This is a genomic window from Fluviicola chungangensis (assembly GCF_007558725.1).
GTDB classification, from domain to species: domain Bacteria; phylum Bacteroidota; class Bacteroidia; order Flavobacteriales_D; family Crocinitomicaceae; genus Fluviicola; species Fluviicola chungangensis.
In genome coordinates, this window is the sequence record NZ_VLPL01000007.1 from 1 (window position 1) to 57671 (window position 57671).

Consider the following 57671-nt stretch of genomic DNA (forward strand, 5'->3'; position numbering starts at 1 on the left):
TATGATAATTCACCACTATCAATTTTTCTTGCAACTTCAATTGCTGTTTCAATACTGTATTTTGAGTTCCATTGATAAGACATAACTTTACTTTTTACTGTAAAGTGATTTCAGGACTACACCCCCATAATAAAAAATTAGTTGCCCACCTTTTGGTGGGCAGTTATGATTTTATTCAAATGAGAGCTTTTCAAAGCATAATAAAAAGTTAGATGCACCACTCTCAATGGGGCAAATAATCTTTTTTAGACGATTTTTTAATATTTGAAGGATAAAAAAACTTAGATGCACCACCTATCATGGGGCAAATAGATTTTTATTACTCAAAATTCGGGTTTTGTCAGGAAAAAAAATGCAGTTGCACCACTATGAGTACGGCAAGTAGCAAAAAATGATGTGAACGGCATTTCTGAATATCAGGATTTACTCAATTGCTTCCAGTACTTTTTGCGTTCCAAAGCCAACCAGTCATAAATCCCAGTTGCCAACCGCTCAAAAGATTCTTTATCATTAAAGGCAAATTCGGTTACGTGATGCGCTCGGTCATTATACTCGTCGGTTAGGTGGTCCAATCGCCTATCATTCAAATTCAGTTCCATTAGAGAGAAAACGGAACGGGAAATATCCAACATTCCATTATCGTGATCGAACCCCAATAAGTTCAAACCTAAAACGGTATGTTGGTGTCTTAAATCGTCTTTTATCAATTGAATGATTACCTTTTTAGGAGTTTTTTTCTGCATGAGTTGTAAATTTTGCTTAAAAATATTTATTTTATGCTTTTAAAGCAAATTAATACAATTATTTATATTCAAAAGAACCATTTTAAGCTAAAAGGCGTTATTTTTCGATTGTTGAATTATGCTTATTTTTCCTCAAATTCTATCTATAGAACATAATAAATGGATAAAAAAGCACAGAATCGTATCAAAGCTGTCTTAGCTGAACAAGGTAAAACGAACAATTGGTTGGCAGAAGCTTTGGGTAAGAACCGAACAACGGTTTCCAAATGGTGTACAAACCAAATGCAACCAACTATTGAAACTTTATTTGAGGTTGCAGAAGCTTTAGATGTTGATGTACGAGAATTATTGATTTCAACGAAATAAGAATAGAACCGCAATTAGCTTTACTAGACCACTTCCACTATTTACTACCAAAACAAGATGTACATATTCGAACATCCAAAAATCAACGAACTATTTAATGTCTTACTTGAAAATCTATTAGAGGAATCTGGCCGTGGTGCAATTCTAATTGCAACGGCGCACGCTGATGATTTTCTTACAGAGTTAATAGAAATTACTCTTCCGGATGAAATTTCAAAAAAAGAGAGAGAAAGGCTTTTAAATTATCCAGGTCATTTAAGTTCCTTTTCTGCTAAGATTGAATTAGCATTTGCTTTTCGGCTAATTAGTAAGACATTGAGAGATAGTTTGAATGCACTTCGAAAAGTTCGAAACGATGCTGCACACAGTTCTTTACCATTTGATTTATTTGAGCTTCAACAAAAAATGGAGTCTGTTTACGATCTGGGAAGCGATACTCCAATTGTAATTAGAAATGCAGCAACAAGAATGCTTGTGACCATGAAAATTGGTAAAATAGCGCACACTTTGAAAAATGCAGGCTATTCAGATGAGGAAAAAAATAAAGTACTAGCAGATTTGCCAAACGACAAAGAGAATATGGACATCATCAATAAGCAAATACCGCACTGGGAATTGATTTATGGAATTTGCTTGATCTGTGGAATGATTGTCAACTCAACTGAACAAATTTCGAAAGTAAAAACAGGCATTAATACCTGGGGCGATCTTTTGCCAAAAGAATCGTAAAAAAACATATTGTCAGTACATAACACGCTGTTGCAATGACAATTAGTCAGCATGTCAGTTGTTCTTGCCATTGGCATATCCTTTGATAAAACAAGATTTCAATTATTTAAGCATGAACATTACTACTGTAGAAAAACTAGCCATTATTTGGAAATCACTTAAACCAAAATCATACAATATAATTACTCGAATAATTGTCAGTGCGGGTCTCGGCTTAATGGCTATTCCTTCATTGATACAGGTAGTCTGCCTTTATTTTTTCGGCAAAGACTTTTACCTAACTATATTTGGTCAGAGTAACATTTTAGTCGGGTTAATTGTAGTACTAATCGGTCTGATTTATAACATTATTAGCCAATTAATAGATGCTCCGAAAAAACCTGAAAATTCAATAAAGAACTCGCAGATCAGTAACTCCAAGATAATTCAAGTGCAGGGTGATTTTTATGAAGGAGCTTCCAGCCAAGACCTTCAAGAAATTAAGGAAATATTAAAAGATAATAGTCCGCTGAAAGATGAATGGTTCAAACAAATTCAACTCTACAAAAACCTACTAAACGAATACAAACCCAAAACAGCATTAAAGCTAGTTGAAGCCTTAGAAACGAGATTGAATGACAGTAATTTATCTAGCAATTCAATTCTAAGATCAGAAATTGCATACTTGAAAGGTTTGTGTCTTGAAATGATAAAAAACCGTGTAACCGATGCATATAAATGTTTCATCATCGCTTATGAACTCAATTCGATAAAAGACGTTGTAAAAGAACGGGCTTGTATCTCTTATTACATGACGGAAGAATACGATAAGGCACAAGTTCTTGTCAATGATATTCTTTCAACCAACTCGTTAAATGAATTTGCCAATGCGATTAACGTGTTATTGAAGCCTGACAGCATTGCTGAAGGAATGAATTCTGTGTCTAAAATTGTGTCTGGCAATCGAGATTTCAATCGAATCATTCACTTGAATGTTAGAAACAAAGAGCAGTTCAACAATTTAGTAACTAGTCACCCACAGTTAATTCAAGATGGTGTCGTGTTAACTCTACTCGAATCCACACACCAAAACTATAAGAACAATCTATACATCGCTGAAGTTGCTATTACTCGATTCTTGCGAGAATTCAAAATACTATTCAATACAATTGACTATGATAATAACCGACTCTTGATTAGCACGCATAATCTTTTGGATAGTTTTATGAAGCTCCTTCAAAATTCCGAAATCACGGAATACTATGTTCAAATTGATTTTTTCCGGGTTTTCACCGGTTACTTAATTTCAAAAGACGACGCCGCTGTTTTTGAACTTCAGAGGTTATACAATCAAAATAATAACAATGATGAACTTCTGAGTCTGATTCTTTCAAATGTTTTACAACAATCCGATAAAATTGATGAAGCGATCCAAATATTGAATGGAATGAGTCAAGAAACTCCCAATAGCATTAGTCTGTTGCTCTACTGCCATTATCGTGCTGATGATATTGAATCATATGCTACTACAGCTAATAGAAGAATCAAGCTACTGGAAAAAATAGATTCTTTGGCAACCGAAGAAATCCTGCGAATGGTTGGGGTTTTAGCTGTTCATGACAAGGCAAAAGATATTGATCTTGACAAACTTTCTAACATTTCGGTAGAAGTTCCACAGTATTTTGAATTTATCAAGATATACCGAGATTTATATGTTTCAGGTCCTAAAGAAGAATATACGGAATGGCTATTAGCGAATAAGGATGTTATATTGAAATCTGAAATTAGCATAAGTCATTATTTGCAAGACGCTTTTTTCCTAAACAAGAATTTTGACGAATGTATTACTATAGTTGAACTCAAAGAAGATCAATTTCTTTCAGCTTTTGAGATATCTAACTATATCTGGGCACTGCATTATGCCAAGGCTAACAATCATAAATTGTTGAAATGGTTAAAGCATTGGAGAAATAATCTTCCGTATAATTCGGCATTCACAAAACTTGAAATTCAAAAACGAACGCTAATTAGCGATTGGGGAGAATGTTTAGATATCTGTAAGTATGCCATTTCGCATGACCAAGATGAGCTATTCATGCTTTACCTGGCAATTTCTTGTTTCCATTTGAATTCTACAGATGAAATTGAGAATTATGTAGAAACATTGGCGAAGTTCAACTATCAAAATGCCGTTACTGCACTTCAAGTTGCGAATATTTTACTCCAGTTTAAATTTCACAAAGAAGGTATGGAACTCTGCTATTATTGGGCAAAAGAAAAAGACAATAAACAGGCGAGAACAATGTTTTTTATGTCATTTTTGAAATTGCCTTGGGATGATTTTTTTGTGACTTTTGATGAAGTTGAAGAAGGTTGCTATGTGTTTTACAAGATCAATGGAAAAGATGAAGGTTTTGTCAAAATAATTGAGCCCAACGATGAATTTTCAAAACAGCTTCTTGGACATAAAACAAATGATGTTATTGAGATCAAAAGACCACTTGGAAACATTGTTGACTCATATAAAATAGGCATCATTTGCAATAAATACTTAGCTCTAAAGATGGAAATCATTGAGGAAACCAAGAATCCACAATCTGGGCTTGGTATGCAGTCTTTTAACATTGAAGAAGACGGATCACCATTGGACATTATTCATCAAATTGCAGGGCTTCCGAATGAGAATCCATACAACGTTTACGAAGAATACTATTCACAAAAAATTCTATTTTCCCAACTGGCATTTTCCACTTCCGAACTAAGAGAGAATTTAATTCATGCCTACTACAAGTTAGTCTATGAAAAAAACGGATTGCTCAAAATGGACCCGAAAGCATTTCCGCTTTTAGACTTTTTCCAGGAATATGATTTTATATTGGATTTCACCTCATTACTTCACTTTTATATCTTAGAAAAAGAAGGGAAATACACTTTTAAAAATAAGTTCAAAATCCCAAGTTTCATTATGGTACTGATCAACTCATACCGAAACAAACCTCTTGGAATGGTTCATCATGAAGATTATGTTTTGGATAAAGAATATTACGATCACTTAATTGCCTGGATCAATGAAAAGTGTGAGATCATTAATCCTGCAAGCTTATTAGACATTATGGATGATGCAACTACAGGGAATACAATTGAGAATGAGTTAGGTCGGTACTTAATAAATCAAGCTGCCATGGTTCAAGAATTCCCTAACTCTGTATTGATTACGGATGATCTTTTCTTTTATACAATGTATCCGCTTTCGCAGAAAAAACTAATCAGCACCGATGTGTTTTTGGTTTACGAAATGGTTAAAGATACTGCTATAGAGTTCAACGTTATTGATCCTTCCGATAATGAGTAAGCCGGTAAGACAACATTTTATTCCAAGAAGTTACCTTAACAATTTCTCGGAATCTATGGAAGGTAAATACTTCATTCATGGTAAAAGGCACGATTCTCAACAAATAGTCAGACTAAGCACAAAAGACATTTGTATTGAAAGAAATCTATATACCATTCCTACAAATGATGGAGAAAAGAATTTTGATGTTGAACACTTTTATGCAGATAAAGTAGACAGTGTTTTCCCCACAGTATATACACTCATTAAGGACCCAAATGTTAGAACTATTGATTTTGAAACACGATTAAAAATCATTACTACGGCATTAAGCCTTTACTTTAGAACGCCTAAATTTCTAAACATTCAAAACAATTTCTTCGAGCGACAAATCAAACACGCATTTGAAAACACTACCAAGGACGAGGTGATTATTTCTTTTCTTGGAGAAGAACCGAAAGTGAATAGAAATGAAGTAGAAGAAATCATCAAAGAAAGAAAAGAACACAATAGAATTAGGTTTCTAATTCAACATCTACAGGACTATGAAAACCTTGTGCAAAGCAAATTAATGGATGACATTTCAGTTTATCATATCGTCGATGACAGTGAATTCATAACATCTGATAATCCGGTAATTATTCGGGCATTTGTAGACCCGACTAGTCCTGATTATGATGAGGAAGAGTATTTCAAAAAGGAAATTAATCCTTTTGAAAAAACAAACATGATTCATTTGCCTTTGGATCGAAAAACGATGCTGACCATAATTCCGAGAGCAGATAATAACGTTTCAAGTTTATTCCGAAGAATGGACATCGAAATCCTGGATGTCTTAATGTATAATTCCGATATTGAGAAAAATGCCGAGAGTTGGATTCTAGGATCGAAAAATGGAATCGAAAAGCATATTGAAGATCAGAGGAGTTTTAATGTCGAGACCCCTGAGAATTTGGAGCGGGTTAGAAATTACAAAGAAAAGGCACTCGCTTTTTCAGAGTTGAAGACACTTATGGAGAAAAAAGGATTGAGAAGTGCGGAAGTAAAGGAGAAAGTTGCCGAAATGAATTCTATTCATCATATTTCTTCAGATAGAAACTTTCAAAAGATACTCCAGACAGTCAATTCTTTATGACAAAGGAAAACAGTACAATTTCAAATGGGCATTACAATTATTATTGACAAGTCGACCTTTCAATCATTGAACTTCATGGAACTCTACAGGCTAAGTTGTTATTATAAGCACAACGTAACGCCTATACTTATAATGGAGATTTTGGGTGATCTAAAAAAAGAAGCAACGGCAGGGAAACCACCGCCTGAAGACAGGGTCAAAGACTTTGCAAACAAGTTGTTTCCAGTAGAGATTATTGTGAACGATCTCTATTTAGACTTGGTGCATAATGATTTGATGGGAAAAGGACCATCGTTAGATGGAAGACCAAATGTTCGAATGCAAAAAGCGGTTCAATCTTCAAGTGGACAAAAAGGGCTTGTGATTGATCAAACGCTGGAAGAAAAGTCCGTTTACAAATGGAAAGACGGAAAGTTTTCGGAAGCAGATAAAGAATTATCAGCATTGTGGCATGCACACACAACTCAAGAAGACATATTGGTCAACTTAAAAAGCAAGCTAACACTGGATGTTTCGGGAATAAAAGACTTCAAAACCTTAAATCAAAAAGTAACAGAGTTTTTAACCACTCCTTTTGGTCAACAATCTTTTTTGATGATTCTACTCCGAAATTATAAAGTGAGCTCAATTGACGGAATGGAAGTGATAAATCGATGGATGATTCAAGGACGTCCCCAAATTTCAACTTTTGCTCCATACGCCTTTCATTGTTTGCGTGTTGATACAATCTTTTCTTACGGATTAGCTAGCGGTCTAATAACGACACGTCCAACGAACAAAGTAGATCTTGAGTACTTGTATTATATGCCGTTCGGAAACATTTTCACTTCTAACGACAAGTTGCACAAAAACCTTGCGCCATTATTATTACGTTCTTATCAGAAGTTCTATACAGGGACAGAATTAAAAGCCGATTTGAGCAACATTGTAAAGTACTTAGAAACCTTGCCAGTTGAAGAAGTTCGTAAATACAAGTTGGAACCACCAGTTATTGACGGATCGTTAACGGCTGAATTATGGAAAGAATATTTTGGTTATCCTGAACATAAGCAATGGGATAGAAAACTTTCTGACAAAGAACTGGAAAGATCTAAGAAAAAAATTGATGAATTTGAAAAAGCAGCAAAAGAGAAAGGGCTTGAAATCGGAGAACTGAATGATCCTGATTTTATAGTAAAAACATCATATCTCTCCAAGAGAGATTTATGCTTTTGTGGAAGTGGTAAGATCATAATTAATTGTTGTATGACCGAAGAACAATTTGATGGGGAAGTAAGAAAACGAAATCACTAAACTCTACGAAGTTGTGTGTTACTTCGTAGAGCTTATTTGATACAGTAGAATGTTAGAAATTACCAATTGAAAATTTGCTTATATTTGAGCAATAGAAGCACTTTCGCACCCTCAAATGGGAATCTGATGGAGCTTAAAGGATTATTTAGAACCCTAAGAAAACGTTGGGAGTGCAATAGTACCCTTATTCTTACCCTAAATCCATATGAAATTTATAATCGATTGATAATTAGTGTTTTGATCTGAATTTTTAATCCTGTATTTGTTTCACATAGTTTTATGAGTCATTGCAAGACGAAGAGGCGACTGGTAAGGGGAGTTATGTACTTAACACAGGTAACTTATGAAATAGGTTGTTTTAGAAAAATCTTCTCCAAGAATCTAAGTGATAATTTCCCACAGATGCACTGATTATTTGTGGCGCTTACCAGTCGCCACTTAAGCGAGTGCGGTAGCCGAGCAGTTAATCTGTGCATCTGTGGAAAAGATAAAGAGTGCCTGCTGGCAGGCACTGAAATGATGAAGCACCCAGGGATATTTTGGAACCACCTGTTTAAAGTACATAACTCCCACTGGTAAGCGCCTCCAATATTTGTGCATTTGTGGTAAAATATAACACAGTTTGTATTATAAAATAGTTTGGGTGCGAATAATACGTATACCCCGATTAATCGCGTACCCACATTATATCTTTTTGAGGAAAACATCCGGCTGGGGATAGATCCCTTTTCGTTCCAGGCGTTTGTCTTTTTTATACAGAACATAATTTTCCGGAATGAATTGTCCGTCCAATCGAACTTCCAGGTAAATACTGTTTTTATCTTCTTTCGTCAACCGGTACGTACCTTTCATTTCTTTTGCTGCTACTTTCTCCGTCAGCAATCCTTCCGGATTCAGCCGGATTTCGATCACAGCACTTTGAACCTGAAACACTTCTTCTCCCAACTCCAAAGCATAAGAAGGGATTTCGCCGCTGTAAACTCCCAGGTATTTCTTTTTGATCTCCTGGGAAATTCCACTAAATGAACATGTAACAACGAGAAATAATAAACAAAAACGCATTTCTTCCTTTTGGGTAAAAATAGAGAAAGGAATCAACAATACAATCGAATTATCAACCAAAACAAGATCTCTGCGATTAAATTCCCTAACTTCGGGTTTAGTTTTCCAATGCTCATTTCAAGACACCCATGAAACAATATCACGATTTATTACAACACATTTTAGACAAGGGAACATTCAAAGGAGACCGAACAGGTACAGGTACTTTATCTACTTTCGGATACCAGATGCGTTTCAATTTGGAAGATGGTTTCCCTGTCCTGACAACCAAAAAGTTGCACCTGCGTTCGATCATTCATGAGTTGTTGTGGTTTCTCCAGGGAGATACAAATATCCGATACCTGAAAGACAACAAGGTGTCTATTTGGGATGAGTGGGCAGATGAAAACGGCGATTTAGGTCCGGTTTACGGGTATCAATGGCGTTCATGGCCTACTCCTGATGGCGGATCGATCGACCAGATTTCCAACCTGATAGAGCAAATTAAAAAAAATCCGAATTCCCGCAGACTGATCGTAAACGCATGGAATGTAGCTTACGTAGATAACATGGCACTTCCTCCCTGCCACACGATGTTCCAATTTTATGTGGCCGAGGGGAAATTAAGCTGCCAATTGTATCAACGATCAGCTGACACATTTTTGGGTGTTCCGTTCAATATTGCTTCTTATGCATTGCTGACAATGATGGTTGCACAGGTTTGTGATCTGAAACCGGGAGAATTCATTCATACACTTGGAGACGCGCATTTGTATACCAATCATCTGGACCAGGCAAAATTGCAATTGGAACGTGATTTCAGACCGCTTCCAACGATGAAGATCAATCCGAATGTAAAAGACATTTTCGGATTCAAATACGAAGATTTTGAATTATTGAATTACGATCCGCATCCGCATATTAAAGCGGCCGTAGCCGTATAAAATAATTTGTTACCGATATAAAACACGTAGGGGCGCGATTAATCGCGCCCCTACGTGTTTTATTATAAATCAATTCGCCATTTCACTCATAAACTTGATGCGCATCAATCGCAATTCTTCTTCGGTATAATCCCCGTCAAATTCATGATAAGCTGTTGCCAAATCGTCTGTTTCTGCCTCCGAGAAATATTCATAAATCTCTTCCTGGTTATCCGCATCCAGAATATCGTCGATGTAATAATTGATATTTACCCTTGTTCCGGAAGAAACAATTGCTTCAATCTCTTCAATTACTTCATCCATTGATTTACCCTGTGCTCTTCCGATATCTTCCAAAGGCAATTTCCGATCGATATTTTGGATCAACTGTACTTTCAACACGGATTTATTGATCAGCGATTTCACTACCAGATCCTGTGGCCTGTCGATATCATTTTCTTCCACATATTGTTGAATCATTTCGATGAAAGGCTGACCGTATCGCTGTGCTTTTCCGGCACCGACACCCTGACAATTCGTCAATTCATCTATCGTAATCGGATATTGAAAGCACATGTCTTTCAAAGTCGGTTCCTGGAAAATAACGAATGGCGGAATGTTATTCTGTTTTGATAACGATTTTCTCAGGTCAATCAACATTTCATAAAGGACCTCATCAAAAGCACCGCCTTTTCCCGGAGCAACGATTCCATCCTCTTCGTCAGAAGCCGAATAATCGTGTTGCTTCAACAAGGTAAACGAAACCGGATTCGCTAAAAACGCTTTTCCCTTTTCCGTAAACTTCAGTGTTCCGTAGGTTTCGATGTCCTTGTAAAGCAGTCCTGCCACGACTGTTTGCCGGATCACCGCATTCCAAAAATGTTCGTCGTGATCTTTTCCAATCCCGAATAAAGGAGCCTGGTCATGACGGTAGCTTTTAATCTCAGCTGTTACACCCCCCGAAAGGAAAGCACAAACGTGTTTCGATTTTTGCTGTTCTTGCAGAAAATCAACTACCTGGAGCAGTTGATGCACAAATTCTTTGCCTTCCAGTTTTTCCCTCGGATGCTTGCAATTGTCACACATTTCATTGCATTGCTTTTCATCAAACACCTCTCCGAAATAATGCAAAATAAATTTTCGTCTGCAAACAGATGTTTCAGAATAAGAAACAATTTCACTCAGTAACTGTTTCCCGATTTCTTGTTCTGCAACCGGTTTTCCCTGAAGGAATTTTTCCAGTTTTTCAATATCTTTGTATGAATAGAACGTGATACATTCTCCAACACCTCCGTCGCGGCCGGCCCTACCCGTTTCCTGGTAATAACTTTCCAGCGATTTAGGAATATCGTGATGAATGACAAAGCGAACATCCGGTTTATCAATTCCCATCCCGAAAGCAATGGTCGCAACGATGACATCCACTTCTTCCATCAGGAACATGTCCTGGTGTTTCGCCCGCGTAGTTGCATCCAAGCCCGCATGATATGCCAAAGCATTGATCCCGTTGACTTGAAGCAATTCAGCCATTTCTTCTACTTTTTTCCTGGAAAGGCAGTAAATGATCCCGGATTTCCCCTGTCGCTGGCGGATGTATTTAATGATTTCCTTTTCCACATCCCGCTTCGCCCGGATTTCATAATACAGATTGTCCCTGTTGAATGACGACTTGTACAATGTCGCATCCATCATATTGAGATTTTTCTGAATATCTGCCTGAACTTTCGGAGTTGCTGTAGCCGTTAGCGCAATAATCGCCACGTCCGAGATCTTCTCAAAAATTTCGCGTAATCGGCGGTATTCCGGACGAAAATCATGCCCCCACTCAGAAATACAATGCGCTTCATCGATTGCAAAGAATGAAATAGGTACGGAAGTTAAGAAGTCTATATTTTCTTGTTTGGTAAGCGATTCGGGGGCAACGTATAATAATTTTGTTCTCCCGGCAAGGATATCGTCTTTCACCCGGTTAATTTCCGTTTTACTGAGAGACGAATTCAAAAAATGGGCAACCGAATTATGGTCGCTCACATTGCGGATCGCATCTACCTGATTTTTCATCAGTGCAATCAACGGAGAAACTACAATAGCCGTACCTTCTGATAATAATGCCGGAAGCTGATAACAAAGAGACTTCCCACCACCGGTAGGCATAATGACGAACGTGTTCTTTTTTTGTAACACATTGGTGATTATATTTTCCTGTTGTCCCTTAAATTGATCAAAACCAAAAAATGTCCTAAGTGCTTCCTTTAGATCATTCTGATCCATAAAGTTTGAATATTAGAGGATTACCTAAATTAATAAATCGAAATTACAGATAATAAAACGCAAAGGCGCTATAAAATCGGCAACTACACTAAAATACAAGATAAATCAATAAAAAACAACTACTAAGCTTCCCATGATCCTAAAAATTGCGGCTTTTTAATAAAAAAAGAGGGAGATTTACAGGTCATTTCAAAGAATTTCATCACTTAACAACGGTTATTAACATTTCAATCCCTGAAAATTTTGATGAATTATTAACTTTGCGCCATAGTATGGAAGAAGAAAAAAATATGTCATTCTTACAACATCTCGAGGAATTGAGATGGAGACTGGTTCGAAGCGCAGCTGTAATCATTGTGTTGGCTATTGTAATTTGGTGGAATCAGGACTGGATCATGAGGCATGTTTTCCTTTCAATGAGTCAACCCGACTTCTTCACCTTTCATTTCTTTTGCACCTATATGGATTTTATGTGCGTAGAAGAGATTCCGATTAATTTCCAGTCGACAACCATGGGAGGACAGTTCTCCTATGCTTTATGGATGAGCTTCTTAGGAGGAGTTGTGGTTGGGTTCCCATTTATCTTCTATCAATTGTGGTCATTCGTAAAACCGGGATTGAAACAAAATGAAAAGAAAATGGTGAAAGGTATCGTGTTTTATGTAAGCCTTCTTTTTTTCCTGGGAATCCTGTTCGGTTATTTCATTGTAGCCCCCATGAGTGTTCAATTCTTCGGTACATACCAAATTACCAAAGAGATCAAGAATGATTTTACCATTAATTCGTATATGAGTACTGTTCTTTCAACTGTATTCTATTCCGGATTGTTCTTCCTGCTTCCTATTTTGGCATATTTACTGGGAAAACTGGGGATTGTTTCTTCGGGTTTTCTGACCAAATACCGCAAGCACTCGATAGTTGTGGTGTTAATTTTAGCAGCGATCATTACCCCTCCGGATATCATTTCCCAGGTGATTGTAAGTCTTCCGATTCTGCTTTTGTATGAGATCGGGATTTTTGTGGTGAAACGCGTTGAAAAATCACGTTTAAAGGACGAAATAAACGGGTAATTCCTATCTTGTTTTTACTCCGAGTTTTTCTTAGTTTTACGCCCATCTATGTTTAAGCTAAGAATTCTATTTCTACTCTGCCTGACTCACAGCTTTGTCTATTCTCAACAGACAAAAGTTTCCGGTCGTGTTATTGATGCAGAGACAGGAGAAGGAATACCAGATGTGAGGGTCCAGTTTCAATACTCAAAAATCGGGACCCTAACTGACAGCCTTGGCTTTTATACGCTTCAAACGTATTACGCAACAGACAGTATCACTTATCTGATGCCCGAATTCAACCTGGTAACCAAGTCCGTTAAGAAGGACCAGGAACAGGTCATTGATGTAAAACTAACCGAAGCAATCATGGACATCACGGAAGTAACTGTGAAACCACCCGATGAATTCCCTTCGACCACAATGCATAAAAAGGTAATTGCTCACAAAGATGCGAACAACAAGGAAAAATTAAGCTCTTACGAATACGAACTATACAACAAGATCCAGATCGACCTCAATAACATCGGGGATAAATTCAAAGACCGGGACATTGTAAAACGACTTGATGTGGTGATGGACTACCTGGATTCCATTGACGGCGGAAAAACCTATTTACCGGTCATTTTATCCGAAAACATTTCCCAGTTCAGTTATAAGAACAATCCCAAAAAGAAGCGGGAATTCGTTTCTGCAACGCGGATTTCCGGAATTGAGAACCTCCAGTTGAACCAGTTTCTGGGAGAAATGTACCTGGATTTCAACATTTATGACAATTACCTGAACATTTTTCAAAAAGCCTTTGTTAGTCCGGTAGCGAATTTTGCCCGCAATTACTACAAGTTCTACCTGGAAGACAGTATGTTCATTGACAACAACTGGTGCTATAAATTGCGTTTTACTCCAAAGAGAACTGGTGATATGACTTTTGAAGGGGAAATGTGGATCAATGACACGACCTATGCGGTAAAATTATTTAAAGCAAAATTATCTCCCTGGGCCAATATCAATTACGTGCAGGATCTGTACATGGAACACCATTTTGACCAGGTAATGCCGGAAGTATGGATGTTGACCGAAGAAAAAATGATCCTGGACCTGAAGGTCACGAAAGGAACCAAATTATATGGTTTCTACGGTCGGAAATACTCTTCCAGGAGAAATTTTGTCATCAACAAAGACCGGCCTGATGATTTTTACAAAAGTGATTTCACTGTTGAATTCGCCGACAGCGCCAAAATCAGGAGCAAAGCCTACTGGATAGCGCACCGGCACGTTCCGCTCAACGATCAGGAAAATGGAATTGATAATATGGTGGATTCTTTGAACCAGGACCCCTTTTTCAAGTTCCTGAAGAATTCCACATACATGCTCGCTTCGGGGTATTACCCGATCGGAAAAATTGAATTGGGCTCTATCTATTCACTTTTTTCCGTTAACCCGGTGGAGAAATTCCGAACAGGACTGGCCATTCGTACCTCCAATGCTTTCTCCAAACGGATCGAGTTCGGAGGCAGATTGTATTACGGGTTCGGGGATAAGCGATTCAAATACGGGTTAACTACCCGTATCAATATTACACCTAAAAAACGGGGACTCCTGATTTTATACGGAAACAGGGATATTGAACAGATTGGTATTTCACCCACTGCAGCCGCGGTCGGATCGACATTCAGTTCTCTCTTGAGGACAGGTCCCTTGGACAAACTCACTTTTGTTGACAAAGCCGGTATTAATCTGGAGAAGGACTTCGGAAAGGACTTTGTGATCTTCGGTGGATTTGAATGGAAAGAATACACTCCATTGGGGCTTGCCACTTACGAACATCGCAATGAATACGGAGGATTGGATACGATCAGGCACGTCCAAAGCTCTGAAGTTACCTTGCGTTTCAGATGGTGTAAAGACGAAGAATTCATTTCAGGGAACTTTGACCGTACAACTCTTCCTTCCAAATATCCCATTTTATCCATCCAGGGAATTTTCGGAATCAAAGGCGTTTTCGGAAGTGATTACAACTACCAGAAACTGGAATTTGCGATGGAACACAACCGCAATGTGGGCGTTTTGGGACGATTGCGTTACGGAATAAATACCGGTGTGGTTTTGGGAACAGTTGCATATCCTTTCCTGAAAGTTCACGAAGGAAGTCAATCTTATTGGTTGTACACCAACGCATTCAACCGCATGTCTTATTTTGAATTCATCTCCGACCGTTATGTTGGCGGATTTATTGAGCAACATTGGCAAGGATTGTTATTTGACCGCATCCCATTGATCAAAAAACTGAAATGGAGATTGGTGACATCCGGTCGAATAACCTACGGAGCCATTAGTCAACGACACAATGATGTGATGATCATCCCTTCTTTTACCAAGCAATTCGGAGCAGTTCCTTATGCAGAAGCAGCTGTGGGAATTGAGAATATTTTTAAATTAGGCCGCGTAGACCTGGTTTGGAGAATTACACACCTTGCTCCGGGAATTCCTCCATTGGGAATCCGGGCACGCTGGTCTTTTGCTTTTTAAGAACGTTCAAAGAATTCAATAGTCGAAAATCCGATGGTTATCGGTATCAAAATATTGGCTCTCAGCAGTTGCAATCCAAGTTACAAATTATCCTAAATTACTGCCGCACTAACGTTTGTTGTAATTTACTCTTCAAAAGCTTCGCCGTCCTAAATTACTGCCGCACAACGTTTGTTGTAATTTACTCTTCAAAAGCTTCGCCGTCCTAAATTACTGCCGCACTAACGTTTGTTGTAATTTACTCTTCAAAAGCTTCGCCGTCCTAAATTACTGCCGCACTAACGTTTGTTGTAATTTACTCTTCAAAAGCTTCGCTTTTTCTTCTTATTTTCGCAAGGTGAAATTACATACGCACGATATTAAAAAGACCTACAAAGGCCGAAACGTCGTAAAAGGAGTTACGATCGAAGTAAATCAGGGTGAAATTGTTGGTTTACTGGGTCCGAACGGAGCCGGGAAAACGACTTCTTTCTACATGATGGTAGGATTGGTAAAACCGGACGAAGGTCATGTATTCCTGGATGATTTGGAAATCACACACTATCCGATGTACAAACGCTCTCAACTGGGAATCGGGTATCTTCCGCAGGAAGTTTCCGTCTTCCGTAAATTAAGCGTAGAAGACAACATCCTGTCCATCCTGGAACTTTCCGATTTGACAAAAGTTGAACGAAAAGAGAAAATGGAACAATTACTGGAAGAGTTCAGCTTGACAAAAGTTCGAAAAAACCTCGGGAACAGGCTTTCCGGAGGAGAAAAAAGAAGAACCGAGATCGCGCGTGCATTGGCCACCAACCCGAAATTTGTTTTACTGGATGAGCCATTTGCCGGGGTAGATCCGATTGCGGTGGAAGACATTCAAAGCATTGTTTCAGATCTGCGCAAGCGCAATATCGGGATCCTGATCACGGACCACAACGTACAAGAGACACTCTCTATTACTGACAGAGCATATTTGTTATTTGAAGGAAGTATTTTGAAATCCGGAACAGCGGAAGAACTGGCTTCAGACGAACAGGTGCGCAAGGTTTACCTCGGTCAAAATTTTGTGCTACGCACGAAAAACGGATAGATATAAAAAAAGCCTCCGTGGGAAGAGACTTTTGGTTTGTTTCGTTATTTAGATGCTAAATCAGCGTTTTCAGCGTTGTTAACACTTCCATAAGCATCACAATGTCCTCTGGAGGATCCGCAAGATGCTAAAACTACCGCTAAGAAAGCAGCCATAGCTGCGTAGGCAAAAAATTTCTTCATAGTTACTGCTTGTTTTTTAGTTTACTAGTTGTTGTTCGAATTACAAATCTATTATTTTTTAACGTTAGTTTGCATAAATATTATTCACATTCCAAATTTTTATCATGTGGATTAGTTGTGATTTAATTTAAAAACGCACTTTTTTTTTAACGTTACACTTCTTCAAAAATTACCAAAGCTACTGTTTATCTGCGTTCCGGGTAGAATACCCCTTAAACAGTTAATGATCGGCTTTTTCTGTTTGGCTCATTCCGTTATATGCGTCACAATTTGCTTTTGTCCTACAGGATGTGCTCACCAGGAGAACAACTAGCACTGCAGCAAAAATTCCAAGGATCTTCTTCATAATCTTTCCTTTAATGGTTGACACTCATTGTATCTTCTATACAAACTTACTACTTTCAGCGTTATATTAAAGGATATTCCACAATTTTGTGAAAGGAAACAGTTGAAATTAAAGCATTTAACAGACTAACTGAAACTAAAAGGTATAAAAATTGAAAGAAAAACTGCGCTTACGCTTGTTTATATCAAAAGCTTTGCTTTCTCTTATTCAGGAAAAATGGCTGGTGATTCTGTTAATCAACTTATCGGTTTTCAGTTCTACCATTCTCTATTCACAGAAAAGTATTCATTTTTCAGATGCAAGCTTCAAAAAAATCAGTAAACGGAATTCTTTCAACTATTCGGATACTTTTTCGCTTGAGAAGCAACTGCAGGACATTCAGTTCCTGGCTTATAAAAAGGGATACCTCACTTTCGGGATCGATTCCATTATTCCGAGTGACAGTTTAAACAGTGAAGCATATTTTACGCTCGGCCTGCGGTATAAACAATTAAACCTTTCAATCTCTGACAATAGTAAACGTGCGCTGAGAGAAATCGGGATTAGTCCGCGATCGATAGAAACGCTCCCTCCCACTCCCCTGGAAATTTCCAAAAGCCTGGAACGCATTCTTCGTGATTTTGAAATTGCCGGTTATCCTTTTGCACGTATTTCGTTTGAAGATCTGCGCGTTGAAAAGGAAACCCTTTTCGCAGAACTCATTATTGCTCCGAACTCCCGGGTAAAATGGAATGACCTCATCGTATCGGGAAATAAAGTCAAATTATCCAAAAAATACCTGGAAAATTTCCTTCACATCGAAAAAGGAAATTGGTATAACCAGGAACAGGTGAACCTGATCAATACGCGATTGACCCAATTGATTTTCGTGAAACAGCTAAAACCCGCCGAAATCCTGTTTACTCCGGAAGGTGCCAATCTGTATTTGTATCTCGAAACAAAACCGGTTTCGTTATTCAACGGAACAATCGGCCTGCAGCAAGATCCGATCAAATTGAAGTACCAATTAACCGGGGATCTGCGATTGAAACTTCAGAATGCATTCAAACACGGAGAGCTTTTCGACCTGAACTGGCGCTCCATTCAACCGGGAAGTCCGCAGTTGAAGATCCAGGCCGCGTATCCGTTCTTATTCAATACACCCTTCGGGCTGGACGGGCAATTTTCACTGTTCAAGCGGGATTCAACCTTCCTGGAATTAAAAACCAGTATTGGAATTACTTATTTTGTTTCGGGAGGAAAAACATTGACCGGATTTTACAAAAACCAACAATCCAACCTGCTAGGTGCAGCAAACACCGGACTGGCTTACGGAACTTCCAAAAGCAATTTATACGGGCTTTCCTTCCGCAATCAGACAGTCGACTATTTACCCAATCCGCGGAAAGGATTTATCTGGTATCTGGAAGGGAACATTGGAAAACGGACACTCATCAAAGACTCCGTTACCAATCACTACCTCATCTACGGCGGGAAAGTTCAAATTGAATATTACCAGTCGCTTGGAAAGCGATTTGTACTAAAAGGAGGCCTGATCAGCGAATCGTTTTACACCAACAACATTCAGCAGAACGAACTCCTGCGCTTCGGAGGAAACCTCTCCCAGCGAGGCTTCATGGAAGATGAATTGCTGGGTACTTTCCGCGCAACAGTGACCATTGAACCCCGGTTTATACTCGATCAGAATTCCTATTTGTTTGTGTTCTACGATCAAAGCTGGTATGAACGCAACGTGCAGCAATACCGGCACGATTCTCCGAAAGGTTTCGGGGCAGGACTTTGTTTCGGAACCAATATCGGGATTTTCTCATTGACATACGCATTGGGACAGCAATTCTCCAATCCGATCCTGTTCAGGGATTCAAAGGTACATTTTGGATATGTTGCGTATTTCTAATCGACCGATCCTAAAATCAATCAAAGAAACACTTTAATCAATCCGTTAGGTCCTGTTTCTTTTTTTCTTTAACTTAAAACTCTGATGAACTACTTATGCATATCGGACAAGGTTTGGAAATCCATTCTTACGGTGCTTCTGCTTTCATTTAGCGGCGCCGTTTATTCCCAGGATGTGGTGGTTACCGGAACGGTCATGAATGAGCAAAATCAGCGGGTATCCGGTGTTGAGATCAAACTCGGAGCGGCTAATGTAAAATCCAACAGCAAGGGAATATTCCTGTTAAGAACAACCAATCTTCCTGCGCAACTGTACGCGAAGCATCCGCTTTATAACGATTATTTCGAAATTGTCAGAGCTCCTGTAAACAAAGACGACACACTTAAAGTAGAGATCATCCTGGAAGGAAAAGAAACGGAACTGGAAGAAGTTACTGTTAACGCTTCCCAGGTCATTTGGGTTTACGAAAAGAAAAATACCCACATCATTGATTTTGCACTTTACGAAAAAGAAATACTGCTTGTTTGCCAGGAAAATCACAAGTACTTTCTTAGAAGACTGGATTCGATCGGTAGAAAAATAGTTGATCTTCCCATCAAAAAAAATCCGGTCGGCCTCTATGCCGATTGCACCGGGGGAACACATTTGGTTTATTCCGACAGTATTTTCGAAATCAAGTTTATCCGGAATTCCATCGGAATGCTTGCCGGACATTCCTATGAGGAAACTATGAAGGTATTGTCGCCCTGCATCATTTCCAGTGCGGATAACTTCATCTTAAAAAGACTTGGTCCGCATAACAAACTGATTGAATATGTGAAAATTGACTGGAACACGAAAAAGCCAAGCTTACTTTATTCAACCAGTGACCGGCAAAAAATGCGGGAACTGGATGATTTTGCGATGGAAAATGAAATTGCCGTTCCTGTGTCCAATCCGAACTACAAACGCGGGCAACAAGCAAACAATTTAACAGACAGGCAAAAATGGGATAACCAGCAATTTTACAATCAAATCCTTAAAAAACCGCTATATGCTCCTATTTTCGAGATCAATGATTCCATTTTTATTTTCGACCACTTTAAGGACAGTGCTTTGGTTTATTCTATTTCAGGGAAATATATTCGTTCGTTCCAAATAAGCTATCATTATTTTGAAAATTGGAAAAGCGAATTGCTTATTAACGAAGAAAAAACAAAACTCTATGCCAAGTATGAAATCAATGGACTCGTGACACTTCGCCAGATCAATCCTTCGACTGGAAAAGTTGTCAGCCTGGACGTACTTGAAAAACACATTCATCCGATCAACATTCAAATCCGGGGTAATTATGCTTATTATATCTATAACCATTATTTGGACAACAGTATTCATTATCTTTATAAACAACCGCTGAAAAACATTCCTTAAACCCAATCGACATGAGACATTTAAATCACTTCCAAATCCTTTGTCTGGTCCTATTTTGCGGATGCGTGATGAATACAGGCCTATCCCAGGTGGAAGCAGTTGTGAAAGGAAAAGTAATCAACGAGAACGGAACACCTATTAAAAATGCCTCTGTAAAATTGGGAAATTCGGATGCCCGAACCAATTCATCCGGTTTTTTCATTGTAAAGAATACCGACTTTCCTGCTCAGTTGACAGTAAATCATGTGCTATACTCTGAATACACGGACATGGTTGCACTTCCCGAACGATGGAAAGATACAATCCGCGTATTTGTAGTAATGACCGGAAAAGAAAAGGAATTGGAAGAAGTGACTGTTTCCGCCGAAAAAATCTTTTGGGTATATCCCAGAAAGCAAGCCAATGTGCTGGACTTTCTCCTGCAACCGGATGACGAAATTTTACTCTGCTGCAGTGATGAACACCATTATTTTGTTCGAGGACTGGATGCGTCCGGAGAAAAGGTCTTTGAAACGAACATACGCAATCATCCCAGAAAATTATATCGCGACTGTATGGAAAACATTCACTTGGTTTATGCAGATAGTATCTATGAAACAGCAATGGTCAATAATTCCATCGGGATCTTTTCACCGAAACCGGCTCTTGGAGTCTTTAGTTTTCTTCAATCCTGTGTCTACAAGGATGACCGGAATTTAGTGAAATACAATTATTCCGAAAGGGATCAGCGTATTGAATATTCTGCAATTAATCTTCAAACTAAAATTACCCGGGTAATGTATGTCGGAGAGGATCGTTCCCGCAACAGGGGGCTCCGCGAATACGAGCAGGAAAATCGTACCGCAGACAATGATCTCTTTCTCACAACAGACAAGAATGCGATCCGGAAAGTACGCGATAAATGGAGCAATATCCGATTCTATGATCTGATCCTGACCGATCCGGTTTATATTCCCTTATTTGAGATCAATGATTCCCTGATTATTTTCGACCATCTCAACGATTCCGCTATTGTTTTTACTAAAGCGGGGATACGTGTACGATCATTTTCTATTGTTTACCATTACTTCAAAGGGTGGAAAAAAGAACTCATTACCAATATGGAAAAAACGAAGATTTACGCCCGTTATGAGAAGGAAGGGTTAACGATCCTTCGGGAGCTCAATCCAACAAATGGAAAAACGGAACGGATTATCAAATTGGAAAAGCATGTTTTCCCCGAGCATCTCCAAATTCACGGGGATTTCATTTATTACATCTACAAAGATTACCTGGACCAGAGTATGCACTACCTATTTAAACAAAAACTTGAATAGGATCAGCTACATACCTGAAGTGACTCCAGGTTAATAACCCCGGAAGGGGCTGCCAAAAAATCAGGTATATTATTCGCGTGCGGAACTGGTTTTCCCCGATCAATTGTTTACTTTTATCTAAAAAATCATCCATCAAATACATGCCAGGCTTTCCACATTTTTTGTTTTTTTTGATCTGCTTGACCTGCATAAATTCCGCTTGGTGCCAGGATGACATCATCATTAAAGGAAAGGTAGTCAACGAAAGCGGAGCACCGATTAAGAATGCCTCTGTTCAGATAGATATCCATAATACACGTACCAATTCCAATGGCTTTTTCATCTTAAAAAACGGAAATTTCCCGGCACAATTGACCGTCAAAGGCAATTTGTACAAGGATTTTACCGATATTTTACTTTTTCCCGAAAAATGGAAAGACACCCTGATGGTTTATGTCGTCATGGAAGGAAAAGAAACCCAGTTGGACGAAGTAACAATCAATGCTGACAGCAAATTCTGGGTGTATCCGCGCAAACAGGCCAATGTACTCGATTTCAAAGTGGAACCGGACGGCAATATCATTTTATGCTGCAGCGATGAACACACTTATTACCTGCGTCATTTGAATGAAACAGGAGATAAGATGTATGAAACTCCTATCAGAAAACACCCGAAACAAATCAAACAGGATTGTGGGGGAAAATTTCACCTGATTTACAACGACAGTGTTTATGAAACCTCCATTGTAGGTCAGGCCGTCGGAATTTTTTCTCCTCTTCCTTACCACAAAGCCATCGGGTTACTCGACAATTGTTCTTATTCGGATGATACATCAATCATCATCCGAACCTATATGAATCAAAAACAGTACCTGGAATACCAACTGATCACCAAAAAAACGCGCCTCAGTAAAACACTCTATGTGAGCCAGGACCGTCAGAAAAGCCGGCAATTGAAAGATTATCAGCGGGAGAACAAGCAGACTGTGAGCGAGATCCTGAAAGAATCCAACACGAACCACAGTGATAAACTATCAAACGACCGGCACGACCTAAAAAAAGCACGGGAACGATGGAGTACGCAACAATTTTATGACCTGATCCTTCTTAAACCGATCTATGCTCCTTTATTTGAATTGAATGATTCGCTGATTATTTTCGACCATCCGAACGATTCTGCGATCGTATTCACAAAATCCGGTGTGCGGATCCGAAGTTTTCCTATTGCCTACCAATATTTCAGAGGCTGGAAAAGCGAATTGATTCCCAATATCGAGAAAACAGCAATTTATGCCCGTTTTGAAAGAGATGGGATTACCAGTCTCCGTAAAATTAACCTGGTCAATGGAAAGGTAGAAGAAGTGGTACAGATAAAGGACCACATTTACCCGGAACATATCCAGATCCACCGGGACTTCATTTACTATGTTTACAAAGATTATTTGGATTTGAGCATGCACTATATTTTCAAACAACATCTGACAAACCGGTAAAGATTTGATTTCGGTTTGAAAAAGAAGGTAATTTTGCGTATCTTCAAGTAAGAATGAAAAACAATACAGAATCCATCAGCAATCCGGCTGAATTTACGGAACGATTTATTAATCAAACCAACAGTCCTGTTTTCCTCACCGGAAAAGCGGGAACCGGAAAAACCACCCTTCTGCGGAAGATTGTAGAAACCACTCATAAAAACACCGTCATTGTTGCTCCCACAGGAATTGCAGCCTTAAATGCCGGCGGGGTAACCATTCATTCTTTTTTTCAGCTTCCATTCAGTTCATTTATCCCTGAATTTGTTTCGAACGGACTGGTTTCCGGGAACACCAAGTTTGAATCGAAAGAAACATTGAAACGTCATTTTCATTTCAATAAAACGCGCCAGAACCTCATCCGGAATGTGGAGCTCCTTATCATTGACGAAGTCTCCATGCTACGGGCTGATTTACTGGATGCTATTGACTGGACTTTACGAAATGTGCGCAAGAACAATCACCCTTTCGGTGGACTTCAGGTTCTTTTCATCGGAGATTTGCTGCAACTTCCACCGGTTATCAAACCGGAAGAATGGAGTGTATTGCAAAAATACTATCATGGAATTTTCTTCTTCAATGCACGAGTTCTCCAGGAACAGGCTCCTGTTTATATCGAACTGGACAAAATATTTCGTCAGGACGACCAGCTTTTTATCGATCTCCTGAATAATTTAAGGAATAACCGGGTCACGTCAGAAGATCAGCGCTTACTGGAACAATACGTCAATCCGGACTTCGATTCTACCAAAGAAGAAGGATACATTACGTTAACAACTCATAATTCCAAAGCTGACCAGATGAATGCAGCAGCTTTAAATTCGCTGAAGGAACAATCAATCATTTACTCAGCGGAAATCAAAAATGATTTTCCGCCACACCTGTATCCGCTGGAAAAGGAAACGGAATTAAAGGTCGGTGCTCAAATCATGTTCATCAAGAACGATATTTCCTTTGAGAAGAACTTCTACAATGGTAAAATGGGCGTTATCAAATCCCTGACCAAGGATGAGATTGAAGTGTTTTTCAAAGAGGAGAACAGAAGCATTACCGTTGAGAAATACGAGTGGAATAATATCAAATACACCTTAAATGAACAAAGCGGTGAAATCGAAGAAGAAATCCTCGGGACTTTCGTTCATTATCCCATTAAACTCGCCTGGGCAATTACCATTCATAAAAGCCAGGGATTGACTTTCGACAAAGCCGTTTTGGATGTTTCCAATGTCTTTGCTCCGGGACAGGCTTACGTAGCATTATCCCGATTACGCAGCCTGAAAGGATTGGTTTTATTGAAACCGCTTTCCATGAACGGATTGGTGAACGATCACCAGGTCGTTTCCTATTCATCCAACAAAGCTCCCGAAGACCAAATGAAACTATACTTGGACAGGGAAACCTCCCGCTTTGTTTACAACAGCCTGGTACAAGCTTTCGATTGGTACGATTATACCACCAAATGGGCAACCTTCGAGTTGGGCTTTAAAAATCAAGGTCCGAAAACGGAAAAGGGGAAAGACAAATCGTGGGTAGCAAACCAGCTGCAAACAGTCCAGGCTACATTTGATGCAGCCCGTAAATTTCAAAATCAACTGGCCAACCTGTTTTCAAAAGAAAAACCGGAATGGGAATTTATTCATGAACGGGTACAGGCTGCTTACCAGTATTTCTTCAAGCCATTGGACGCCCAGGTATATTCCATCATGAAAAGACGCTATGAGGTGGCCAAGATCAAAAAAACAAAGAGCTATTTTGAGGAATTGGAAGAGTTGGAACAGGAAGTGATTGCAGTTGTTCATCGATTGATGAAAGGCCGTTTATTGATCGAAGCCATCGTCAACCAGAAACCATTTACGAAGGAAACCGTCAAATCAGCTGAAATCACGAACTACGTCATTGCTAAAAGCCATAGCATTCAACAGGAATTGCGGGCAAACCGTTCCATGATGGACGAAATGATGGAAGAAGATTTTACGGATGTACTTCAATTAATAAAACCTAAAAAAGAAGTTAAAGAAGAAAAGGTCGCTAAGAAAAACACCTATGAAATTACTTTCGACCTGTTCGAAGCAGGAAAAACAATCGAAGAAATTGCAAATGAGCGTCAATTGGGGTTATCCACGATAGAAGGACATTTTGCGAAATTGATTCAGCAGGAAAAAATCGACATTACTTCGGTTCTGGACCCAAAGCGCATCAGCGAGATCGAATCGTACCTGGAAGACGCCGAAGGAAAAACGCTGGGGATGCTCAAAGAGGAATTGGGAGACAGAGTGAGTTATGCCGAATTGAAATGGGTTCAGGCTTCGAAGATGTTGTAAAAGCGCTTCAAAACCTTTACTGACGAGGCAATTCGTTATATAACAAAATCATGATTTTATGATATCACGATACCATAAAAAAATCACACCCGCAACAACAGATGTGATTTCACCAAACTACCAAATAACTGCTCGTCATTTAAACCAACCAATGACTTTGTTTTCAAATAGAATACAATTGATTCAAAAAGTAACAGAAATAAAAAACCCGGCATTTCGACTACACTCAATGACCGGGTTTTAAAATATAGTTATAAAGTGTTTCTTACAAAGAGAAAGCAGCTTTTACTTTATCTACGAAATCCAATTTCTCCCAAGTAAACAATTCTACTTCTTTCACCACCTGGGATCCATCCGGAGCACTGAATGTCTTCTTCACGATTTCATTCTTACGTCCCATGTGTCCGTAAGCAGCGGTTTCGGAATACATCGGGTTTCTCAATTTCAAACGTTGTTCAATCGCATAAGGACGCATGTCAAAAATTTCGGCACATTTCTTAGCGATATCCCCGTCTGTCATATTCACTTTTGATGTTCCATATGTATTGATAAACAAACCACAAGGCTTAGCAACACCGATAGCATAAGATACTTGAACCAACACCTCATCACACAAACCGGCAGCCACTAAATTCTTAGCAATGTGGCGTGTTGCGTATGCTGCAGAACGGTCTACTTTTGAAGGATCTTTTCCGGAGAAAGCACCACCACCATGAGCACCTTTTCCACCATATGTGTCAACAATGATCTTGCGACCTGTCAAACCGGTATCTCCATGCGGTCCACCGATAACGAATTTCCCTGTTGGATTGATATGATACGTGATTTGGTCGTTAAACAACGCTTGCAATTCCGGTTTTAATTTCGCTTTTACACGCGGAATAACGATGTTCACGATATCTTCCTTGATCTTTTTCAACATGTCCGCTTCCGTTCCGAAATCATCGTGTTGCGTAGAAACTACGATCGTATCGATACGTTGCGGAATATTGTCATCCGAATATTCGATCGTTACCTGTGATTTTGCATCCGGGCGCAAATACCCGATAATATGCGATTCGTTGTTACGGATTTTAGACAACTCCTGAAGAATGTTGTGCGCCAAATCCAACGCCAACGGCATGTAATTTTCAGTTTCTTTCGTTGCGTAACCGAACATCATCCCTTGATCACCAGCTCCCTGAGCCTCCGCTTTCGCTTCAAAGTCATCATTGGAAACTTTCCGGTCAACTCCCTGGTTGATATCGGAAGACTGATCGTGGATTGCAGAAAGAATTCCGCAGGAGTTCGCTTCGAACATATACTCAGACTTCGTGTAACCGATCTTGCGGATCACATCACGTGCAATCGACTGAACGTCCAAATACGTATTTGTTTTTACCTCTCCGGCCAAGACTACCTGACCTGTTGTTACTAGCGTTTCGCATGCGACCTTTGACGTTGGGTCAAAAGCCATAAAGTTATCGATTAGCGCATCTGAAATTTGATCCGCTACTTTATCCGGGTGTCCTTCAGAAACAGATTCTGAGGTAAACAAGTATGACATAGTCCTTGAGTATAAAATTTATGGGTGCGAAATTAGTGAAAAAAAAGAAATTGATTCGCGAATGTTGAAAAAACAGGTATGAATATTCTACTAAAAAGGTGGATTAATTGATTGCCCCGGACTTTTCAATACCAGATTACAAATGCTTACCCGATTTCAATCGTTCGTCAACGGGCAATTCGATAAATTCCTTTATTTCGACCCTTCCAAATTCACTGAACAATGGATTGAGAATATAATTAGACTCCAACCAGACTATTGTTGACGGCACTTTTAATGCGAAAAAATTGGTGTTCTTTGATAATTCTGTGAAAATCCCTGTTGTTTTCGATGAATACGGATATTGGTTCCACCTTTCCGGCAAATCATCCAATACTTTAATTTCGAAATCATCGGGAAACTCTATTTTGGCTATTAGAATTTCTTTAGGTAAATATGCAATATTTGCTGAATGGACATAATATTCCAAAAGTGCCAACGAAATATTTTCAGAACAATAAACTGCTCTCGTACCTATTTCATTCCATCTCCCTCCCACTTTTTCAGCCCCAATACCCGACAAGGTTTGAGCCTTGTACTTAACGTTTGCCAGCCTGTAAACAACCATTAACTGTAAACGTTGTATTGAATTCTGGCAATTTCATTCTCCACCATTTCAAACCCAAAACTACTATCCAGTAATTCGAATGGTTTTTTGTTACCCAGCGCTCGCGAAGGTGTCATGAGCCAGTTTTTGAAATCCTCCTTCGTATCAAAAACTTCATACCCCAAGCCAAACAAACGTGCCAATTCATAAATTCTTTCTGAAGTTTCCCTCCCATAGACAGATTTTTTCTGCATACTGCTAATAGAAGTCGGAAGAATCAATTCGAATTCTTTTTCTGTGGCACCAATATTCAAAATCAACTGCTTCCAATCAGATTTTTTAACGCCATCTCTGATCCGGTCAATTAATTCCATCTGATACCCAGGTGCATCCTTAGCGTTTATTACAACCCAAGCCGGAGAGAATTTTGCAGGATGGTTCTCCCTTCTAACCGCTTTCGCACTTTGACGGGAAGCTGGTTTACTGGAATGCCCGGATGATGTTTTGACGTTCACGATTGTAATTTTACAATTATACAAACGTAAATATACAATTATATTTTGGATTTAAAAAATAAAATGCACCAATGAAGCAACCCAATGGTTAATTAATCCTTTCACCAGAGAAGTATCTTCTTCATTTTAATTCTACTTCACAAAAAAATCCCGTTCTGATGAATTCAAAACGGGACTTCATTTTTTTATGCAGATTCTTATCTTCTGAATCCACTGGTATACGTATTCAATTCATCAATACTTGATTCAAATGTGAACGCATCATTCAGCTGGTAGTAATTCCCGATGTCGTAAGTGTATCCGTAAGCGTATTTAGCCAAATCCAAACGTGTGTCTTCAAAACTGAATAACAACATCAACCGCTTTACCTGGTTGCTGGTCATACAGTTTGTATTGATCACTTGTTTTGCCATGGTCAATCGGGAATCATCAAAAGACTTTGCCTCAATTGACTTAACCACTTCATTAAAACGTGCTTCGTCCATCGGATATCCGTTGCAACCTACATTTCCATTGTAACCCGGCATAACATAACCATTTTGCACCGTACCAACCGTACCCGTATTCCCGGAAGTCGTGGTTGTTGTTGTAGAATAAGTGGTGGTTGTGCTTTGAGTTTGGGTATTCATTCCGGTTTCGTTGACATTGATGTTCATGTTGATATTCGCTCCACCTGTTGTTGGATCGTTGACATTGATTCCCACATTCATTTGGTCGGAAGTTCCCGGATTCGTTGTGGTGTTAGAAATCACCGTTGTTTGAGTGGTAGTGCTTATCGGTGTGCTGTGATAAACGATTACATTTTGTCCGGCCATTGGTCTTGGAGCTTGTGCAATAGGAACTTCGCTCATCCATCTCAAAACAATTTCTCCTTTGTTTGAACTCCGGATAGCATAGGTTGTTTCGGTTCCTGCGTTGAAATTGAGTGTTTTGTCAATGTCCGGAGTAATTCCGTCTGCAAACTTCACTTTTACCTTGTAATAAGGCTGGATCAGGTTGGTCACGCGCACATTGGTTTCCGGATTCGCATTTTGCTGAATTCCGTTCAAAATAATGTAAAATTGTTGCCCTTGCTCCGAGAAAAAAACCAGATTGGTATTTTGCTGAGCATTCGAAAATTGGGAAAGGAACAATAAAATAATTAGTGTAAATACATGTTTCATAGTAATCAAATTTAATTTTTTTTAGCGAAAAACAAAAACGATGCCAAAGCCCGTTCACACTGTTCGGAACGTACTTTCCACCTGTTGCTTTCGCAAAAGTAAACGCTTTAAGATTTCGGTCAAAAAAGAATCTGTAAATAATCCGAAGTGGTTGAAAAATAAGTTTTTTGAATTCAAACCACCGAATCGCATAAATTCGTGAAAAATGCGATTACTTTTGTTGCAGATATTCCAACGAGATGAACGGGTTATTTGAACAATTTTCCAAAGAATTTCAGAACCTCCTCGGCGAGTTTAAATTGCCTTTGGAAAACCCGATTCTTACTTTCTCACTGCTTTTGCTAATCATCCTCTTTTCTCCGATTATTCTTAGAAGAGTAAAGATTCCGGCCTTGATCGGTTTAATTATTTCAGGAGTAATTATCGGACCGAACGGGTTTCAGTTAATCTCCGAAGCCAATATGAAAACAGGATTTGTGAACATGTTTGCCAAAATCGGTTTGCTTTACATTATGTTCATGGCCGGTTTGGAACTCGATATGCAGGAATTCAGACGCTACCGCAATAAATCATTGGCTTTTGGCGCACTCACTTTTTTTATTCCGCTTCTTTTGGGGTATCCGACCTGCAGATATGCATTGGGATTAAATGAAACTGCGAGCTTATTGACAGCAAGTATGTTCGCCACACATACACTGGTCGCCTATCCAATTGTGTCCAAATTCGGGATCTCCAAAATGGAAGCTGTTGCTATTGCTATCGGGGGAACCATTCTGACAGACACAGCTGTCCTGATTATCCTGGCTGTGATTTCAGGATCGGACCATGGTGTGATTAATACCAGCGTTTTGGCACATTTGGGGATTACCCTTTCCATTTTCAGTTTAATCATGTTTTGGGGAGTTCCCAAAATCTCTCGTTGGTTTTTAAGCAAACTCGAATCAGAAAAATCGTCGCAATTCATTTACGTACTCTCCATTTTATTCTTTGCAGCATTCTTAGCAGAAGTAGCGGGAATTGAAGGGATCATCGGAGCTTTCGTTGCGGGATTGGTCATGAACCGATTGATTCCCCACTCTTCTACCCTGATGAACCGCATCGAGTTTATCGGAAATGCCCTGTTCATTCCCTTTTTCCTGATTTCCATCGGGATGGTGGTCAATGTGAAGGCACTGGCAAACGAACCCTGGGCCTGGGCGGTTGCCGGGATACTGAGCGCTTTTGCAATTTTCAGTAAGTTTTTGGCAGCCCTCATTACCCAACTTATTTTCAAAATGAGCAGGCCGGAACGACAGGTTATTTTTGGTCTCAGTACTGCACATGCCGCTGCGACACTAGCCGTGATCAACGTGGGATATACCATGGGAATTCTGAATATTGAGATTGTGAACGGAACCGTTATCCTGATCCTGATTACCAGTATGACCGCTTCCTTTGTTACGGAAAATGCCGGAAAGAAGCTCCTGATTTCTCAAACCAAAAATGAACCGCTGGAAGGACCTTCCATGCGGAGTCAACACGTATTGGTAGCAGCAAATGAATTGAAAGGAAACGAACCTCTGCTCGATTTTTCGGTACTGATTACGGATAAAACAGTCATGAACCCCATTTCTGTGGTTAGCGTACTGGAAAACGATGAAGAAGCGGAAATGCGCATTCGCCGCTCCCGCAAACACATCGATGATTTTATTACTCATTACAACAGTGGCGAAATCAATGTACACGCCATGGCCACGATCGATCACAACCTGTCCAGCGGAATTGCCCGTGTTTCAAAAGAACTGGTTGCTGACATCGTCCTGATCAACGATAATTCGAAAATCAATCTGTTGAAAAGACTGATTGGTGATGACCGGGACCACTTGCTCAACGTGTGCGACAAGACCGTTTTCTTTTGTCACTTCAACCATGCGTTTTCAAGCTATCGAAAAATTTCCGTGGTTTGCCCGGCCTATGCCGAATTGGAGCAAGACTGCAATCAATGGCTGGAACGTGTAATGCGCATATCCAGGGAATTGAACCTGGACATCGATGTGTACAGCACCCGCGAAACTTTTGAGAAATTCAAAGCTTACCGAACTTACCGGAAATTTGCAGCGGATCTGATGCATTTCCCGATCGAATCCCCGGAAGAAATCGTAGAGAAACTTTCCGGTTTTGGTGATAATCAATTGTTTATTTCGGTTTTCGCACGTCAAGGGTCCGTTTCAGCCTTCACCGGAATGGAATTTTTACCTCAACGTATGGAAAAGGAAAACACCAACCTGGACTATGTATTCATTTATCCTTCGCAAAGCGCATCCGATCTGTCTTACGCCGCCTATGACGATATGAGCGGGAGCCCGCTTGCTGCCGGAGTTGAAACTATTCAGCGCCTATCGAAGGAGGTTGGAGGAATGTTTAAGAAAAATGAGGAGTAATCCATTCATCAAAGTTCTTTATCTTCACCATCAAATACACTCCCATGAAAAATCAATTTTTACTAATCATCCTATTCTGCGCAAGCTTCGTTTCTTTGGCGCAAAATTCAACCGAAGTAGTTGTTCCTCCATTCAAAGACACATACTGTGAACTTGTAAAACAATTGGAATCGGGTGAAACAGACATCAATTACCAGGATTTTCGTTATCAGTTTATTGAAAGCAAACAGTTCGTTATCGCCAGCAATAAAACAGAAGAATCCGATAGCCTTAAAAAAGCAATGTATGCATGTATGGACAATTCGGATACGCTGGGTGTAATAAGAATCACAAAACAAATGCTGAGTATCGATTACACCGATATGATGGCGCACAAAATATTGCGTCAGACATATAAAATGATCGGAGATACTGCGAATGCGCGCAAATACAAAACCATTCAATTCGGACTCCTGAACTCCATTGTGAAAAACGGAAATGGTCAAAGCTGTGAAACTGCATGGCCTGTTATTCAAGTTTCGGAAGAATACTTTATTCTCCAGATGATCGATGCAGAATTACAGGAGCAAAGTATTGAACGGAAAGGTGGTTTGTGTGATCGCATGGATGTGAAAATAGACGGCAAAAAGAAAACGTATTATTTCGAGACGACAAAAGTGTTCGAAGGTTATAAAAAACTGGGACTATAATAAATCCACCAACTTCTTCGGTGCCACATTCGAATAAGAAGTCTTCACAATGTCTTTCAAAAAGTCTTCTTCTACTTTTTCAAAGTAAACGCGTGTCCAGCCTTGTAAGCCCCATTTGTTCGGAACGGGGTGACAAGCACTTTCATCCCATTTACAAAAAAGCGATTGCTGCAAAGTAGTCAGTTTGACCACAAAAAAGGCTTCATCCAAACTGACCGTCGCGAAGATTTTCTTTTTCACCCGGTAAGAACGCTTCTCAAAATGAGGTTCTTCCGTAGCTTCAGGCAGGGAAAGCGCATAAGCGGAAAGCATCGAAAAATTCGTCATGATATAGCAACTTGTTAACGAATATACCGTTTCCTTGTTATAGAAGTAATTTTTAATTGCTTTTAAAATATTCAGACATCCCATGGCTATTGTTCTCAATTTTATTGCCTTCATTACCTGCATAATCTGGTTCCACCGATTAATTCAACAGCCGGGAAACAAATTGATTCTTCCCGTTGTTTTGGTTTACCTGGCGGGAGTTATTTTCAGTTTCATATTTTCCTTTCTATTGCAGCATGATTACCTGGACGGGCTCCTTCACATGATCGTCAGTGGAATTTCCATCCTGGTCTTTTGGTTCTGGACAAGTATTGTGATCATTGTGAAATATGCGAAAAAAGATCAGTCCAAATTTCTCCTGATCGGCCTGGCTCAAACCAGTGCACTACTCATTGTTCCTTTGGCAATCGCCTTGCTGATCAGTAATGCTTCGTTCAAAATAGGCGGGTAACAAAAAATCCTGACCCCATTGAAGGAATCAGGATGCTGGTCAACCATCGAACCGATTAATGTTCCATTCCACCCGCTTTGCAACAAGCAGGCAACTTTTCATACGCTGCCGGATCTGCTAATACCTCATCGGCATTATATCCAAGAGCCGAGATTTGTTTCTTGATCTCCTCTAATGTAATCACGTCATTTTTGAACTTTACAGTTAATTTCCGCGAGGGTACATCTAATTCTGCGAATTTCACTCCTTTGGTATAATTCAAAGCGCCTTCAATGCGTTCTTTGCATTCGTCACATTCGGCACTCGTAAGAATCACAACAGTTTCTGTTTTTGCTGCCGGTTTCTGGCTGAATCCAAAACCAGCCACAAACAAAAAGACTAATAATAACAAGCTATTTTTCATCATTCATTGGTTTACTTTTTCTCTACTTTTCTTTTTATCTCATATCTAAATCCTGCATAAACTACCGTTCCCATCACCGGCGCCCAAACCCGGGTCGCATCGAATGTCGGATCATACGGATTATTCGCACTAATGATCGGATTTTTTTGCCTGAAGTTAAACAGGTTTTCCCCTCCTACATACAGGTCCCAACGTTTGAAATGACGTGTAATTTGTGCCAATCCAACCGGTACGACTTTACTTTTTTCATCGGTTAAATACGATCCGTCCGGTAAGGCAACATCCGGTAAACGCATCGGACTGTATACAGAAATCGTACCATCTACTTCCCATTTCTTGTTCCTGCTTGCAAAAGCCACATTAAACAAGCCGCGGTGTTGCGGAATCATTACTTGTTGTCTCAAACTTCCGACATAATCAGCTTTTACTTCCAGGTATTTGTATGCCAGCCGGAAAGTGATTGTTCTCCAGGGCATAAAACTCAATTCTGTTTGAAAAGTACTACTTCTGGAAATATTTCTCTGGAAACCGAAGAAGATCGAATCGGTCGATTGCTCGCGATCAATGATCAGTTGCTTCGTAAAACGCGCATAATAAAAATCAGCGGAAATACTTGCGGAACGATTCCACCACCTCATCGTCCGGACAACCGAAACCCCGGAGTTCCATACTTCTTCCTGTTCGTTACTGCCGTTTACAACCCAGGTTTTGGAGGTCGCCAGTAAAGAAGAGTTATCCATTACCACGGTCGGCAATCTCCACGATTTCCCGGTGGTCAAGCGAAGATCCGTGAATTCATCCAGTGTATACTTTGCATGTACGCGAGGTGAAAACTGGAATTTCTCTTTTTGATCTCCGAAAGCTGTTTGAAAATCGGCTCGCATTCCGGCTACCAAAACCAGTCGGGTTCCGGTATACGTGTATTCCAGGAAGGCTCCCGGAGTAATTACATTGCGGTTGAAATTGGCCGAATCAATGTGTTGGTGCAAATCCTGACCGACTGCTGAAACTCCCACTTTGTACTTATGTGAAGTCGTTCCGATAATTCCATCAAAAATAGCATTGATATATCCGCGCAATTCCTTTCCACCGAAATCTCTCAAGCCATACAATCCGTCCGACTGATGGTATTTGAATTGGTAAACTATTCCAAAACTTTGGTAAGGCTTTTTGGGAAATAAAAATCCTGTTTTGGCAAAAAGTTCCGCGTGTTGGTTGGTTGTTTCAGCACGATATCGATTTGCAAGACCGTATAATTGGCCTCCCAACCGTTGATCGTAATACCCGTTCACCCCAAACCTGGTCTCAAATTTTTTGCCGGTATACTCCCAGCGATTCATAAAAGAACCAGATTTACTCAGGGGCGCATCCCGAAATCCGTCGTTATTTCTGTCCCATTCACTTTGCAGGGTAGAAACATGTGCAAACGTTCCGGTGCTCCATTTATCATTGATCATCTGCCCTCCGTGAACATTCAATTCTGCTCTTCCCAAACTGGAACCATATCCGTTCACAAAAAAGCGTTGCATGGTAGTTGGCTTGCGGAATTCGACATTGATCAATCCGGCCATCGATTCATAGCCGTTTACAACCGAACCCGTTCCTTTGGTAATCTGGATAGATTCCACCCAGGTCCCCGGAACGGAATTCAAGCCGAAACTGCTTTCCAAACCGGTTAGGAACGGAATGTTTTCCATTTGCAATTGCGTGTAGACACCATCCAATCCCAATAACTGGATTTTCTTTGCACCTGAAACAGCATCCGTGAAATTCACATCTACAGTCGCATTCGTTTCAAAAGATTCCGACAAGTTACAGCAAGCTGCTTTTTTCAATTCCCCTTCGCCCAGGTTCTCCACCTGCAACGGTTTCAAACGGGAAAATGTTTTGGAATCCTGTTTGAATTCAACTACTACTTCATCCAACTCATCGATTTCAAAAAGAGTAATTTCCAATCCGGAGAAACGGTCCTCTTTTGTTACAATAACAGAATCGCTTTCATAACCGGGAGCTGAAACGACCAGTACGTCCGGCAGCTCCTTGGGCAGTATGATTTCAAACCGTCCGTTTTCTTCGCTATAGACTTGTATCTGGGCTTTTCTTAGAATAATTTTCGCTTGTTTAAGCTGGATTTTTCCGCCATTCTTTATTCCAAAGACAATCCCTTGAAGCTGGGCCTGACTGAAAGAAAGAAAAAACAGGAAAAAACCGAGTATGGCATATTTCATTGTTCTTCACGTTTAATTCAACTTCGCTTTTGTTTCAAAAGGAAGGAATTACAGACGCCAAATACACAAATGAGTTAATCGCTGAAGACTTGTTAAAGCAGGTGGATCCGATCCGGAGAATAATTCAGTGTCTTCGGTCGCCCGCACCGTTTCGAAATGGGAGAAAAAAGAAAGAATGGAAACTTCTTCCAATACTTCAGCAAAGATCGGATGGACACTCTGAAAGAAGAAAAATGAGAACTGCCAGTTGGAAACTTCATCCAGGCAACAATTATCGGAAACCGTTTCACCGTGAGATGGAGTTGAACGAACCTGCTTAGCTGCACAACAATCCGGTTTTTCCATCTTTTGGTGGTGTTCTTCCGAACACATATTTGAGGGAACAAAAACAGATTTCAGAACCCTGTTCTCATGCAAGCAGGTATGTTGATAGAAAGGTATCCCGATGGTTCCCATCAGCACAACCACAATCATCCCCATTTGAAGCATGCGTTTCATCGAATCAAAAGTACGAAAAAAGAAGTTCAGATAAATTCACAAAAAACAACTAACTTGAAATGCCAACGAATTAAACTTTGTACTTTTGCTATCCTGATAATCAAAATGAAGACAACAAGAAATACAGCCGCCAGAAGTGCTATTCTGGAACTTATTAACGATTCAAATGTAGCGTTGTCTCAACCTGCTATCCAACACAAATTGAACGGATTGTGTGACCGCGTAACCATTTACCGGGTTTTAGACCGCTTGTTGGACGATGGCCTAATCCACAAAATTGTCAATGTCAACGGAGTGGTGAATTACGCTGCATGTTCTACTTGTAATCACGATCAGGAACACGATCACGAACATATTCACTTCAGCTGCAGGGTATGTGGTGAATTAACCTGTTTGGACCAGGTTATTCCTTCTTTTTCACTTCCTGAGGGATTTCAGGCGGAAGAAACTTTCTTCACGATCTCCGGAATTTGCCCCAACTGTAAAGACTCCAAAAAATGAGTCTCAATCACGAAAAAGCGGAAAAGACTGCCTGGTTCAGTTTGATCGGTAATTTCGTCATGGCCGCAGTCAAAGCCCTGGTAGGATATTTCGGAAATTCGTACGCCCTAATTGCCGACGCTATCGAATCAACGGGCGATGTTTTTGCTTCTGCTTTGGTGATTGTGGGATTTCGATATGCCAAACGGCCGCCGGATGAGAATCATCCATACGGACACGGCAAAGTAGAACCCCTGATCACATTCGTTGTCGTGGGATTCCTCGTGGCCTCGGCAACCCTGATTATCATCGAAAGTATTCATAACATTCAGACACCCCACAAAGCTCCGGCACCTTATACCCTTTGGTTTATCGGCGCAATCATCCTGGTAAAGGAATTATTCTTTCGTTTTGTTTACCAATCAAGTAAAGAAGTCGGAAGTACTTCCTTAAAAGCCGATGCATGGCATCACCGAAGCGACGCCATTACATCGGCATGTGCTTTTGTCGGAATAGCAATTGCAGTCTACAAAGGTGATTCCTGGGCCCAGGCAGACGATTGGGCCGCGTTGATTGCTTCACTGATCATTTTTTACAATGCCTATAAAATATTCCGGCCGGCTCTTGGCGAAATCATGGACGAACACGTACACGATGAATTCATCCTGGTAATTCGTGAAAAATCCAAAGAAGTAGCAGGAATTATTGATACGGAAAAATGTTTGGTCCGAAAATCAGGGATGCGCTATTGGGTAGATTTGCACATTCACGTCAAGGGAAATCTAAGCGTCGACCAGGGACATACGATCGCCCATAACCTGAAAAAACATTTGATGGATGAAATTCCGGAAATTGAAGACATTTTAGTACACGTGGAACCGGCCTGACAATTGAGAATTGAAAATGTTAAAATTGAAAAGACTTTTACGGACTTTTAATTCGAATAACAAAAAATCTTGACTCCTGAAGCTCATAGTCTTGACACTCATTCACAAAACTTCTCCATTTTCAATTCTACATTTTCAATTTGAAGTATCTTTGTACCATAAAATAAACAAACATCATGACATCAGTTCCAGTTACAGTATATGTTGAAATGACTCCCAATCCAAACACGATGAAATTCGTTGCAAACAAATATTTGCTTATTAACGGGGAGTCGGTTGAATTTCATTCAGGCTCAGAAGCCAAAGGATATTCTCCATTGGCGGAAGAATTATTTCATTTTCCGTTCGTGAAAACCGTTTTTATCACTGCCAATTTTGTTACCATCGCAAAGAACGATAGCATTTCCTGGGATTTCGTAACCATGGAGTTACGCGAATTTGTCAAGAACTGGATTGTTGAAGGAAAAGATATTCTGATCCAAATGCCCGTTGCGAAACCAAAGGTTTCCACTGATGCAGATGCAAAACCGGCGAAAGAATATGCTCCGTCCGAATACGATGATGCGATCCGTGCGTTATTGGATGAATATGTTCGCCCGGCAGTTGAAGGTGACGGTGGTGCGATTGACTTTGTTGGATTTGAAGAAGGAACAGTTACGGTTGCACTTCGCGGTGCCTGTTCGGGTTGTCCTTCCAGTACGGCTACCTTGAAAGGTGGAATCGAAAATTTATTGAAACAGCATTTGCCGGATGTAAAAGAGGTCGTTGCTGAATCCTTGTAAATAAACAATTATAAAAAACTGGTGGGCACGCGATTAATCGCGTGCCCACTGCTTTTATACCCTTTTTGATTTTTTTCATGTGTATTTATGGAATTTCTATTTGACCGGCATCTCTATAGAAATCAATTAAAAAATCAGATCATGAAAACAATCACATTTATCGCAGCATTTTTTCTGACAGGAATCACTTTTGCTCAAAACACGTTCGGGGACATCATCGGAACTTTTACAACCCCGGACAAAAAAGAAGGAATCTTCGGTGCATACGCCGTAACAACGCGCGGAGACCAGTTTTTTAAAGCCATAACAGATGAAGACGGCCGATTCCGCATCTCAGCCGTTCCGGCCGGAGTTTACCAGGTATTTTTTATTTATGATGGAGATACTACCTACGCTAAAAATACTGTTGACGTAGCTCCTGATGGTTTTGGAAATACCGGAATTGTTGCACAAACTAGTACTACAGTTATTGATGTTATCGATATTACTGCACCAATCTACAGACTTACAACCGGAGTTGCTCCTGAAATCAAATTAACCAAAAAAGACATCCAGCACATGCCCGTGAAGTTCAATGCAAAGCAAATGGTTGCGGCAATGACTTCCGATGTCAAATTAACGGATGACGGACAATTGATCTTCCGCGGAGCACGCAAAGGAGATGTGATCAACTACATTGACGGGGTAAAAATGAACGACGTGCAAAATGTACCGAGTGCCGCACTTGGATACGTGATGGTATATTCCGGAGCAATTCCTGCAAAATACGGAGATACGACCGGTGGTGTCGTGGTAATGGAAACATTAAGCTACTTCGATCTGCTAAGAGAATACAATAACAGACCATAAAAACCATCCTTTACAAAACAACACGTGGGCATGTGATTAATCACATGCCCACTGTTTTTCAGGTAATTCAACACTTTTATTTCGGAAAGAATTCCGGGCTCGCTTCTTCCATCGGAGCCATGTATTTCTTCAGATTCTGCTCGTCGTGCTGATTCAGGATCATCAGCATGTTATCCGATTCGACAATAATGTAATTTTCTAATCCCTGGATCAAAGCCAGTTTATTGCTCGGCAGGTTTACAATGCAATTTTCCGAATTAATCATATGAACATGATCCCCGATCACTGCATTCCCATTGTAATCTTTTTCCAGGTGTGAATACAAACTTCCCCAGGTTCCCAAATCCGACCAATCGAAATTTGCAAGGACAACATCCACATTCTTCGCATTTTCCATTACTGCAAAATCGATCGAAATATCCTCACACGCCGCAAATGAAGCATTCACATAAGCTTGCTCTTCGGGTGTATTGTATTTCCCCGATTGGTCCGTGAACAAATGGAATAATTCCGGTTTGAACTTTTCCAATGCATTCAAAATGGTTTTTGCCCGCCAGATAAAAATTCCGGAATTCCAATAGTAATTCCCGCTTCTTAAGAAAATTTCCGCCAATTCACGGTTCGGTTTTTCCGTAAAGTGCTTTACATCTTTCACTTGTCCGGGAAGAATATCTCCATCTTCAATGAATTCAATGTAACCATACCCCGTATCAGGACGTGTCGGTTTAATTCCCAGCGTAACCAAACGATCTTCTTTATTTGCCGTTGCAATTGCCGTATGGACAATTTCTGTGAATTTATCTTCTTTCAGGATCAAATGGTCCGATGGCGCAACAACCAGGGTTGCATTCGGATTCAAGGCATGAATTTTCGCAGCTGCATAGGTAATGCACGGAGCTGTATTCTTTCGCTCAGGTTCTGTTAAGATCTGACCGTCACTCAATTCAGGGAGTTGTTCTTTGACCAAAGAAAAATAATTCGCGTTCGTCACGATGTAAATATTCTCAGCCGGTGCAATGTGCAATAAACGCTCAAAAGTCATTCGCAACAAGGATTTTCCGATTCCGAGAACATCTAAAAATTGTTTTGGGCGTTGGACAGTCGACATCGGCCAGAACCGGCTTCCGATTCCACCGGCCATGATCACACAGTAATTATCTTTCATGTATGTTTTCTAAAAGTTGAACAGTTGCAAGCGAATGAATTAAGAACTGGCGTTTTGAAGGTACCTCCGTACATAAAAAACGCGTGCGTCGCAATTCCCCCTTCACGAAGGTTTTTCCCTGCAAAACAAAAGTAGCATTTTTTGGAATTTCTTCAAGTACAATCTCCCCGCCTTCCCGCTTGTCGTATTGCCTCAACACGCGTGATAATTGGGTATCCGTGCAGGAAGAAGCTTTCATATTTGTCAGGCTGCTCATCAAAGCGATTTCGATATCTTTTGGCAGCAATCCCGTTTGAATGGCTGGCCACAATAATTTTCGGAACTCGGATTTCCATTCTTCGCCATGTGGTTTGATCCGGAAACCGAACTGAAGATAGACCCGCAAATGGGCAAATTCGTGGAGCGTTGTGATCAAAAAATTATACGGATTCAAATTTCCGTTGACGGAAATGCGATGAAATGTTTCTCCTTGTTGCGGAGCCCGGTAATCTCCCAGTTTGGTAGCACGCGGATTGGTGATGGCAAAACGCACCGGGTGACTGAGCAGCAGTTCAGCTACCATTTCTTCGAAACCCGCGGGTAAATATGGTTTCAATTGCCTGATGTATTTTTCCTTTTTCGTAGGTTTTGCTTCCACGTGACAAAATTACGTTGATTTTGAATGCGAGATCCGGTGTTGCAGAAGAAGTTATGAATCGGGAACAGTGAATAATTCGTTTATTGAAAAAGATGATTGACCATTGAAAACGACCAAAAATCTTCCCATGTTATAAATTCTTTTCAATTTTACATTTTCAATTTTCAATTCCGTAGATAGCAGATTTCTTTTAACTTTATATCCGAAATGGGAATAATACAAAATATCGGCAAGTATTTCATGATGTTGTGGATCGTGTTTTCGAAGCCAGAAAAATGGAGAATATTCCGCAGACGTTTTTTTGAAGAAATGGAATTGATCGGGATTAAGTCAATTCCAATCGTTGCATTGATGTCTGCCTTCATGGGCGCTGTAATTGCATTACAGACTGCTTCCAATATGGATAATCCCCTGCTTCCAACTTACACGGTCGGTTACATTACCCGTTCGTCTACGATTCTGGAATTTTCACCTACCATTATTTCCCTGATCCTGGCAGGAAAAGTAGGATCAAATATTGCTTCGGAGGTTGGAACCATGCGTGTTACGGAACAAATCGATGCATTGGAAATTATGGGTGTAAACTCCTTGAGTTACCTCGTACTTCCAAAAGTTACTTCAGCTATGATCTTCTTTCCGGTATTGATTATTTTCTCTATCGGTTTAAGTTTGATCGGAGGTTGGTTGGCACTGAAACTTTCGGGACTTTCCTCTACGGAAACATATATTTACGGTATCCGTTTTTTTTATAGAGACAGTGATATCGTGTATGCTTTGACGAAAACAGTCGTATTTGCCTTCCTCATTACTTCAATCGCATCTTTCAAAGGCTATTACACAAAAGGCGGATCACTCGATGTGGGTAAATCTTCTACCGAAGCAGTAGTAAGTGCCAGTGTTGCCATTTTGATTGCGAATTTCTTCTTAACTCAAATGTTCTTATTGTAATGATTGAAGTAATCAACATCAATAAAACTTTTGGCGATAATCAAATCCTGAAAGATGTAAGTGCTACCTTTGAAAAGGGAAAAGTAAACCTGATCATCGGTCAATCAGGCTCTGGTAAATCAGTACTCGCAAAATGTATTGTCGGACTGCATGAGGTAGATTCCGGTCAAGTCTTATATGACGGTAGGGATTTCACAAAAATGGACCGTTTGCAGCGAAAGGATATCAGGAAGGAAATCGGGATGTTATTCCAGGGGTCAGCACTTTTTGATTCCATGACGGTGGAGCAGAATATTATGTTCCCCTTAACCATGTTTACAAAAATGACCCGGAAAGAAATGCAGGAACGTGTGGATTTTTGCCTGGAGCGTGTAAACCTGGCAGGAAGAAACAAATTATTTCCCGCAGAATGCTCCGGGGGTATGCAAAAACGGATTGCCATTGCACGCGCCATTTCCATGAATCCAAAATACCTTTTCTGTGATGAACCGAATTCCGGACTGGACCCGCAAACATCGATCCTGATTGATAACCTCATCCGGGAGATTACTCATGAATATGAAATCACCACGATCGTTATTACGCACGATATGAATTCCGTAATCGAGATCGGGGAAAGCGTCATTTTCATTAATCAAGGCCAGAATTGGTGGCAGGGAGACCGCAAATCGATCATTATGACAGACAATAAGGAAATCAATGATTTCGTATTTGCTTCAGACTTCATGAAGGAGATCAAAGAAACCTTGAAAAAACATTAACTCGTTCTATCCACCGGCAGACAGCTCTTATTCCTAATAATAGATTTTCAAAATCATTGGTTTCGGTTCCCGGTCAATAATCGGCATCAATTCTTCGAAATACTTTTCCGATAACATGGCACATCCCAAACTGTTGCAAATAGGGTAATGTTGTTCCTCATCCGGAACACAGCTGTACCGGTGAAGTACGATTGCCCTTACGGCTGCTTTATCATTTGATTTTTCCAAACCTGCCAGTTTATACGATTTTCCAAAACTTCCCTGGTAAGAATGACCGATCTTATACAACCCCAAAGAAGTCATATAAGAATTGGGAATATTGCTGAACTGCAGGGAATCTGTACCTGCTATTTCGGATCCGGAGCCATGTGCACATAATCCCTTTGAAATAATTTTATTCGTTTTCAGATCTATCACAAACAGGCGGAAATACTTCGATGGAATTTTCATATCCACCAGGATGGCTTTCTGATTCGAGTAGATTCCTCCTTTGCTTTTAATATAGGTTTTAACTGCGGCGATTTGCTGCGGCAATACGCTCAAAAGACGAGTAGAATCATAATCGGATTCAGGCATGGCCCCGGAAGATTCTTCCCTGGTTAGGTCACTTACCTGCGCCTGATTATAAGTACAGGCACAAACCGTTAAAAGAAAGGCAATCAAATAATACAGTCGGTTCATTTTCAGTTTTAATTCTAACGCCAAAAAAATAATTCCGGTACAAAATAAGAAGAACTTTATTAAACTCCCATTTAAATTTTACTGTCCGGTAGACTCCCCTATACCCCACATCGAATCACTTTTCCAAATTACTTCCGCACTGACGTTTGTCGTAATTTAGTCTTCAAAAGCTACGCTGTCCCAAATTACTTCCGCACTGACGTTTGTCGTAATTTAGTCTTCAAAAGCTACGCTTTTTCTTATATTTACTGGAAAATAGCTTCTTATGAAGAAAGGAACCATTGCAATTATTGTCGGAATTATTGTCGGAGGGCTTTTTGTTGCTCTGGGCGAAAGCATGTCTACTTACATTTTCCCCCTGGAAAAACCGATCCCTGCCGATCCGGCATTGCTGAGCGACTATATTGAAAACGATGTCCCGCTCGGCTCAAAAATGGTGGTCGTGCTGAATTGGATCGTTGCTGCTTTTGTTGCCGCACTTGCCAGCACGTTTATTTCCGGGAGGACCTCTCCCAAGCCCATGTTAGCTTCTGTCGGTGTTTTGAACGTTCTTACACTCATCAACTTATTCATTATCCACCATCCGAAATGGATGTGGATTACTTGCCTGGTTACGTTTATTCCTGTTGGATACATTGCTTATTTCCTAATTCGAAAAAAGAACACCGATGAAACCACGTGACGAACGAATAACACAATACATCTCAAAATCTGCCGATTTTGCTCAGCCCATCTTACGGGAGCTGAGAGAAATAGTCCACGATTTTTGTCCGGATGTGGAAGAAGCCATGAAATGGAGCATGCCGTTTTTTACGTACCGGGGGAAAATCCTGTGTAATATGGCATCCTTTAAAAACCATTGTTCTTTTGGTTTCTGGTTGCAGTCCGAAATGCATGATCCGCACGGAATATTCAAACGCGACAAGGAAGGTGGAATGGGAAGCTTGGGAAAAATAGCCTCTTCAGCAGATTTGCCAAAAACAGAACATTTGGGTGCTTATATCCTGGAAGCAATGACGCTGATTGAACAGGGAACCATTCCGCGTGAATTAAACCCGAAAATAAAAAAACCGGTGGGAGAAATTCCTGCTGAATTGATCGTACTGCTTGAATCGGAGCCTAAAGCGAAAGCGGTTTTTGAATCCTTTCCTCCATCTCATCAAAGAGAGTACATCAACTGGATAACAGAGGCAAAACGGGAAGAAACCAAACAGCGCAGATTACAGCAAACCCTGGAAAATCTCTTGGAAGGGAAGTCAAAAGACTGGAAATACATGCGTTAACCGATTTTCGCCCACCATTGACCGATTTTGACTATTTAACTCCTGATTAGTCTTATACCTTTGCTTTATAAATCTTTCAGATTATGGAAACAGATAACATCCGCACGGAAATAGAACACGAAATCTTAAAAGCACAAAAAGGACATCGTCGCGGAAAAATTGCAGGTGGATTAGCCATTGTTTTCTTTGGAGTAGTTTACTTATTGAAACAACTGGGATACCACATTCCTTCTTACTTACTTAGCTGGCAGATGATCCTCATTGTCATCGGGATCGTGGTGCTGATCAAACACAAGTTCAGTAAATTTCACGGTTACCTGATGATCATCGTCGGTAAATTCTTTCTTTGGGCGGAATGGTACCCGAAATTGATCAATGTCAAAATCATTCTCCCGATTGTAATCATTTTGGTGGGGCTTGCCATTGTCTTCTTTTCGAATAAAAAATTCGGAAAACACCACAGAAGAAAACAGCGTTTTTCCCGTGAAAACTGGAAGGAAATTCACGAAGCACAACAACGTGGTTTCAGCTATTATAAGTACAATGAAGATGATTTCATCGACAGTGTCAGCTTTTTCGGAGGGATTACAAAAACGATCGTCAGCAAGACTTTTAAAGGAGCAGACATTGTTTCTTTCTTCGGCGGAACAGACATCAACCTTTCGCAAGCCGATTTCCAGGGCCGCATCGTCATTGACGTAACCAACATATTCGGAGGCACCACCTTAACGATCCCAAACAATTGGGAAGTTATTTCGGAGGTAGCCAGCATTTTTGGAGCATTTGAGGACAAGCGCCCACAATACCAGCGAGAAGCCGGTGAAGAAAGTAAAGTGATTATTCTTAGAGGGACCTGCATGTTCGGGGGAATTGAAGTAAACAGTTTCAGTAAATAACACGGAATGTTTTTAAAGACAAGTACAAGAGTGCAATTGCTTTTCATCGTTTGGACGGTGATTGCAAGTCTTGTATTTTTCTGTGTCCTTTTAATCAATCACTATCCGATAGATATTGTATGGAAGGATACTCTTTTTTCCGGACTCCTGATCTCCGTCATTTCACAGATCATTTATTTCATCCAAACGTATTATCACGCGAAAAGACCAGTTAATTTTTCCAACTTCGGTTTAGTTTTGGTTTTAACCGCATTTTACCAGCTATCCATTAACAGTGCATTTCAACTGGTCTTGGGTGATGAACGGTGGAGAGAATACATTCTTCCCTTTGAAGGCGCCCGGGCCTTCATCGTATTTTTTATCCTCATTTCGGTGAGTTTGTATTGGTGGATCAATAAGAATCAGCAGATCCAGTCACAGGTCCAGCAGCAACTGATTGAACAGGAACGCGCATTGACAAAGGCTGAACTAGACAATATCCATCAGCAATTACAACCACATTTTTTATTCAACAGTTTGAATTCCATCGGTGCATTGACTGAGATAAATCCAAAAGAAGCTAACCGGATGATTCTCCTGTTAAGTGACTTTTTGAGAGGAACGCTGCGCAAAGACATCCAAACCCTCATCCCTATTGCAGAAGAAATCGAACAGGTAAAACGCTACCTGGAAATTGAAAAAATCCGTTTCGGACACCGTTTAAAAACGGAATTCGACATCGATGAAGGCTGTATGAAAACCCTTGTTCCTCCACTTTTGCTGCAACCGGTTATTGAGAACGCAATCAAATTCGGTCTATACGGATCAACAGACGAAGTAACAATCTATGTGGGCGTACAACTCCAGGAAAATGGCTTGTTGATCGAAGTAAGAAATCCGTTTGATTCGGATTTTACACAGTATAAGACCGGAAAAGGTTTCGGATTGACAAGTATTAAACGCAGATTGATGCTGCTTTTTAATCAATACGACCTGTTAACCACAGAAAAAAAAGATAAACTATTCATTACCAAAATCTTAATCCCGAAATGATTAAAGCATTTATTGTAGACGACGAACCTTTAGCCAGAGAGGTTGTTAAAAAACATTTACAAAAGTATTCGGACATTGTCCTGGCAGGAGAAGCAAACGATGGGTTTGAAGCATTGAAACTCATTCCCGAAGTGAAACCCGACTTGTTGTTTTTGGATATTCAAATGCCCAAAATCAATGGTTTCGAATTATTGGAATTACTGACTGAAAATCCATCCGTGATTTTCACGACTGCTTTTGACGAATTTGCCTTAAAGGCATTCGAAGTCAATGCATTGGACTATTTACTAAAACCTTTTTCAGAAGAACGCTTTGATTCCGCAGTCAATAAAAAAAGGAATTCCGAATTACAGAACGATCAGAAAAAAGATATTCCACTTCAAATCATCCATGAACAAAACCGGATTGTTGTGAAAGACGGAACAGAAATCAAAATCATTCCGATCAATGAAGTCGATTACATAGAGGCCTATGACGACTATGTAAAGATCTATCAGGGAAAAAAATACATCCTGAAAAAACAAACAATGAATCATTTTGAACAAGTCCTTCCAAAAGATCAGTTTATTCGCATTCATCGTTCCTACATTTTAAATGTCAATCAATTGACCAAAATTGAATCTTACGAAAAAAACAGCTATGTTGCCATTTTAAAGAGCGGAACAAGCATCCCGATCTCCCGTTCTTCCTACAGTGATTTGAAGTCCCGGTTAGGTTTGTAATAAGTTAGTTTTGTGTGTTTTTTTGGTCTAATTACCGTTACAGTAACAGATAACAACGGCTGCCAGGGAACAAGCCCTTCCGTGAATGTTACTTCCGTTGCCCAAATTGTAACCAATTCCACTGTTTCGATTTGCCAGGGACAGAGTGCCGTTATTCACGGCATTTCCCAATCAACTGCAGGAGTTTACAGTCAGACTTTCCAGTCATCCGGAGGTTGCGACAGTATTTCAAATGTGACATTGGTTGTAAATCCGGGTCCCAATCCGGTTATTACAGGAAATCTTTGGTATTGTGAAGGAAATCAAGCTACACTTGATGCAGGAGGTCCGTATGCAAGTTACTTCTGGAGTATCGGCGGGAATCAGCAAACGATCCAAACAACCAGTTCGGCTCCTATTACAGTCACTGTAACTGATGCAAATGGTTGTTCAGCGACCAGTGCGGCGGTGAATCTGATCGCTCCTCCGCTCGCAGTTGTTGATGCTACCCCTTCAACAGGAACTGCACCATTGGCAGTAAACTTAACGAACGGAAGTCAGAATGCGACTGTCTATCATTGGTATTTCGGAAACGGAACGGATTTGACAACAGCGAGTATTAACAGTCAATCCCAGACATATGACAGTACCGGACAGTACACCGTCATACTAGTTGCTTCATCCCAATTTGGTTGTTCTGATACCGCTTATGTCACCATTGTGGTGGTGGAACCGAACCAACCAATGATTATTGATTTCCCGAATATTTTCACACCGAACGGCGATCACAACAACGATTTCTTTGAATTTGCAAGTTCTAATGTAGCCTCACTAGAAGTGATTGTGACCAATCGTTGGGGGAATTTAATGTTCAAATCCACGGATATCCATTTTCAATGGGACGGTACCATGCCGAATGGAGAACAAGCTTCTGAGGGAGTTTACTTTTACCAGTATAAAGTAACCGGCATACTTGGTGAGTACCTGGAAGGACAAAAATTCGTGCATTTGGTCAAATAATAATTCATTCCAATAGATCAAAATAAAAGTAGGGGCGGATAATTATCTGCCCCTATTTTTTGGTTTCTAAAAAGGTTTGTAAACTCAATTTTGATTAAAAAATAATCAAAAATATTATCCGTTAAAACACTAATAAAACTGGGTATTTTTGAAAAAAGATTATTTTTTAATCAATTTTTATTCAAAAAAATTTGGCAGATCGAAATAAATTTTTTATCTTTGTAAGGTAGCAAGTTCAGAAAAGGACTTATTGCACAAACAACCTTAATTATTAACCATTATAAATCGAATCGTGAAACGAATTATCATCCTTTCCGTTGGTACGGCGACTCCAAAAGTTATCAAAGCAATTTCCGAAGCTTTTGAAATCAACCAGGAGTTATTATTCAAAATTCTTTACAATGCGCCTGCTGTCTTTTTGGACAATGCAGAAGAAGCGCTGGCAGAAAAAGCATCTACTATTTTAACAGAACTCGGGCTGGAAGTTTTGATACAAAGTACAGATGAAGAAGTACCTCTGCCTACAGAATCCCTGGATCTTTCCGTACACATCAATGATCCGGTGAAACTAAGCACCGTTAACAAACAGCTGTCTGAATTTCTGGGCTGCAATGAAAGTGAATCTCTGCAACTTTTGCTCAATGAACCAAGTGTGGTTTTGGGCGGAGTATCTATGGCCACCGCAGAGAGCTTGCAAAAACGCATAGATGCTGAAGTGATTGCAAGTAACCCGAAGATGGATTTGTACACCATTGAATTCACCGCAGAATCAGAAAGCGACCGCTTAAAGTTAATTAACCTCATCGCAAACCAGGAAATCACCATTCCTAAAGGAGAAACAAAATGGGTTCGCAACTTAACCTACGAACAAATGAACCAGTTTCTCACACGCCACCGATCAAAGCATGAGGTTAAGATCTACAATCAGAGTTATGCCAGGTTTCGTATTCTCCTGGAGAACTTTGACCTGACGAACACTTCCCAAACCGAATTTTTGGTAAACGAAATCGGCATGCCGGTGGAAGTGCTCGCAGAAATCCACACCAATCTACCTGTTTTACTGGATGAATCTGTCAACTACGGAATACTTCAGGAAAAATTAGCCTGGTATAAACAGGCCGGTTTAACCTGTTCCGAAGAACAGATCCCATTCGGAAAGTACGTCATCTCAGTAAGTAACATTACCGATTCTGGAAAAGCACGGGAAATCCTGAGCAAATTTTACAAAGATGTCAATTTAGACAAACTCACTGATGTCTGGAAAGCCCCAATGCCCCTCGGTGGTACTGTGAGCAGACTACTTGAAAAACAGCTGGAAACTATTGGGTGTGAAATTGAATACGAATACTAACCACTATGAACGAACACAAACCAAACCTCCATCTCCAAATCGCTGAAAACGGAAAAGTACTCGCTTTAAGAGGAGATCACAAAGAAGCATTACGCCATTATAAAGAGGCCATGCGCATGTGTCAAACAGCCGATAACTCAGAAGTTTTCCTGCAGCATTACAGTTTGTGTGCCATGGAATCCCTGGAAATGATGGAGGCACACGAAGAAATCATCACTTTTTGCGAAAAAAGCATCGATTTCCTGACACCTAAAAAGGCCGAACGAACAGACGATTGGTTCAGGAAAAACCTCGCATCCCTCTGGGAACGGAAAGGAATCCAGTGCATCTACCTGGATGATAAAGAAGAGGCGATAGAAGCTTTGGATTCTGCACTCAAGGAGGCAAAAAACTTGTCTATGCCCTTGAGTACGGAATTACTAAACTGGCTTCGAAGAGGCTATGCAATTACTCACCAAAAAGTGCGTGATTTACAAATCAAACATCACTACTTTACTGTTCGTAAGGAGAATGTCAACGAAAAAATAGCAGTGCAACTGCCGGAAATGATCAATCCGTTCTAACAACGTTTTTTACGAGATACAGGTAGCCTTATTTGTGCGCACAAATAATTATCCGCCTGAAACCCATCACCAAAAATGAACGGGACAAACCGGTTACACCCTCATTTGACGGATGCTGCCTGTATTTCGTAAGAAACATTAAAAAACAATTAATTTATGAGTGATTTAACCAAATTCAGTGAAGGAGCTTCCATTCTGCAGCAGGTTGATGTCAGCGACATCTTTACAAACCTTGCGATGGGAATTGCGGAAGCTCAACAGAAACTAGATGACAATTCGATAGCACAGGCTATTAAATTGGCAGAAACTAACATCGACGGTGAATCCTTGTTGTCTTTAGGATTTGCTCCTGTCTTTTACGCATTCCAGTATGCAGACATCAGTGCCAGTATCAGTTTGAGAATGGGCCTGAAAGAAGCTCTGGAATTCGGATTCGGAATCGATGTCCAATTGGCCAACCAAAAAGGGTACTCTGCTTCTAACCGCGATTTTTTAAGTTCAAACAGCTATTCCGAAACTTCGGAAGAATACAAATCTGTGAGACAACTAAACTTTCGTGCAAAGGAAAAAAAGGCGATCAAGATCAACAACAAATTTGTCAGCCAAAGCGAGTTTCTTGATTCGAAAAGCCGCCTGGAGGATTTCAAACACAAGATCAAGACTGAAGCATCCGTTGACCAGGTCTATGAAGAAATCCAGTCCAGAAAACTTACCGAAAACAACAGTCTTGGAGTAGATGTTTGGATGGACGGAGGCTTTGTTCGAATTGAAAAAGGCTTGCATTTCGGAACTAATGGAGTTGGAATCTTGAAAATCAAAGATTTTTACACCGCAACTTCTATTGACGTGGACGGAGGTACACCGAACGGCTTTGCTTTGGCAACAGCTTTTTCAAGTACATTTTTGGAAGATGCCGTTACAGGATCAGGAGGAGCAACCGTTTATGCGATTACAAAAACAGGAAATTTGTATGCAAAGTACGGTCCCAACTGGGTAGAGGTTTCAAGCAACCTTTATTTCGGATACAACAGTGATGAGATTACTTACGGTAAAAACCTGAAGGACGGACCAAATGATTCGGCTGACCTTCTATACACTTATCCGGGGCCAATTGTAGCCAATCCTAATCAAAACCACGATCAGCACCCGTTAATTCACAGAGTGCTTCGTTTGATCCAAAGCCATGATTCAGATGCATCGATTACCATTACCGGAATGACAGATCCGAAAGGCGGAAACAATCCGAAGAACAGAAGTTTGGCGAAAAGACGTGCTGAAAAGCTGTGTGGTCATATCTTCGGATCTTCAGCTCCAGTCAATGTAGGAATTGGTGCGGTAACCAATGCAGCCGGTGCCAGCGATTTGCTTCTTCGTCAAGCTACAATCGAATTGAATGCCGATTACATGATCTTTATTGATGGTAACACGACCAAAGACGCAGCTCCTGAAAAAACAAGCAGTGGACCAAACAAATTTATCTATGCAGATGATAAAGGTATATCACCTACCAGTACTTTCATTACATTGGATGTTCAGTATGGTGACATTTCCTTAGTTTCAACCAATGCTTCTTTCAGCACAATTTTGAGTGAGGCTCAGGCACTAATGTCCAACCATTCACACGAAGAAACTGCTGAAGAACTTCACTACTCCCTGGACAACGAAGCAATTGTCAAATTGCATTTGCTTTCCAATGCGGCAGAGGAGATTTCCATTGAAGAGAATTCGGAAAGCGGCAGTGAAGGTAGTGAAAACCAAAGTTCTTACCTGTGGGCGAAAACCAAGAAAGAAAGTGCTGCAACAAGCGAAAGTTCAAGTAACAGTACACAAAGCAAATCATTTGCTTTCGGAGCCAACGTGGATTTCAGAATGTCCCGCCAGTTTGAAATGTCGATGGAAGGAAACTCTGCCATGTCAGCACGATTGGTTTCACTTCCTGCACCTGAAAACTTCCTGAACTACCTGAATACCAAATACGGAAGTCAGACTACGGAAGAATAGTATTCACCTATTAAATTCCTAGTACATGCCAGCAATTGAAACAATAACAAGCACGCTAACGAACTCCCCGCTTTCGTCTATGATCGAAAACATGGGACTTTCAATAGCAACAGCGCAAGCGGCGTTAGACAGCAATTCCATCGAAATGCTCAAGAAAATCGCTTCCAGCACCGTGGAAATCGGGGGAAATCAAATCAGCCTGTTAAACCTAGGTTTTGTTCCCAGTTTTTACGCTTTTACGGAAGCAAGCTTCGATGCAAAAATGGATTTTGCCATGTCAGAATCGACTGCTTTCGATGTGAATGGCGTGGTTTCAGTTGAAACACAGGTGGTTTCGACTACCGTCAGTGCAGGTTACGCACGTAAATTTGATCAATCCGCTTCGGCTTCTTCGAGTATTGCGGCCCGCATGGTTTCACTGCCTCCACCCGAAAACCTCGTTACACTTCTGAAAAATTTAAGCTCAGAAGGAAACACAACAACGTAATCTTTTAATCAACAAAAACAACAAAGTATGTTTGAAAACACCAAACCACGCATTGGTCAGGAACTTCTTGACGTGCCTATGGGCGACATGATTCGCCAAATGGCTTTTGCAATCGCAGAAGCACAAATTGTTCTGGATCAGAACTCTATCGATGTAGCCGAAATGATGGGCGGTTTAACAACCGTTACGGATGAAGAAGGAAATGTTACTTTCCACGACAGCCGGGTATATTTCGGAACCGAAGATGTATCAAGAGCCGAGGCTATTGCACGACACAATAGCACAGTAAACATCCAGCAAAAAGCTGAAATCAGAACATTGTTGGATACAGGCTACTCACCAGCAATGGTTTCTGTTCCAGTAGGCGGTTTCACTCCTGGATCCACGAAACTTTTAACAACTGAATACATTGATTTCCAAGGATTTTATTATGTAGGTAACGGAACCGGAGCTCTTGATGCCCCAGCAAGCCAGGTATCTTATGGAGATTTGAAAATTGCTTCAACAAATACAACAACAGATTCTACGACTATCTTAAAACTTCCACGCAGAATTTCCATGTTGGAATGTGGTTTCACCCCGACATTCTATCAATTTGTTGATACGATCATTGAAGTGAAAATTTCCATCCGCTATACGCAGGAAGGATCTACCAACAGCGCTGTAAATAACAATTTACGATCAAGTGCGGCACGAATTGGCTTTGGATTAGGAAGAATCAAATTCGGACGATCCGTTCAAACCACACAGGTGAACGCCAGCTATGCTCAGAAGTACAGCTACTCTGCTGAAGGATCGAGTTTGCTTCGCACCAAATTGGTACCGATTCCTGCCCCTGCAGTTCTGGAACAGCGTATCCAGCGATTGATGGAGGAAGAGTTTAACAACACAACGCCACCGCAAACGCCGGCATAATTAACCCCGGGCAGCTGTCAAACCGGCAGCTGCTCTATTAACCCTTAATCAATAAGCTTATGATAAATGTTGGAAGAGAGTTATTAAATGCTCCGTTTCCTGAATTAGTTCGCACGCTTGGTGTAGGGATTGCCGAGGCTCAATATGCTCTCGATCGTGTTTCTATCAAGATCGCGCAATTAATGGCGGGATTTAAACTAAATGATGAAGGAAACCTGGAACGGGATGAAAATTCCCTGATCAAACTCAGGGAAAATGATCCCGGAGTGAGTTTGCTTGCTCTCGGTTTCACACCTACATTTTACCAGTTCGTAGAAACATACATTGAACTCAAATTGGCTATTTCCATGAAAAAAGAAGAAGAAGTTAGCGCTGAATCTTCTGTCGGAGGCGTTGCCTGGTCACCGTTTGGTGTAATTGCGGCCTCTGTGAACGCAAGTTATTCACAGAAGTACCAATACGAAGCAAGCGGGAGCTCCGAAATGCGCACCAAACTCGTAACGGTTCCCGCTCCGGCCATGTTTGAAAGCCGTTTGAAACAATTGATGGACGAAAAACAAATCGAGACCATTCAGTCAGAAATGCCTGAAGAGGAAAATGAAATTTAATACCAACCTATTCTAAAACAAGATTATGACAAAAAGCTGGAAAAAACTCGTCAAAACCACAGATTTTGATTCCAACACAGCAAGCGAAAACTCTTTTAGTAATATCCAATTAACGCTGGACGAACTTGCAGCGCAAAACCAGGAATTGGACCATTTGTTGAAGGAACGCCAGTCTTTGGAAAATGAGATGGGCAATTTGCTTCAATCGAATAATCCTGTAGAAGAAAATCCTCGGTTCACCGGCACTATCGAATCGTTTAAAAGTAAACGCGAGAAAGAAAAAAAAAGAGCCGCTCAGAAGAAAAAACTCGAAGAGCGGCTCTTAAAAAAAAGCAAAGAACTGGAGAAATGGGAAGAAAATCAGGCCCGCCTGAAAGAAAAACTTGCCCTTCAAAGGAAATCTTTGTCTAAAAAAGAAACCGAACAAGATCCTTCAACCAGCCTAAAAGCACCGAAATCAACAAAAAACAGTTCTGAAAAACGTTGGTTTGATACCAATACTATCCGGAAAAAGAAAGATGTAATAGAAAGAGTGAAAAAAGTGCCAACCGAACAAATAAAGAAGGTAAAACAGATCCCAGAAAAAATCAGGGAATTGAAACCCTCTTTCGATCTGTTCGGACAGAAGGATCTTGTGAAGTTTCAAAAGAAACTGGATCAGGAGAAAAAAACTGCAGTAATTCCTACTCAGGTTCGCAAGATAAAAGATGATTGGGACGAAAAACGTGAGGCCGCGAAAGCAAAACTGAAAGAAAAGATCCACCTGAAAAAACTGGAAGAAAAACTGGAAGAAACCAAACGGTTTGGTCAGTCTGTGAAAGCAGCTGTCAATGACTCAATCGGATCACTCGAATCTAAAGACCCTCAAATTAAGGAAATGACCGACAAACTCAAAAAAGAATTGTCTATGGATGATCGTCAAAATAACCTTTCTGAAAATGCTTCTGCCAAAAAAGCAGAGCAAAAAGAAGCGGAACAAAAAGATACGGAACGCAGAGAAAAACTGAAAGAACGATTTCTATCCAGAAAAAAGGCCGAACAAAAAGAAGAAAAACGGTCAAGTAGAAAAAAAGAACGCAAAAACGAAAAATACATTTAAAATGAGTTCAACAACAACCACCACCAATTCGCTGGCCCTGCATGAAATAGTTCTCAGCATCGCGGACAGTTTGAATGAAGCGCAGGAAACCTTGCGCAGTGTGCCTCAATATGATGAATACGGCAGGCCAAACACCTTATATCAGCTTCCTTACCTGGATTTCAACCTGGAAGTGATCTCGCAATTCGAAACATCCCAGACAGGCGGAAATACCGCCGGTGGAAATGCCATTCGCTTCATCCCGTTTCGAAGCACAGAGACAACAACAAAGAACCAGGGCATTGTTACCAGCAATATTTCCGGACGATTTGTCGCGGTTATGCCCAATGAAGGATTGCCTCAAATTTCCCTGAACGGAATAGTTAAACTGGTTGAAGCCAACAGCGATTATGTCCTGTATTCGATCGCTGTCCAGGCACTTCAACCAAACGGAGAATGGGTTATCGGCCAACGAATTGAGATCAACTTCGACGAAGCCACCTCACTGGACCTCAACTCCAAAATTCCTGTCATAGTACCCAGCTTCATCGGTTCAAAAGATGGCTTTACCAGACCGGACGACGGATGTGTTTATGTACAGGTTAAACTGAAAACCTCTGATTATGACGCAGGAAGGACCTTCGTCTTTAAAGCCAATAGTGGAACACAATTTATGTCAATCGCAATTAGTAAACCATGATAGATTTCAATTATTTTATTTTAAAGCTGAAGCTTTATACCGGGACAAATGATTTAGCCGAGAATTTTGCGGCGAGTATTCAATACTACAGTTTCGTGGATTCAGATTGGATCACCGTTTTCGGAGGTAATACCAAGAGTGGTTTTTTGGTTGTCAACCAGGAAGTCAGAGATGCCAATTCAACTCAGGCGCTCTTTTACGATTTGATAGCACAGGAAAAACTTCCTCCGATGCGTATTATACCTGACGCACCACTCTCTCCTGATATTACCAAACAGCCCGTTATCGGAAGTTCCTTTACATTCAACCTGGAACCAGTAGACGGAATGATCGCTTTCGAAATCGATTTCGGTACCTTGTATATGATCCCGAATGAATTAATCCTCGATTCAAGCAGCGCATTCGCAGATATCCTGCCTGTTGCCAATTATTTCCCTGTAACCGTTACAATACCTGAACCAGCGGTACCACCGATTCCAATCCAGGATTTGTATACGAATCTCGTCTCTGAAATTGCAGCAGCAAGCCAAACATCAAGTGAGTCCCCATTTAAACTATCCAATATTTCAGTGAAACTGAAAGCATTGGTCCATGGAGACGGCGAGTCATTAAGCGCTTCCTTGCTGAACCTTGAAAATTCCGAAAATGTGAATGGAGAAGCAATCAGTGAATTGTTCTTTGACATCACTCCTGTTCATAATCGGGAAAACTTAAGTATCAGTATGCCGGACGTGATGGGCTTAACCGAAACTGCGGTCAGAAGAATTCTGAAAAAAGCCGGCTTACGTTTGAACCCGGTTTACCAGAAAAAAGAGAGCGTTGTGAACGGCGACTCGTTCAAGCAATCCCCGCTTAAAGGAATCAGCGTTCAACCAAATCAATTAGTAACCGTAATTTTTAGTAAACATGAGTGATACAAATAACCCCATTCAATTATTCAGTGAACTGCTGGGTAGCCCGTTGGGCGAATTAATCAGTTCAGTTGGCCAGGGAGTCGGCGATGCACAGGCAGCTCTTGATCAGGGAGCACTTCAGCAAACATTGGACATCTATGATTTCAGCAAAGACAGTGAACGTTCCAATGAGGAATTAAACCTCATAAACCTGATTCGGGAAATGGGATACCAACCCACCTTTTACACCATTCCCGAAACAGAAGTGGAAGCACAAATTTCCCTGTCGCTGGACCTGAAATCCGAGCAGTCTGCTCCGACTTCCGGCTATACACTTTCCAAGTATAAAATCAATGCCACCCCGCTAAACGCAGGAAATATGAACCGGTATGGCCTACAAGCCAATGCAATGGCCAAACTGAAGTTTAAAATCGTTCCTGTTCCACCTCCGCAAGGCAGCGGAGAGCTTCGTCTTATTCCGGATTTCAATGGAAAATCCTGGGACGAAACAACGAAAGCATTGATTGAAAATCTGGGCTTCATCTACGAATTAAGAGATGACTCGAACAACGAAGTGATAGCGGACGAAGAAACAGTTTTGAATCTTCCTATCTCTGGCCAAAGTCCGGCTTACGGAACAGTGTCCAGGATCGGAAACCTGATTGTTCTTCAGATCACCACCA

General features: G+C 40.5%; 54 protein-coding genes (1 of these 54 running past the window's edge). 39 read left to right on the forward strand and 15 right to left on the reverse strand.

Annotation, left to right across the window (positions count from 1 at the left end; all coding sequences use genetic code 11):
* Window positions 1-416: 416 nt before the first annotated feature.
* Window positions 417-743, reverse strand: a complete 327-nt coding sequence (locus FO442_RS13555; RefSeq protein WP_144333746.1) for a hypothetical protein — start codon at window positions 741-743, stop codon at window positions 417-419.
* A gap of 159 nt (window positions 744-902) precedes the next feature.
* Here FO442_RS13555 and FO442_RS13560 point away from each other — a divergent pair, with 159 nt between their 5' ends.
* From FO442_RS13560 to FO442_RS13580, 5 genes are all read left to right on the forward strand, one after another.
* Window positions 903-1109, forward strand: coding sequence for a helix-turn-helix transcriptional regulator (locus tag FO442_RS13560; RefSeq protein ID WP_144333747.1), 207 nt, complete (start codon window positions 903-905; stop codon window positions 1107-1109).
* A 57-nt stretch (window positions 1110-1166) separates the two neighbouring features.
* Window positions 1167-1838, forward strand: coding sequence for a DUF4145 domain-containing protein (locus tag FO442_RS13565; protein ID WP_144333748.1), 672 nt, complete (start codon window positions 1167-1169; stop codon window positions 1836-1838).
* Between the two features lie 112 nt (window positions 1839-1950).
* Complete coding sequence (locus FO442_RS13570) at window positions 1951-5169, forward strand: hypothetical protein (protein WP_144333749.1); 3219 nt, start codon at window positions 1951-1953, stop codon at window positions 5167-5169.
* On the forward strand, window positions 5162-6283 hold the full coding sequence (locus FO442_RS13575) for a DUF4238 domain-containing protein (protein WP_144333750.1): 1122 nt from the start codon (window positions 5162-5164) through the stop codon (window positions 6281-6283). Before FO442_RS13570 ends, FO442_RS13575 begins: the two co-directional genes overlap by 8 nt.
* A gap of 75 nt (window positions 6284-6358) precedes the next feature.
* Window positions 6359-7576, forward strand: a complete 1218-nt coding sequence (locus tag FO442_RS13580) for a hypothetical protein (protein WP_144333751.1) — start codon at window positions 6359-6361, stop codon at window positions 7574-7576.
* A gap of 684 nt (window positions 7577-8260) precedes the next feature.
* Here the strand turns inward: FO442_RS13580 and FO442_RS13585 are convergent.
* Window positions 8261-8638, reverse strand: a complete 378-nt coding sequence (locus FO442_RS13585; protein WP_144333752.1) for a hypothetical protein — start codon at window positions 8636-8638, stop codon at window positions 8261-8263.
* 128 nt (window positions 8639-8766) lie between these two features.
* On the opposite strand from FO442_RS13585, the gene FO442_RS13590 reads away from it, so the two are divergent.
* Window positions 8767-9561 carry a thymidylate synthase gene (locus FO442_RS13590; protein WP_144333753.1) on the forward strand — a complete coding sequence of 265 codons (795 nt, stop codon included), beginning with the start codon at window positions 8767-8769 and terminating at the stop codon, window positions 9559-9561.
* A gap of 69 nt (window positions 9562-9630) precedes the next feature.
* On the opposite strand, the gene recQ is transcribed toward FO442_RS13590, so the two are convergent.
* Window positions 9631-11811: a DNA helicase RecQ gene (gene recQ, locus FO442_RS13595; protein ID WP_144333754.1), complete on the reverse strand. Its 2181-nt coding sequence runs from the start codon at window positions 11809-11811 to the stop codon at window positions 9631-9633.
* Window positions 11812-12101: 290 nt separating this feature from the next.
* Between recQ and tatC the strand changes: the two genes are divergently transcribed.
* The 3 genes from tatC to lptB all read left to right on the forward strand — a co-directional run bounded on the left by tatC (window position 12102) and on the right by lptB (window position 16461).
* Window positions 12102-12881 carry a twin-arginine translocase subunit TatC gene (gene tatC / locus FO442_RS13600; RefSeq protein ID WP_246073858.1) on the forward strand — a complete coding sequence of 260 codons (780 nt, stop codon included), beginning with the start codon at window positions 12102-12104 and terminating at the stop codon, window positions 12879-12881.
* Between the two features lie 48 nt (window positions 12882-12929).
* Window positions 12930-15389: a DUF5686 family protein gene (locus FO442_RS13605; RefSeq protein WP_144333756.1), complete on the forward strand. Its 2460-nt coding sequence runs from the start codon at window positions 12930-12932 to the stop codon at window positions 15387-15389.
* 337 nt (window positions 15390-15726) lie between these two features.
* Window positions 15727-16461: an LPS export ABC transporter ATP-binding protein gene (gene lptB, locus FO442_RS13610; RefSeq protein WP_144333757.1), complete on the forward strand. Its 735-nt coding sequence runs from the start codon at window positions 15727-15729 to the stop codon at window positions 16459-16461.
* Between the two features lie 402 nt (window positions 16462-16863).
* On the opposite strand, the gene FO442_RS18970 is transcribed toward lptB, so the two are convergent.
* On the reverse strand, window positions 16864-16989 hold the full coding sequence (locus FO442_RS18970) for a hypothetical protein (RefSeq protein ID WP_281281583.1): 126 nt from the start codon (window positions 16987-16989) through the stop codon (window positions 16864-16866).
* A gap of 151 nt (window positions 16990-17140) precedes the next feature.
* Between FO442_RS18970 and FO442_RS13615 the strand changes: the two genes are divergently transcribed.
* The 5 genes from FO442_RS13615 to FO442_RS13635 all read left to right on the forward strand — a co-directional run bounded on the left by FO442_RS13615 (window position 17141) and on the right by FO442_RS13635 (window position 25444).
* Complete coding sequence (locus FO442_RS13615; RefSeq protein ID WP_144333758.1) at window positions 17141-18886, forward strand: BamA/TamA family outer membrane protein; 1746 nt, start codon at window positions 17141-17143, stop codon at window positions 18884-18886.
* Window positions 18887-18970: 84 nt separating this feature from the next.
* Window positions 18971-20296, forward strand: coding sequence for a hypothetical protein (locus tag FO442_RS13620; RefSeq protein WP_144333759.1), 1326 nt, complete (start codon window positions 18971-18973; stop codon window positions 20294-20296).
* A gap of 11 nt (window positions 20297-20307) precedes the next feature.
* Window positions 20308-21612 (forward strand): peptidase associated/transthyretin-like domain-containing protein, encoded by a 1305-nt coding sequence (locus FO442_RS13625; protein ID WP_144333760.1) that lies wholly within the window; start codon window positions 20308-20310, stop codon window positions 21610-21612.
* A 179-nt stretch (window positions 21613-21791) separates the two neighbouring features.
* Window positions 21792-23084 carry a carboxypeptidase-like regulatory domain-containing protein gene (locus FO442_RS13630; protein WP_144333761.1) on the forward strand — a complete coding sequence of 431 codons (1293 nt, stop codon included), beginning with the start codon at window positions 21792-21794 and terminating at the stop codon, window positions 23082-23084.
* A gap of 53 nt (window positions 23085-23137) precedes the next feature.
* Entirely contained in the window at window positions 23138-25444 is a 2307-nt protein-coding gene (locus FO442_RS13635) for a helix-turn-helix domain-containing protein (RefSeq protein WP_144333762.1), read from the forward strand.
* Window positions 25445-25709: 265 nt separating this feature from the next.
* Here FO442_RS13635 and metK read toward each other — a convergent pair whose 3' ends face one another.
* From metK to FO442_RS13655, 4 genes are all read right to left on the reverse strand, one after another.
* A complete protein-coding gene (gene metK, locus FO442_RS13640; RefSeq protein ID WP_144333763.1) occupies window positions 25710-26990 on the reverse strand; it encodes a methionine adenosyltransferase in 1281 nt (426 codons plus the stop codon).
* Between the two features lie 136 nt (window positions 26991-27126).
* Window positions 27127-27597, reverse strand: a complete 471-nt coding sequence (locus tag FO442_RS13645; RefSeq protein WP_144333764.1) for an RES family NAD+ phosphorylase — start codon at window positions 27595-27597, stop codon at window positions 27127-27129.
* Window positions 27597-28091 (reverse strand): antitoxin Xre/MbcA/ParS toxin-binding domain-containing protein, encoded by a 495-nt coding sequence (locus FO442_RS13650; RefSeq protein WP_246073859.1) that lies wholly within the window; start codon window positions 28089-28091, stop codon window positions 27597-27599. Before FO442_RS13650 ends, FO442_RS13645 begins: the two co-directional genes overlap by 1 nt.
* A gap of 197 nt (window positions 28092-28288) precedes the next feature.
* Window positions 28289-29254 (reverse strand): proline and serine-rich protein 1 family protein, encoded by a 966-nt coding sequence (locus tag FO442_RS13655; RefSeq protein ID WP_144333765.1) that lies wholly within the window; start codon window positions 29252-29254, stop codon window positions 28289-28291.
* Between the two features lie 239 nt (window positions 29255-29493).
* Between FO442_RS13655 and FO442_RS13660 the strand changes: the two genes are divergently transcribed.
* Entirely contained in the window at window positions 29494-31674 is a 2181-nt protein-coding gene (locus tag FO442_RS13660; RefSeq protein WP_144333766.1) for a cation:proton antiporter, read from the forward strand.
* Between the two features lie 44 nt (window positions 31675-31718).
* A complete protein-coding gene (locus FO442_RS13665) occupies window positions 31719-32363 on the forward strand; it encodes a DUF4919 domain-containing protein (RefSeq protein ID WP_144333767.1) in 645 nt (214 codons plus the stop codon).
* Here FO442_RS13665 and FO442_RS13670 read toward each other — a convergent pair.
* Window positions 32358-32690 (reverse strand): MmcQ/YjbR family DNA-binding protein, encoded by a 333-nt coding sequence (locus FO442_RS13670; protein ID WP_144333768.1) that lies wholly within the window; start codon window positions 32688-32690, stop codon window positions 32358-32360. The genes FO442_RS13665 and FO442_RS13670 overlap by 6 nt on opposite strands.
* 82 nt (window positions 32691-32772) lie before the next feature.
* On the opposite strand from FO442_RS13670, the gene FO442_RS13675 reads away from it, so the two are divergent.
* Complete coding sequence (locus FO442_RS13675) at window positions 32773-33141, forward strand: hypothetical protein (RefSeq protein WP_144333769.1); 369 nt, start codon at window positions 32773-32775, stop codon at window positions 33139-33141.
* Between the two features lie 55 nt (window positions 33142-33196).
* On the opposite strand, the gene FO442_RS13680 is transcribed toward FO442_RS13675, so the two are convergent.
* The 3 genes from FO442_RS13680 to FO442_RS13690 are packed head-to-tail and all read right to left on the reverse strand — an operon-like array spanning window position 33197 to window position 36270.
* On the reverse strand, window positions 33197-33544 hold the full coding sequence (locus tag FO442_RS13680; protein ID WP_186280125.1) for a heavy-metal-associated domain-containing protein: 348 nt from the start codon (window positions 33542-33544) through the stop codon (window positions 33197-33199).
* Between the two features lie 11 nt (window positions 33545-33555).
* A complete protein-coding gene (locus tag FO442_RS13685; RefSeq protein ID WP_144333771.1) occupies window positions 33556-35772 on the reverse strand; it encodes a TonB-dependent receptor in 2217 nt (738 codons plus the stop codon).
* A gap of 48 nt (window positions 35773-35820) precedes the next feature.
* A complete protein-coding gene (locus FO442_RS13690; protein ID WP_144333772.1) occupies window positions 35821-36270 on the reverse strand; it encodes a hypothetical protein in 450 nt (149 codons plus the stop codon).
* A gap of 105 nt (window positions 36271-36375) precedes the next feature.
* Here FO442_RS13690 and FO442_RS13695 point away from each other — a divergent pair, with 105 nt between their 5' ends.
* The 4 genes from FO442_RS13695 to FO442_RS13710 all read left to right on the forward strand — a co-directional run bounded on the left by FO442_RS13695 (window position 36376) and on the right by FO442_RS13710 (window position 39268).
* Entirely contained in the window at window positions 36376-36771 is a 396-nt protein-coding gene (locus FO442_RS13695) for a Fur family transcriptional regulator (protein ID WP_144333773.1), read from the forward strand.
* A complete protein-coding gene (locus FO442_RS13700; protein WP_144333774.1) occupies window positions 36768-37637 on the forward strand; it encodes a cation diffusion facilitator family transporter in 870 nt (289 codons plus the stop codon). Before FO442_RS13695 ends, FO442_RS13700 begins: the two co-directional genes overlap by 4 nt.
* A gap of 176 nt (window positions 37638-37813) precedes the next feature.
* Window positions 37814-38419 (forward strand): NifU family protein, encoded by a 606-nt coding sequence (locus FO442_RS13705; protein WP_144333775.1) that lies wholly within the window; start codon window positions 37814-37816, stop codon window positions 38417-38419.
* A 141-nt stretch (window positions 38420-38560) separates the two neighbouring features.
* Complete coding sequence (locus FO442_RS13710) at window positions 38561-39268, forward strand: carboxypeptidase-like regulatory domain-containing protein (protein WP_186280127.1); 708 nt, start codon at window positions 38561-38563, stop codon at window positions 39266-39268.
* A 76-nt stretch (window positions 39269-39344) separates the two neighbouring features.
* Here FO442_RS13710 and FO442_RS13715 read toward each other — a convergent pair whose 3' ends face one another.
* Together FO442_RS13715 and FO442_RS13720 are read right to left on the reverse strand one after the other, a co-directional pair.
* Entirely contained in the window at window positions 39345-40433 is a 1089-nt protein-coding gene (locus FO442_RS13715; protein ID WP_144333777.1) for a mannose-1-phosphate guanylyltransferase, read from the reverse strand.
* The gene (locus FO442_RS13720) at window positions 40423-41070 is read right to left on the reverse strand and encodes a SprT family zinc-dependent metalloprotease (RefSeq protein WP_144333778.1); all 648 of its coding nucleotides are present in this window, start codon (window positions 41068-41070) and stop codon (window positions 40423-40425) included. Before FO442_RS13720 ends, FO442_RS13715 begins: the two co-directional genes overlap by 11 nt.
* 207 nt (window positions 41071-41277) lie before the next feature.
* Between FO442_RS13720 and FO442_RS13725 the strand changes: the two genes are divergently transcribed.
* Window positions 41278-42018, forward strand: a complete 741-nt coding sequence (locus FO442_RS13725) for an MlaE family ABC transporter permease (RefSeq protein ID WP_144333779.1) — start codon at window positions 41278-41280, stop codon at window positions 42016-42018.
* The gene (locus FO442_RS13730; RefSeq protein WP_144333780.1) at window positions 42018-42779 is read left to right on the forward strand and encodes an ABC transporter ATP-binding protein; all 762 of its coding nucleotides are present in this window, start codon (window positions 42018-42020) and stop codon (window positions 42777-42779) included. The genes FO442_RS13725 and FO442_RS13730 overlap by 1 nt, the downstream gene beginning before the upstream one ends.
* A 33-nt stretch (window positions 42780-42812) precedes the next feature.
* Here the strand turns inward: FO442_RS13730 and FO442_RS13735 are convergent, their stop codons facing one another.
* Complete coding sequence (locus FO442_RS13735; protein ID WP_144333781.1) at window positions 42813-43460, reverse strand: murein L,D-transpeptidase catalytic domain-containing protein; 648 nt, start codon at window positions 43458-43460, stop codon at window positions 42813-42815.
* Between the two features lie 265 nt (window positions 43461-43725).
* On the opposite strand from FO442_RS13735, the gene FO442_RS13740 reads away from it, so the two are divergent.
* The 16 genes from FO442_RS13740 to FO442_RS13815 all read left to right on the forward strand — a co-directional run.
* Entirely contained in the window at window positions 43726-44142 is a 417-nt protein-coding gene (locus FO442_RS13740; protein WP_144333782.1) for a hypothetical protein, read from the forward strand.
* A complete protein-coding gene (locus FO442_RS13745) occupies window positions 44129-44743 on the forward strand; it encodes a YdeI/OmpD-associated family protein (protein WP_144333783.1) in 615 nt (204 codons plus the stop codon). Before FO442_RS13740 ends, FO442_RS13745 begins: the two co-directional genes overlap by 14 nt.
* Before the next feature lie 83 nt (window positions 44744-44826).
* Window positions 44827-45639: a LiaF transmembrane domain-containing protein gene (locus FO442_RS13750; protein WP_144333784.1), complete on the forward strand. Its 813-nt coding sequence runs from the start codon at window positions 44827-44829 to the stop codon at window positions 45637-45639.
* Between the two features lie 6 nt (window positions 45640-45645).
* Window positions 45646-46671 carry a sensor histidine kinase gene (locus tag FO442_RS13755; protein ID WP_144333785.1) on the forward strand — a complete coding sequence of 342 codons (1026 nt, stop codon included), beginning with the start codon at window positions 45646-45648 and terminating at the stop codon, window positions 46669-46671.
* Entirely contained in the window at window positions 46668-47393 is a 726-nt protein-coding gene (locus tag FO442_RS13760; RefSeq protein WP_144333786.1) for a LytR/AlgR family response regulator transcription factor, read from the forward strand. The genes FO442_RS13755 and FO442_RS13760 overlap by 4 nt, the downstream gene beginning before the upstream one ends.
* Window positions 47394-47405: 12 nt before the next feature.
* Entirely contained in the window at window positions 47406-48392 is a 987-nt protein-coding gene (locus FO442_RS13765; protein ID WP_144333787.1) for a T9SS type B sorting domain-containing protein, read from the forward strand.
* A gap of 292 nt (window positions 48393-48684) precedes the next feature.
* Window positions 48685-49743, forward strand: coding sequence for a hypothetical protein (locus tag FO442_RS13770; protein ID WP_144333788.1), 1059 nt, complete (start codon window positions 48685-48687; stop codon window positions 49741-49743).
* Window positions 49744-49748: 5 nt separating this feature from the next.
* On the forward strand, window positions 49749-50306 hold the full coding sequence (locus FO442_RS13775; protein ID WP_144333789.1) for a peptidylprolyl isomerase: 558 nt from the start codon (window positions 49749-49751) through the stop codon (window positions 50304-50306).
* A gap of 156 nt (window positions 50307-50462) precedes the next feature.
* Entirely contained in the window at window positions 50463-52307 is a 1845-nt protein-coding gene (locus tag FO442_RS13780; protein WP_144333790.1) for a hypothetical protein, read from the forward strand.
* Between the two features lie 25 nt (window positions 52308-52332).
* Entirely contained in the window at window positions 52333-52794 is a 462-nt protein-coding gene (locus FO442_RS13785) for a hypothetical protein (protein WP_144333791.1), read from the forward strand.
* A gap of 27 nt (window positions 52795-52821) precedes the next feature.
* A complete protein-coding gene (locus FO442_RS13790; RefSeq protein ID WP_144333792.1) occupies window positions 52822-53709 on the forward strand; it encodes a hypothetical protein in 888 nt (295 codons plus the stop codon).
* A gap of 59 nt (window positions 53710-53768) precedes the next feature.
* Window positions 53769-54317 (forward strand): hypothetical protein, encoded by a 549-nt coding sequence (locus FO442_RS13795; protein WP_222102003.1) that lies wholly within the window; start codon window positions 53769-53771, stop codon window positions 54315-54317.
* A 25-nt stretch (window positions 54318-54342) separates the two neighbouring features.
* Complete coding sequence (locus FO442_RS13800) at window positions 54343-55416, forward strand: hypothetical protein (RefSeq protein WP_144333793.1); 1074 nt, start codon at window positions 54343-54345, stop codon at window positions 55414-55416.
* Window position 55417: 1 nt separating this feature from the next.
* On the forward strand, window positions 55418-56095 hold the full coding sequence (locus FO442_RS13805) for a hypothetical protein (protein ID WP_144333794.1): 678 nt from the start codon (window positions 55418-55420) through the stop codon (window positions 56093-56095).
* Window positions 56092-57009 (forward strand): PASTA domain-containing protein, encoded by a 918-nt coding sequence (locus FO442_RS13810; RefSeq protein WP_144333795.1) that lies wholly within the window; start codon window positions 56092-56094, stop codon window positions 57007-57009. Before FO442_RS13805 ends, FO442_RS13810 begins: the two co-directional genes overlap by 4 nt.
* Window positions 57002-57671: the 5' portion of a PASTA domain-containing protein gene (locus FO442_RS13815; protein WP_144333796.1), read on the forward strand. Its footprint extends 11 nt past the window's final position; 670 of the gene's 681 nt are visible here — the first part of the coding sequence; the start codon lies at window positions 57002-57004; the stop codon falls past the right edge of the window. Before FO442_RS13810 ends, FO442_RS13815 begins: the two co-directional genes overlap by 8 nt.

Excerpts from the sequence above, each read along its gene's own strand:
- FO442_RS13555 (WP_144333746.1), bottom strand. The coding sequence starts at position 743 with ATGCAGAAAAAAACTCCTAAAAAGGTAATCATTCAATTGATAAAAGAC.
- FO442_RS13560 (WP_144333747.1), top strand. The coding sequence starts at position 903 with ATGGATAAAAAAGCACAGAATCGTATCAAAGCTGTCTTAGCTGAACAA.
- FO442_RS13565 (WP_144333748.1), top strand. The coding sequence starts at position 1,167 with ATGTACATATTCGAACATCCAAAAATCAACGAACTATTTAATGTCTTA.
- FO442_RS13570 (WP_144333749.1), top strand. The coding sequence starts at position 1,951 with ATGAACATTACTACTGTAGAAAAACTAGCCATTATTTGGAAATCACTT.
- FO442_RS13575 (WP_144333750.1), top strand. The coding sequence starts at position 5,162 with ATGAGTAAGCCGGTAAGACAACATTTTATTCCAAGAAGTTACCTTAAC.
- FO442_RS13580 (WP_144333751.1), top strand. The coding sequence starts at position 6,359 with ATGGAACTCTACAGGCTAAGTTGTTATTATAAGCACAACGTAACGCCT.
- FO442_RS13585 (WP_144333752.1), bottom strand. The coding sequence starts at position 8,638 with ATGCGTTTTTGTTTATTATTTCTCGTTGTTACATGTTCATTTAGTGGA.
- FO442_RS13590 (WP_144333753.1), top strand. The coding sequence starts at position 8,767 with ATGAAACAATATCACGATTTATTACAACACATTTTAGACAAGGGAACA.
- recQ (WP_144333754.1), bottom strand. The coding sequence starts at position 11,811 with ATGGATCAGAATGATCTAAAGGAAGCACTTAGGACATTTTTTGGTTTT.
- tatC (WP_246073858.1), top strand. The coding sequence starts at position 12,102 with ATGTCATTCTTACAACATCTCGAGGAATTGAGATGGAGACTGGTTCGA.
- FO442_RS13605 (WP_144333756.1), top strand. The coding sequence starts at position 12,930 with ATGTTTAAGCTAAGAATTCTATTTCTACTCTGCCTGACTCACAGCTTT.
- FO442_RS18970 (WP_281281583.1), bottom strand. The coding sequence starts at position 16,989 with ATGAAGAAGATCCTTGGAATTTTTGCTGCAGTGCTAGTTGTTCTCCTG.
- FO442_RS13620 (WP_144333759.1), top strand. The coding sequence starts at position 18,971 with ATGAACTACTTATGCATATCGGACAAGGTTTGGAAATCCATTCTTACG.
- FO442_RS13625 (WP_144333760.1), top strand. The coding sequence starts at position 20,308 with ATGAGACATTTAAATCACTTCCAAATCCTTTGTCTGGTCCTATTTTGC.
- FO442_RS13635 (WP_144333762.1), top strand. The coding sequence starts at position 23,138 with ATGAAAAACAATACAGAATCCATCAGCAATCCGGCTGAATTTACGGAA.
- metK (WP_144333763.1), bottom strand. The coding sequence starts at position 26,990 with ATGTCATACTTGTTTACCTCAGAATCTGTTTCTGAAGGACACCCGGAT.
- FO442_RS13645 (WP_144333764.1), bottom strand. The coding sequence starts at position 27,597 with ATGGTTGTTTACAGGCTGGCAAACGTTAAGTACAAGGCTCAAACCTTG.
- FO442_RS13655 (WP_144333765.1), bottom strand. The coding sequence starts at position 29,254 with ATGAAACATGTATTTACACTAATTATTTTATTGTTCCTTTCCCAATTT.
- FO442_RS13660 (WP_144333766.1), top strand. The coding sequence starts at position 29,494 with ATGAACGGGTTATTTGAACAATTTTCCAAAGAATTTCAGAACCTCCTC.
- FO442_RS13665 (WP_144333767.1), top strand. The coding sequence starts at position 31,719 with ATGAAAAATCAATTTTTACTAATCATCCTATTCTGCGCAAGCTTCGTT.
- FO442_RS13670 (WP_144333768.1), bottom strand. The coding sequence starts at position 32,690 with ATGACGAATTTTTCGATGCTTTCCGCTTATGCGCTTTCCCTGCCTGAA.
- FO442_RS13675 (WP_144333769.1), top strand. The coding sequence starts at position 32,773 with ATGGCTATTGTTCTCAATTTTATTGCCTTCATTACCTGCATAATCTGG.
- FO442_RS13680 (WP_186280125.1), bottom strand. The coding sequence starts at position 33,544 with ATGAAAAATAGCTTGTTATTATTAGTCTTTTTGTTTGTGGCTGGTTTT.
- FO442_RS13685 (WP_144333771.1), bottom strand. The coding sequence starts at position 35,772 with ATGAAATATGCCATACTCGGTTTTTTCCTGTTTTTTCTTTCTTTCAGT.
- FO442_RS13690 (WP_144333772.1), bottom strand. The coding sequence starts at position 36,270 with ATGAAACGCATGCTTCAAATGGGGATGATTGTGGTTGTGCTGATGGGA.
- FO442_RS13695 (WP_144333773.1), top strand. The coding sequence starts at position 36,376 with ATGAAGACAACAAGAAATACAGCCGCCAGAAGTGCTATTCTGGAACTT.
- FO442_RS13700 (WP_144333774.1), top strand. The coding sequence starts at position 36,768 with ATGAGTCTCAATCACGAAAAAGCGGAAAAGACTGCCTGGTTCAGTTTG.
- FO442_RS13705 (WP_144333775.1), top strand. The coding sequence starts at position 37,814 with ATGACATCAGTTCCAGTTACAGTATATGTTGAAATGACTCCCAATCCA.
- FO442_RS13710 (WP_186280127.1), top strand. The coding sequence starts at position 38,561 with ATGAAAACAATCACATTTATCGCAGCATTTTTTCTGACAGGAATCACT.
- FO442_RS13715 (WP_144333777.1), bottom strand. The coding sequence starts at position 40,433 with ATGAAAGATAATTACTGTGTGATCATGGCCGGTGGAATCGGAAGCCGG.
- FO442_RS13725 (WP_144333779.1), top strand. The coding sequence starts at position 41,278 with ATGGGAATAATACAAAATATCGGCAAGTATTTCATGATGTTGTGGATC.
- FO442_RS13730 (WP_144333780.1), top strand. The coding sequence starts at position 42,018 with ATGATTGAAGTAATCAACATCAATAAAACTTTTGGCGATAATCAAATC.
- FO442_RS13735 (WP_144333781.1), bottom strand. The coding sequence starts at position 43,460 with ATGAACCGACTGTATTATTTGATTGCCTTTCTTTTAACGGTTTGTGCC.
- FO442_RS13740 (WP_144333782.1), top strand. The coding sequence starts at position 43,726 with ATGAAGAAAGGAACCATTGCAATTATTGTCGGAATTATTGTCGGAGGG.
- FO442_RS13745 (WP_144333783.1), top strand. The coding sequence starts at position 44,129 with ATGAAACCACGTGACGAACGAATAACACAATACATCTCAAAATCTGCC.
- FO442_RS13750 (WP_144333784.1), top strand. The coding sequence starts at position 44,827 with ATGGAAACAGATAACATCCGCACGGAAATAGAACACGAAATCTTAAAA.
- FO442_RS13755 (WP_144333785.1), top strand. The coding sequence starts at position 45,646 with ATGTTTTTAAAGACAAGTACAAGAGTGCAATTGCTTTTCATCGTTTGG.
- FO442_RS13760 (WP_144333786.1), top strand. The coding sequence starts at position 46,668 with ATGATTAAAGCATTTATTGTAGACGACGAACCTTTAGCCAGAGAGGTT.
- FO442_RS13775 (WP_144333789.1), top strand. The coding sequence starts at position 49,749 with ATGAACGAACACAAACCAAACCTCCATCTCCAAATCGCTGAAAACGGA.
- FO442_RS13780 (WP_144333790.1), top strand. The coding sequence starts at position 50,463 with ATGAGTGATTTAACCAAATTCAGTGAAGGAGCTTCCATTCTGCAGCAG.
- FO442_RS13785 (WP_144333791.1), top strand. The coding sequence starts at position 52,333 with ATGCCAGCAATTGAAACAATAACAAGCACGCTAACGAACTCCCCGCTT.
- FO442_RS13790 (WP_144333792.1), top strand. The coding sequence starts at position 52,822 with ATGTTTGAAAACACCAAACCACGCATTGGTCAGGAACTTCTTGACGTG.
- FO442_RS13795 (WP_222102003.1), top strand. The coding sequence starts at position 53,769 with ATGATAAATGTTGGAAGAGAGTTATTAAATGCTCCGTTTCCTGAATTA.
- FO442_RS13800 (WP_144333793.1), top strand. The coding sequence starts at position 54,343 with ATGACAAAAAGCTGGAAAAAACTCGTCAAAACCACAGATTTTGATTCC.
- FO442_RS13805 (WP_144333794.1), top strand. The coding sequence starts at position 55,418 with ATGAGTTCAACAACAACCACCACCAATTCGCTGGCCCTGCATGAAATA.
- FO442_RS13810 (WP_144333795.1), top strand. The coding sequence starts at position 56,092 with ATGATAGATTTCAATTATTTTATTTTAAAGCTGAAGCTTTATACCGGG.